The sequence below is a fragment of the Aeromonas sp. QDB25 genome, from assembly GCF_027707725.1.
GTDB classification, from domain to species: Bacteria; Pseudomonadota; Gammaproteobacteria; order Enterobacterales; family Aeromonadaceae; genus Aeromonas; species Aeromonas caviae.
In genome coordinates, this window is the sequence record NZ_JAPCIZ010000018.1 from 1 (window position 1) to 57,226 (window position 57,226).

51 protein-coding genes and 1 pseudogene (1 of these 52 cut by a window edge) are annotated in these 57,226 nt (G+C 63.9%); 27 read left to right on the forward strand and 25 right to left on the reverse strand.

What is annotated here, in order from left to right; genetic code table 11:
* The first annotated feature begins 289 nt into the window (after window positions 1-289).
* Window positions 290-934 carry a HEPN domain-containing protein gene (locus PG883_RS08420; protein WP_270807063.1) on the forward strand — a complete coding sequence of 215 codons (645 nt, stop codon included), beginning with the start codon at window positions 290-292 and terminating at the stop codon, window positions 932-934.
* 47 nt (window positions 935-981) lie between these two features.
* Here PG883_RS08420 and parC read toward each other — a convergent pair whose 3' ends face one another.
* The 11 genes from parC to nudF all read right to left on the reverse strand — a co-directional run bounded on the left by parC (window position 982) and on the right by nudF (window position 12,525).
* On the reverse strand, window positions 982-3,276 hold the full coding sequence (gene parC / locus PG883_RS08425) for a DNA topoisomerase IV subunit A (RefSeq protein WP_270807064.1): 2,295 nt from the start codon (window positions 3,274-3,276) through the stop codon (window positions 982-984).
* Window positions 3,277-3,525: 249 nt separating this feature from the next.
* Window positions 3,526-5,436: a DNA topoisomerase IV subunit B gene (gene parE, locus PG883_RS08430; RefSeq protein WP_039039751.1), complete on the reverse strand. Its 1,911-nt coding sequence runs from the start codon at window positions 5,434-5,436 to the stop codon at window positions 3,526-3,528.
* 113 nt (window positions 5,437-5,549) lie between these two features.
* Window positions 5,550-7,553, reverse strand: a complete 2,004-nt coding sequence (locus tag PG883_RS08435) for an FUSC family protein (RefSeq protein WP_257709705.1) — start codon at window positions 7,551-7,553, stop codon at window positions 5,550-5,552.
* A gap of 1 nt (window position 7,554) precedes the next feature.
* The gene (locus PG883_RS08440; protein WP_039039753.1) at window positions 7,555-8,421 is read right to left on the reverse strand and encodes an efflux RND transporter periplasmic adaptor subunit; all 867 of its coding nucleotides are present in this window, start codon (window positions 8,419-8,421) and stop codon (window positions 7,555-7,557) included.
* The gene (locus PG883_RS08445; RefSeq protein WP_039039819.1) at window positions 8,414-8,656 is read right to left on the reverse strand and encodes a DUF1656 domain-containing protein; all 243 of its coding nucleotides are present in this window, start codon (window positions 8,654-8,656) and stop codon (window positions 8,414-8,416) included. The genes PG883_RS08440 and PG883_RS08445 overlap by 8 nt, the downstream gene beginning before the upstream one ends.
* 171 nt (window positions 8,657-8,827) lie before the next feature.
* Window positions 8,828-9,232 (reverse strand): GFA family protein, encoded by a 405-nt coding sequence (locus PG883_RS08450; protein ID WP_039039754.1) that lies wholly within the window; start codon window positions 9,230-9,232, stop codon window positions 8,828-8,830.
* A 36-nt stretch (window positions 9,233-9,268) separates the two neighbouring features.
* A complete protein-coding gene (locus PG883_RS08455) occupies window positions 9,269-9,892 on the reverse strand; it encodes an NUDIX hydrolase (protein WP_134997472.1) in 624 nt (207 codons plus the stop codon).
* A 2-nt stretch (window positions 9,893-9,894) separates the two neighbouring features.
* Window positions 9,895-10,482: a YqiA/YcfP family alpha/beta fold hydrolase gene (locus tag PG883_RS08460; protein ID WP_045523103.1), complete on the reverse strand. Its 588-nt coding sequence runs from the start codon at window positions 10,480-10,482 to the stop codon at window positions 9,895-9,897.
* A gap of 9 nt (window positions 10,483-10,491) precedes the next feature.
* Window positions 10,492-11,310, reverse strand: coding sequence for a 3',5'-cyclic-AMP phosphodiesterase (gene cpdA / locus PG883_RS08465; protein WP_041214382.1), 819 nt, complete (start codon window positions 11,308-11,310; stop codon window positions 10,492-10,494).
* A gap of 27 nt (window positions 11,311-11,337) precedes the next feature.
* Window positions 11,338-11,784, reverse strand: a complete 447-nt coding sequence (locus PG883_RS08470) for a DUF1249 domain-containing protein (protein WP_039039758.1) — start codon at window positions 11,782-11,784, stop codon at window positions 11,338-11,340.
* Between the two features lie 99 nt (window positions 11,785-11,883).
* Window positions 11,884-12,525: an ADP-ribose diphosphatase gene (gene nudF / locus PG883_RS08475; RefSeq protein WP_010672772.1), complete on the reverse strand. Its 642-nt coding sequence runs from the start codon at window positions 12,523-12,525 to the stop codon at window positions 11,884-11,886.
* 306 nt (window positions 12,526-12,831) lie between these two features.
* Between nudF and tolC the strand changes: the two genes are divergently transcribed.
* A complete protein-coding gene (gene tolC / locus PG883_RS08480; protein ID WP_270807065.1) occupies window positions 12,832-14,157 on the forward strand; it encodes an outer membrane channel protein TolC in 1,326 nt (441 codons plus the stop codon).
* 154 nt (window positions 14,158-14,311) lie between these two features.
* Here the strand turns inward: tolC and hldE are convergent, their stop codons facing one another.
* Window positions 14,312-15,739, reverse strand: coding sequence for a bifunctional D-glycero-beta-D-manno-heptose-7-phosphate kinase/D-glycero-beta-D-manno-heptose 1-phosphate adenylyltransferase HldE (hldE, locus tag PG883_RS08485; RefSeq protein WP_039039759.1), 1,428 nt, complete (start codon window positions 15,737-15,739; stop codon window positions 14,312-14,314).
* 248 nt (window positions 15,740-15,987) lie between these two features.
* Here hldE and lpxL point away from each other — a divergent pair, with 248 nt between their 5' ends.
* On the forward strand, window positions 15,988-16,911 hold the full coding sequence (gene lpxL / locus PG883_RS08490) for an LpxL/LpxP family Kdo(2)-lipid IV(A) lauroyl/palmitoleoyl acyltransferase (RefSeq protein WP_010672769.1): 924 nt from the start codon (window positions 15,988-15,990) through the stop codon (window positions 16,909-16,911).
* 114 nt (window positions 16,912-17,025) lie between these two features.
* Here the strand turns inward: lpxL and PG883_RS08495 are convergent, their stop codons facing one another.
* The 3 genes from PG883_RS08495 to PG883_RS08505 all read right to left on the reverse strand — a co-directional run bounded on the left by PG883_RS08495 (window position 17,026) and on the right by PG883_RS08505 (window position 20,798).
* A complete protein-coding gene (locus PG883_RS08495) occupies window positions 17,026-19,005 on the reverse strand; it encodes a bifunctional 2',3'-cyclic-nucleotide 2'-phosphodiesterase/3'-nucleotidase (RefSeq protein ID WP_164882624.1) in 1,980 nt (659 codons plus the stop codon).
* A gap of 127 nt (window positions 19,006-19,132) precedes the next feature.
* Window positions 19,133-19,753, reverse strand: coding sequence for an L-lysine exporter (gene lysE / locus PG883_RS08500; protein WP_042864503.1), 621 nt, complete (start codon window positions 19,751-19,753; stop codon window positions 19,133-19,135).
* Between the two features lie 262 nt (window positions 19,754-20,015).
* Window positions 20,016-20,798, reverse strand: coding sequence for a LuxR family transcriptional regulator (locus PG883_RS08505; RefSeq protein ID WP_010672766.1), 783 nt, complete (start codon window positions 20,796-20,798; stop codon window positions 20,016-20,018).
* A gap of 64 nt (window positions 20,799-20,862) precedes the next feature.
* Here PG883_RS08505 and PG883_RS08510 point away from each other — a divergent pair, with 64 nt between their 5' ends.
* The 8 genes from PG883_RS08510 (at window position 20,863) to PG883_RS08545 (ending at window position 31,311) form a co-directional block, all read left to right on the forward strand.
* Window positions 20,863-21,492 (forward strand): acyl-homoserine-lactone synthase, encoded by a 630-nt coding sequence (locus tag PG883_RS08510; protein ID WP_223924933.1) that lies wholly within the window; start codon window positions 20,863-20,865, stop codon window positions 21,490-21,492.
* A gap of 233 nt (window positions 21,493-21,725) precedes the next feature.
* Entirely contained in the window at window positions 21,726-22,625 is a 900-nt protein-coding gene (locus PG883_RS08515; protein ID WP_010672764.1) for a LysR family transcriptional regulator ArgP, read from the forward strand.
* A gap of 86 nt (window positions 22,626-22,711) precedes the next feature.
* Window positions 22,712-24,733: an exoribonuclease II gene (locus PG883_RS08520; protein WP_010672763.1), complete on the forward strand. Its 2,022-nt coding sequence runs from the start codon at window positions 22,712-22,714 to the stop codon at window positions 24,731-24,733.
* A gap of 645 nt (window positions 24,734-25,378) precedes the next feature.
* On the forward strand, window positions 25,379-27,307 hold the full coding sequence (locus PG883_RS08525) for a PTS mannitol transporter subunit IICBA (protein WP_200164316.1): 1,929 nt from the start codon (window positions 25,379-25,381) through the stop codon (window positions 27,305-27,307).
* A 37-nt stretch (window positions 27,308-27,344) separates the two neighbouring features.
* Window positions 27,345-28,490, forward strand: a complete 1,146-nt coding sequence (locus tag PG883_RS08530) for a mannitol-1-phosphate 5-dehydrogenase (RefSeq protein ID WP_052815685.1) — start codon at window positions 27,345-27,347, stop codon at window positions 28,488-28,490.
* A 96-nt stretch (window positions 28,491-28,586) separates the two neighbouring features.
* A complete protein-coding gene (locus PG883_RS08535) occupies window positions 28,587-29,108 on the forward strand; it encodes an MltR family transcriptional regulator (protein ID WP_270807066.1) in 522 nt (173 codons plus the stop codon).
* A gap of 94 nt (window positions 29,109-29,202) precedes the next feature.
* A complete protein-coding gene (locus tag PG883_RS08540) occupies window positions 29,203-30,993 on the forward strand; it encodes a cation:proton antiporter (protein ID WP_042015426.1) in 1,791 nt (596 codons plus the stop codon).
* A 69-nt stretch (window positions 30,994-31,062) separates the two neighbouring features.
* Window positions 31,063-31,311, forward strand: a complete 249-nt coding sequence (locus PG883_RS08545) for a hypothetical protein (protein WP_010672757.1) — start codon at window positions 31,063-31,065, stop codon at window positions 31,309-31,311.
* Window positions 31,312-31,347: 36 nt separating this feature from the next.
* On the opposite strand, the gene PG883_RS08550 is transcribed toward PG883_RS08545, so the two are convergent.
* Both PG883_RS08550 and zntB read right to left on the reverse strand, forming a co-directional pair.
* Window positions 31,348-31,866, reverse strand: a complete 519-nt coding sequence (locus PG883_RS08550; RefSeq protein WP_039039767.1) for a mechanosensitive ion channel domain-containing protein — start codon at window positions 31,864-31,866, stop codon at window positions 31,348-31,350.
* Window positions 31,867-31,875: 9 nt separating this feature from the next.
* A complete protein-coding gene (gene zntB, locus PG883_RS08555; RefSeq protein WP_174213885.1) occupies window positions 31,876-32,841 on the reverse strand; it encodes a zinc transporter ZntB in 966 nt (321 codons plus the stop codon).
* 131 nt (window positions 32,842-32,972) lie between these two features.
* On the opposite strand from zntB, the pseudogene PG883_RS08560 reads away from it, so the two are divergent.
* The 3 genes and pseudogenes from PG883_RS08560 (at window position 32,973) to PG883_RS08570 (ending at window position 34,423) form a co-directional block, all read left to right on the forward strand.
* A pseudogene (locus PG883_RS08560) lies at window positions 32,973-33,426 on the forward strand (YaiI/YqxD family protein).
* Window positions 33,427-33,547: 121 nt separating this feature from the next.
* Window positions 33,548-33,817, forward strand: coding sequence for a PepSY domain-containing protein (locus PG883_RS08565; protein ID WP_010672753.1), 270 nt, complete (start codon window positions 33,548-33,550; stop codon window positions 33,815-33,817).
* A 48-nt stretch (window positions 33,818-33,865) separates the two neighbouring features.
* Window positions 33,866-34,423 (forward strand): cytochrome b/b6 domain-containing protein, encoded by a 558-nt coding sequence (locus tag PG883_RS08570; RefSeq protein ID WP_201890472.1) that lies wholly within the window; start codon window positions 33,866-33,868, stop codon window positions 34,421-34,423.
* A gap of 106 nt (window positions 34,424-34,529) precedes the next feature.
* On the opposite strand, the gene PG883_RS08575 is transcribed toward PG883_RS08570, so the two are convergent.
* A complete protein-coding gene (locus PG883_RS08575; RefSeq protein ID WP_010672751.1) occupies window positions 34,530-35,735 on the reverse strand; it encodes a NupC/NupG family nucleoside CNT transporter in 1,206 nt (401 codons plus the stop codon).
* 527 nt (window positions 35,736-36,262) lie between these two features.
* On the opposite strand from PG883_RS08575, the gene dbpA reads away from it, so the two are divergent.
* Window positions 36,263-37,642, forward strand: a complete 1,380-nt coding sequence (gene dbpA, locus PG883_RS08580; RefSeq protein WP_270807067.1) for an ATP-dependent RNA helicase DbpA — start codon at window positions 36,263-36,265, stop codon at window positions 37,640-37,642.
* Window positions 37,643-37,727: 85 nt separating this feature from the next.
* The gene (locus PG883_RS08585) at window positions 37,728-38,018 is read left to right on the forward strand and encodes a YkgJ family cysteine cluster protein (protein ID WP_039039772.1); all 291 of its coding nucleotides are present in this window, start codon (window positions 37,728-37,730) and stop codon (window positions 38,016-38,018) included.
* A gap of 9 nt (window positions 38,019-38,027) precedes the next feature.
* Here the strand turns inward: PG883_RS08585 and PG883_RS08590 are convergent, their stop codons facing one another.
* Entirely contained in the window at window positions 38,028-38,420 is a 393-nt protein-coding gene (locus PG883_RS08590) for a hypothetical protein (RefSeq protein WP_200164893.1), read from the reverse strand.
* Window positions 38,421-38,705: 285 nt separating this feature from the next.
* Between PG883_RS08590 and PG883_RS08595 the strand changes: the two genes are divergently transcribed.
* Window positions 38,706-40,100 (forward strand): PepSY-associated TM helix domain-containing protein, encoded by a 1,395-nt coding sequence (locus PG883_RS08595; protein ID WP_270807068.1) that lies wholly within the window; start codon window positions 38,706-38,708, stop codon window positions 40,098-40,100.
* 206 nt (window positions 40,101-40,306) lie between these two features.
* Here the strand turns inward: PG883_RS08595 and PG883_RS08600 are convergent, their stop codons facing one another.
* Complete coding sequence (locus tag PG883_RS08600) at window positions 40,307-41,212, reverse strand: 1,4-dihydroxy-2-naphthoate polyprenyltransferase (protein ID WP_199770511.1); 906 nt, start codon at window positions 41,210-41,212, stop codon at window positions 40,307-40,309.
* Window positions 41,213-41,422: 210 nt separating this feature from the next.
* Here PG883_RS08600 and PG883_RS08605 point away from each other — a divergent pair, with 210 nt between their 5' ends.
* The 8 genes from PG883_RS08605 to PG883_RS08640 all read left to right on the forward strand — a co-directional run bounded on the left by PG883_RS08605 (window position 41,423) and on the right by PG883_RS08640 (window position 52,492).
* The gene (locus PG883_RS08605) at window positions 41,423-42,754 is read left to right on the forward strand and encodes an isochorismate synthase (protein WP_043154006.1); all 1,332 of its coding nucleotides are present in this window, start codon (window positions 41,423-41,425) and stop codon (window positions 42,752-42,754) included.
* 33 nt (window positions 42,755-42,787) lie between these two features.
* Entirely contained in the window at window positions 42,788-44,533 is a 1,746-nt protein-coding gene (gene menD, locus PG883_RS08610) for a 2-succinyl-5-enolpyruvyl-6-hydroxy-3-cyclohexene-1-carboxylic-acid synthase (protein ID WP_270807069.1), read from the forward strand.
* Window positions 44,523-45,287: a 2-succinyl-6-hydroxy-2,4-cyclohexadiene-1-carboxylate synthase gene (gene menH / locus PG883_RS08615; protein WP_270807070.1), complete on the forward strand. Its 765-nt coding sequence runs from the start codon at window positions 44,523-44,525 to the stop codon at window positions 45,285-45,287. Before menD ends, menH begins: the two co-directional genes overlap by 11 nt.
* Window positions 45,280-46,140, forward strand: a complete 861-nt coding sequence (gene menB, locus PG883_RS08620) for a 1,4-dihydroxy-2-naphthoyl-CoA synthase (RefSeq protein ID WP_039039779.1) — start codon at window positions 45,280-45,282, stop codon at window positions 46,138-46,140. Before menH ends, menB begins: the two co-directional genes overlap by 8 nt.
* Window positions 46,140-47,069 carry an o-succinylbenzoate synthase gene (gene menC, locus PG883_RS08625; RefSeq protein WP_270807071.1) on the forward strand — a complete coding sequence of 310 codons (930 nt, stop codon included), beginning with the start codon at window positions 46,140-46,142 and terminating at the stop codon, window positions 47,067-47,069. Before menB ends, menC begins: the two co-directional genes overlap by 1 nt.
* A gap of 3 nt (window positions 47,070-47,072) precedes the next feature.
* Window positions 47,073-48,473, forward strand: a complete 1,401-nt coding sequence (menE, locus tag PG883_RS08630; protein ID WP_270807072.1) for an o-succinylbenzoate--CoA ligase — start codon at window positions 47,073-47,075, stop codon at window positions 48,471-48,473.
* Between the two features lie 176 nt (window positions 48,474-48,649).
* Complete coding sequence (locus tag PG883_RS08635; RefSeq protein WP_270807081.1) at window positions 48,650-51,397, forward strand: collagenase; 2,748 nt, start codon at window positions 48,650-48,652, stop codon at window positions 51,395-51,397.
* Between the two features lie 156 nt (window positions 51,398-51,553).
* A complete protein-coding gene (locus PG883_RS08640) occupies window positions 51,554-52,492 on the forward strand; it encodes a SanA/YdcF family protein (protein ID WP_200164304.1) in 939 nt (312 codons plus the stop codon).
* Between the two features lie 48 nt (window positions 52,493-52,540).
* Here the strand turns inward: PG883_RS08640 and PG883_RS08645 are convergent, their stop codons facing one another.
* Together PG883_RS08645 and PG883_RS08650 are read right to left on the reverse strand one after the other, a co-directional pair.
* Window positions 52,541-53,155: a superoxide dismutase gene (locus PG883_RS08645; RefSeq protein WP_201933897.1), complete on the reverse strand. Its 615-nt coding sequence runs from the start codon at window positions 53,153-53,155 to the stop codon at window positions 52,541-52,543.
* Window positions 53,156-53,178: 23 nt separating this feature from the next.
* Entirely contained in the window at window positions 53,179-53,604 is a 426-nt protein-coding gene (locus tag PG883_RS08650) for a hypothetical protein (protein ID WP_200164889.1), read from the reverse strand.
* A gap of 304 nt (window positions 53,605-53,908) precedes the next feature.
* Here PG883_RS08650 and PG883_RS08655 point away from each other — a divergent pair, with 304 nt between their 5' ends.
* Window positions 53,909-54,820, forward strand: a complete 912-nt coding sequence (locus tag PG883_RS08655; RefSeq protein WP_200164303.1) for an esterase/lipase family protein — start codon at window positions 53,909-53,911, stop codon at window positions 54,818-54,820.
* The gene (locus PG883_RS08660) at window positions 54,817-55,557 is read left to right on the forward strand and encodes a lipase secretion chaperone (protein ID WP_200164302.1); all 741 of its coding nucleotides are present in this window, start codon (window positions 54,817-54,819) and stop codon (window positions 55,555-55,557) included. The genes PG883_RS08655 and PG883_RS08660 overlap by 4 nt, the downstream gene beginning before the upstream one ends.
* A gap of 54 nt (window positions 55,558-55,611) precedes the next feature.
* Here the strand turns inward: PG883_RS08660 and PG883_RS08665 are convergent, their stop codons facing one another.
* The 3 genes in view from PG883_RS08665 to sgrR are tightly spaced (at most 35 nt apart) and all read right to left on the reverse strand, a layout consistent with a single transcriptional unit that may run on beyond the window.
* Window positions 55,612-56,325: a hypothetical protein gene (locus PG883_RS08665; protein WP_010672732.1), complete on the reverse strand. Its 714-nt coding sequence runs from the start codon at window positions 56,323-56,325 to the stop codon at window positions 55,612-55,614.
* Window positions 56,326-56,355: 30 nt separating this feature from the next.
* Window positions 56,356-56,751 carry an acyl-CoA thioesterase gene (locus PG883_RS08670; RefSeq protein WP_052815623.1) on the reverse strand — a complete coding sequence of 132 codons (396 nt, stop codon included), beginning with the start codon at window positions 56,749-56,751 and terminating at the stop codon, window positions 56,356-56,358.
* Window positions 56,752-56,786: 35 nt separating this feature from the next.
* Window positions 56,787-57,226: the end of an HTH-type transcriptional regulator SgrR gene (gene sgrR, locus PG883_RS08675; protein WP_270807073.1), read on the reverse strand. The gene runs 1,315 nt beyond the window's last position; 440 of the gene's 1,755 nt are visible here — the last part of the coding sequence; its start codon lies beyond the right edge, outside the window; the stop codon is at window positions 56,787-56,789.

The following is a 57,226-nucleotide window of genomic DNA, read 5'->3' on the forward strand; positions in this document are numbered from 1 at the left end:
AACCTTAGACCGCGCAAATGTTTGGATTTCAGGCAACCGCAGATCGTGTTTGATGAACTACGACAGGTTGCTTGATTTGGCGGGTGTTGCACTTCGGAGTTGAATTCGCGGGTTTACAGATATTGAGTTTGATCAAAATACCTATCTACGGCAATTTGACTCACCGTCTAATCCAAGTGTTCACTCTCTAACTACGATATCTCACAATTTCAGTGGCGAAAGTAACTACATTTCAGGCCATGTTCTAGAGATAAAAGAAAGAGCACGTCTGATTGATACAAACGCTAGCATGACGTGTGCAATGGGTGTGCATTGCCATAAAAAAACATCTCATATTATCGACACTCTAAAGTTATCGTTAGCTTTCGCTTTAAGAGAGGACAGAGGAATATCTCATGGTTTCTCTGAAAGTGGATTTCCTTTGTTGATTCCAGGAAATTATTCGATTAGCAGTACTCCTCCCAGCAAATACCTTACCGTCAATACAGACAACATAGAGCCAATGAAGAATTGGTTTAAACAACTTTCAGATGTGAATTTAGAACACATTAATATTCCTTTGCAAAGACTAAAAAATGCGATTTTTGAACGTTCACATCCTGAAGATGCGATTGTGGATGCAATAATTGCTTGGGAAGGAATGTTCAGTGAAGCTTTCGAAACATCATTCAAAGTCACCGCTAGCATGGCAAAATATTTGGCAGAACCTGCAGATAGAGATGAGTTTTATCAGAGGCTACGTAAACTGTATACTTTACGCAGTGATATTGTCCACGGTAAAAAAAGCAAACTAATGACTCCTGAAAATATTGATTCATTGAGAAGTGAGGTAATTGACATTGGTATCCGCTGCATAACAAAATTAATATCAGATCATGACATACTTCCCAAGTCATCAGGTGATAGAGTCAAAGAAATACTTGTTAATCGCTAGCCAATATCAGAATTAGATGAAGGGCGCTTTCGCGCCCTTTCTATTATTTACCCTTCCTGATTTTCCCCGGCTACCGGCTCGGCGCCGGCTGCGGGTTCTATCTCTATCCTGTCCACCCGCTGCAAGCCGCGGGGCAACTTGGCGCCGCGGCGGCCGCGCTCGCCACGGTAGTAGTCAAGGTCAGACGGCTTGAGGGTGAGCTTGCGCTTGCCGGCAAACAGGGTCACCGACTGGCCTTGCGGGATGACGGCGGCCATCACCACAAACTCCTCCCGCGCCTTGACGCGAGCAGAGGGGATGCTGATGAGCTTGTTGCCCTTGCCCTTGCCGAGTACCGGCAGGGTATTGAGCGGGAACAGCAGCATGCGCCCTTCGTTGGAGATGGCCATGCAGAGATCGGTGTCGGGCGCGCCTATCTTCTGGGGTGCCATCACCAGGCCACCTTCCGGCACGGTCAGCAGCGCCTTGCCGTTCTTGTTCTTAGCCGTCAGGTCATCGTATTGGCAGACGAAGCCGTAACCGGCGTCAGAACAGATGAGGTACGGCTCGCCTTCGTTCCCCATCACCAGATGGCGTACCTCTTCGCCAGCCCCCAGCGCGAAGCGACCGGTGAGCGGCTCGCCCTGACTGCGGGCGGAGGGCAGAGTGTGGGCCTCCAGCGAGTAGGTTCTCCCCAGGGTGGAGAGGAACACCGCCTGCTGGTTGCTACGGCCATGGGCGTGGGCCAGATAACCGTCCCCCGCCTTGTAGGAGAGGCCCTCCACATCCACGTCGTGGCCCTTGGCGGCGCGCACCCACCCCTTGTCGGAGAGGATCACGGTCACCGGCTCGCTCGGGGTGAGCTCCTTCTCGGTCAGGGCCACGGCGGTGGCACGCTCCACCAGCGGGGTGCGGCGATCGTCGCCGTACTTCTCGGCGTCCGCCAGGATCTCTTTCTTGAGCAATGTGCTGAGACGGCGCTCGGAACCCAGGATCAGTTCCAGCTTGTCGCGCTCTTCCGCCAGTTCGTTCTGCTCGGCGCGCAGCTTGAACTCTTCGAGCTTGGCCAGGTGGCGCAGTTTGAGCTCGAGGATCGCCTCGGCCTGGGTCTCGCTGATGTTGAAACGCTCCATCATCACCCGGCCCGGCTCCTCTTCGGTACGGATGATCTCGATCACCTCGTCGATGTTGAGGTAGGCGATGAGCAAGCCTTCGAGGATGTGCAGGCGGGCCAGCACCTTGTCGAGTCGATACTGCAGGCGGCGACGCACCGTCTCACGGCGGAAACTCAGCCACTCGGTGAGGATGGTCTTGAGGTCTTTCACCTGGGGCCGGTTGTCCAGACCCAGGATGTTGAGGTTGACCCGGTAGTTCTTCTCCAAGTCCGTGGTGGCGAACAGGTGGGCCATCAGCCCCTCCACGTCCACCCGGTTGGAGCGCGGCACGATCACCAGACGGGTCGGGTTCTCGTGGTCCGATTCATCCCGCAGATCGGTCACCATCGGCAGCTTTTTCGCCACCATCTGGGCGGCAATCTGCTCCATGATCTTGGCGCCTGAAGCCTGATGGGGCAGCGCCGTGATGACGATGTCGCCATCCTCCTCGCTCCACACCGCCCGCTGCTTGATGGAGCCCTTGCCGGTCTCGTAGATTTTGCGGATGTCGTCCCGCGGCGTGATGATCTCGGCGTTGGTCGGGTAGTCCGGTCCCTGCACATGGGCCATCAGGGCATCCAGGCCGGCATTGGGGTTATCCAAGAGCTCCACACAGGCGTGGGCCACTTCCCGCGCGTTGTGGGGCGGGATATCGGTCGCCATGCCCACCGCGATGCCGGTCACCCCGTTGAGCAGGATGTGCGGCAGGCGGGCGGGCAGCACCACCGGCTCTTTCATGGTGCCGTCGAAGTTGGGCGTCCACTCCACCGTGCCCTGTCCCAGCTCGGAGAGCAGCAGCTCGGAGAAGCGTGACAGCCGCGCCTCGGTATAACGCATGGCGGCGAAGGATTTGGGATCGTCCGGCGCACCCCAGTTGCCCTGACCGTCCACCAGCGGGTAGCGGTAGGAGAAGGGCTGGGCCATCAGCACCATGGCTTCGTAACAGGCGATGTCGCCGTGGGGGTGATATTTACCCAGCACGTCACCCACGGTACGGGCGGACTTCTTGTGCTTGGAGAGGGCCGACAGACCCAGCTCGCTCATGGCGTAGATGATGCGCCGCTGCACGGGCTTGAGGCCGTCGCCGATATGCGGCAAGGCCCGATCCATGATGACGTACATGGAGTAGTTCAAGTAAGCCTGTTCGGTAAAGGTGCGCATTGGCTGGCGCTCTACCCCGTCCAGACTGAGCTCGATGGCATCACTCATGTGATTATCTCTTTCGGTTCGGGAGCTGGTTGGCGCTCTACTTCATCCAACAGACTGAGCTCGATAGCATCACTCATAAGGTTGTTCTCTTGCTATGGTACGCCCTCAGAGGGCGGCCGGAAATGCGGGTCGGCAGGGGGCCGACGGTGAATCACAAGACCCCCTCCCAACCTCCCCCTCCATGAGGGGGAGGAGAGGCTTGGCCCCCTCCCCTTGCGAAGGGGAGGGCCGGGGTACTTGCGACTCGCTTTAGATGATGGCGAGGTTGCCCTTCTCTTCCAGCCATTCGCGGCGATCACCGGCGCGCTTCTTGGCCAGCAGCATGTCCATCAGTTGCAGGGTCTCGTCCCCATCTTCCCCTTCTGCCCCCCCTTCCGCGCCCATGGTGAGCTGCACCAGACGGCGGGTGTTGGGATCCATGGTGGTTTCCCGCAGCTGCTTGGGGTTCATCTCACCCAGCCCCTTGAATCGGGTCACCATCACCTTGCCCTTCTTCTTCTCGGCTTCGACCCGTTGCAGCACGCCGTTCTTCTCATCCTCGTCGAGGGCGTAGAAGACCTCCTTGCCGATGTCGATACGATAGAGGGGCGGCATGGCCACATAGACATGGCCCTTTTCCACCAGGGCGCGGAAGTGCTTCACAAAGAGGGCGCAGAGCAGGGTGGCGATGTGCAGACCGTCCGAGTCCGCATCCGCGAGGATGCACACCTTGCCGTAGCGCAGGCCACTGAGGTCGTCGGAGTCGGGGTCGAGCCCGATCGCCACCGAGATGTCGTGCACTTCTTGCGAGGCGAGCACCTGACCGGCCTCCACCTCCCAGGTGTTCAGGATCTTGCCGCGCAGGGGCATGATGGCCTGGAATTCGCGATCCCGCGCCTGCTTGGCACTGCCGCCCGCGGAGTCACCCTCCACCAGGAAGAGCTCCCCTTGCATGGGATCGGCGCAGCCGCAGTCGGTCAGTTTGCCGGGCAGGGCCGGGCCCTGGGTTATCTTCTTGCGCACCACCGTCTTGGCGGCGCGCATCCGGCGCTGGGCGCTGGAGATGCAGAGCTCCGCCAACTGTTCGGCCAGCTCGGTGTTGCTGTTCAAGTAAAGGCTGAAGGCATCCTTCACCACGCCCGACACGAAGGCCGAGCTCTGGCGGGACGACAGTCGCTCCTTGGTCTGCCCTGCAAACTGCGGGTCCTGCATCTTGATGGAGAGGATGTAGGCGCAGCGATCCCAGATGTCTTCCGGGGTCAGCTTGACCCCGCGGGGCAAGAGGTTGCGGAACTCGCAGAACTCGCGCATGGCGTCGAGCAGCCCCTGGCGCAGGCCGTTGACATGGGTGCCACCGAGCGCGGTGGGAATAAGGTTCACATAGGATTCGGCGAGGCATTCGCCCCCTTCCGGCAACCAGCACAGGGCCCAGTCCACCGCCGACTGCTCGGAGCTGAAAGAGCCGACGAAGGGCTGCTCCGGCAGGCAGGTGAACTGCTTGACCGCATCGATGAGGTAATCCTTGAGGCCGTCTTCGTAGCACCACTCAAGCTTGATGCCGGTGTTCTTGTCGAGGAACTTGATGGTGAGGCCTGGGCAGAGCACGGCCTTGGCTTTGAGCAGGTGCTCGAGTTTCGAGACCGAGAAGCGCGGCGAATCGAAGTAGCGCGCCTCTGGCCAGAAGCGCACCCGGGTGCCGGTGTTGCGACGGCCGCAGGTGCCGGTGATGGTCAGCTCCTGCACTTTCTCGCCCCGCTCGAAGGCGATGTCATAGACCTGGCCGTCCCGGCGTACCGTCACCTCGACCCGATCGGAGAGGGCGTTCACCACGGAGATCCCCACCCCGTGCAAGCCGCCGGAGAACTGATAGTTCTTGTTGGAGAACTTGCCCCCCGCGTGCAGCTTGCAGAGGATCAGCTCCACGCCGGAGACCCCTTCCTCCGGGTGGATGTCCACCGGCATGCCGCGACCGTCGTCGATCACCTCGAGGGACTGATCCTCGTGCAGGATCACCTCCAGATTGCGGGCGTGACCCGCCAGCGCCTCGTCGACGCTGTTGTCGATGACCTCCTGGCCGAGGTGATTGGGCCGGGTGGTGTCGGTGTACATGCCGGGGCGGCGACGCACCGGTTCAAGGCCATTGAGGACCTCAATGGCATCCGCATTGTATTGAGTGGACATGGAGGGCCTTGCGAATTGACGTTTGGGGGGAATCTTACTCGCTGGGAGGGCCCGGGACAAATGGGGCGCTCGCAAAGGGTGATCCAGAGGGGCTCCGGCCTCCCCGCCCGGGATCAGGCGGGTTCCCCGGGCAGGGCCTGCACAAGCTGGGAGAGGGAGCAGTGGAGTCGCCACACCAGCCCCGCCAGTGCCCGGGCCGCCGGGTCTGCATGTTCCCCCAGCCCCTGGCTGATGCGGTCCAGCTCCGCCAGGGTGCGCCCCAGGGTCTCGTGCTGCACGCCCCCTTCGGTCAGAATGCCTTTCAGGCAGCGCAGACAGCCGTCCCGCACCAGATAGAGAGCCGGATCCCGGCTGCGCCAGAGCCTGAGCTGCCAGACGATATGGCTGCAATTGAGCAGCACCACGCCCCAGCGCAGCACCCAGAGCCGGGCCCCCTGATCCTGACTCTGGCTGAGCTGGCTCACCGCGTGATAGACCCGGGATTCAAACTCCCCCTCGCTCTGCTGCGGGGCCGGGGCCAGCTGGTCCACGAAATCCCGCCGCAGACGGTGCATCAGGCGGCGGCTCTTGCGCCGATCCGAGCTGGGCCTCAGGAGCTGGAACGCCAGTCCGGCGCTCATCACCCCCAGTGCCTGCGCGAGGCTGCTGTTGACGAAGGCGAGGTAGTCGTAGCTCGGCGGATTGGTGATGGCGAGGAAGGAGCCGAGCAGCACGATGAGCTGGCCCCAGAGCGCCGCCCCCTGGGGGCGCTGCAATTTCAGCAGTTGCAGGGTGATGAGGGCGGGGAACAGCAGGGCACAGAAGATCCAGAAGTCGTCGATGCGGATCATCAACCCGAACTTGACCCCGAAGCAGATAAAGCTGAGCAGCACGATGGCCTTGAGCATGGTCTGGGCCCCCTTGGCCGGGGCCGGGGTGGCGGAATAGAGCACGCAGCAGATGGCGAGCAGGGTCAGGGCCGCAGCGCCCGCATCCCACTGGCTGTGGATCCAGAAGGTGCAGCCCAGCATCACGCAGAGGAAGGTACGCCCCCCGTTGTAGGCCGCCTCCAGGCCGTCGGTGTGGCGGGTCAGAGAGCTGTGGCGCGGCGGCGCCGGCCACTCCTGGCCATCGTGGCGGGCCAGCCTTTCCAGCCAGCGCTGACACTCCAGGTAGCTCCAGCAGAAGTGGCGCAGCCGCAACCAGAAGGCCTGACAGCGATAATCGTCCCCCGAACGGGCCACGAAGGGCGCCATCAGGCGGGCGATGCGCAGCTTGTCGCAGCCCCCCTGCCCCAGCTCCCGCAGCACGGCGGCCAGCATGGGGGCCGGGTCGACTGCGTCCTCTGGCCAGTGTTGCAGCATGCGGCGCAGCCCCGAGATGAGGCTGACCATCCTCAGCTGGCGATGGAGCAGATAGTTCAGCAACTGGTTGTGGCGGCGCAGGCGGTGATGGCTCCAGACTGCCTGGATGCGCAGCACGTTCAGGGTGAGGATCTGACCGATCACCCCCTCGTGGGCGGTGCGCACATCGGCGCCCGTCTCCCCGAGCCAGAGCAGCTGGGCATGTTCCAGCAGCCGGGTCTGGCTCTTGCCGAGGGAGTCCAGCAGGGTCTCGCCATCGGAGAAACTCGGCAGGATCATCATCATCAGGCCGCCGCAGAGGATGCCGACGATCACCTCGCTCACCCGGGCCTGGGCGATGTCGAAGATATGTTGTGGGTCGGTCAGGTTGACGCAGGAGAAGGCGATGATGGCGGCGGTATAGCCCGCCAGGGCGAAACCGTAGGAGACGTTGTTCTGATGGTGGTTGGAGATGTAGGTGCACCCCCCCAGCCAGAGGGCGATAAGCAGGCTGAAGAGCCAGGGATCACCGATGCCAAGGCCGGTGATCATCACCGCCGCCATGGCGCCGATGAGGCTGCCCACCACCCGCCCCAGGCTCTTGCTGATGACGCCCCCCACGGTGGGAAAGCTCACCACGGCGGCGGAGGTCATGGCCCAGTAGGGAGAGTCGAGTTGCAGCACGAACGCCAGCCAGAGCGACAGGCACATGGCCAGGGCATTGCGCAGGGCGTAGCGCCACTGGCCGCCGTTGGCCTTGCCCCAGGGGGTCTGGCGCCAGAGCGAGGGGATCACTCTAGTCCCCTATGGTGATGGTGCAGGTCGTGCCCGCGATCAAGACCAGATCCGGGGGAATCGCCAGCAGCCTGATCCGCACCGGCACCCGCTGGGCCAGACGCACCCAGGGCACGTTCGGCTTGACGTCGAGTAGCAGCCCCTCACTGCCTTCCAGGCTCTGATCGTGAATGGCGCGCCCTATGCTTTCCACCTCCCCCCTGAGTACCCGATCCCCGCTGTAGAGCACCACCTCGGCCGGTTTGCCGGGGGCGATGTGCCTGAGCTTGGTCTCTTCGAAATAGCCCTGCACATAGAAGGAGTGGGTGTCTATCAGGGCTACCAGGGGCACCCCGGCGGTGGCGTAGTTGCCGACCCTGGCCTGCAGATTGGTGATGTAGCCGTCGCTCGCGGCATGGACCTCGGTCCGGGCAAGGGACCATCTGGCCTGCTCCAGATTGGCCTGGGCCACCTCATAGGCCGCCTTCATCGCCTGGGCATTGAGCCTGGATTCATCCACCGCCTCGGCGGAGATGACGGTGCGGGAGAGGCTCTGGCGACGGTTCGCCTCGTGCTCCGCCTTGTCGAGATCCGACCTGGCCTTGGCCAGGGCCGCGCTGGCGTTGTCCAGCGCGATGCGATAGGGCTCGGGATCCAGGGTGAAGAGCAGGTCCCCCGCCTTCACCAGCTGGTTGTCCTTGACCCCTATCCTGACGATCTTGCCCGACACCTGGGGCGTGATGCTGACCAGCTCGGCCCGCACCTTGCCATCCCGGGTCCAGGGACCCTGCATGTAGTCGTTCCACAGCCACCAGAGCGACACCAGCGCCAGGGCAAAGACCAGCAGGGTGGAGAAGTATTTGAGGGTCGCGAGGGGTGATTTAGCCATGTAGCAATATCCATAGGGCGCCGCTGACGGCGAGGATGAAGAGGGAGAGATCCATCAGCAGGGGGTGCCAGACCTCGCCGCCGTAGAGCCAGTCCCGCAGCAGATGGTGCAGCGGCAGCCAGCCCAGCAGGCCGAGCAGCACGGCCTTGAACAGGGGCGGAAAGTAGAGCGAGGCCCCGAGGATCAGATCCGGCAGCGCTGAAGCAGTCGTCACGGGTGTGCCCCCTGTTGGCAGAGATGGAATGAAGAGAGAGGCCGGGGTCCGCCGGGAGACGGACAGGGCAAGGTTAACACAGCCATGGCGGGGGCTACACAAGCAGATGACCCCCTGAGGCGTCGTCACGGGAGTGGCGCGGCAACACCTCGCCCGTCCTCCCCGCCACCCGTCGGGGCAGTCACCTCGCGTTCAATCGGCTACGGTATCTGCCGGGTGATGCACCCCGTCGCGGGTCGGCACCTCTCCCAGATCGAACGGGTTGACCCCCTCCAGACAGGCGAGGTTGTAGCCATATTCCGCCGGATTGGATCGGCGCTGGTGATGGGTGTAGATGCCGCAGACGCTGCAGAAGTAGTGTTTCGCGGTGCGGGTGTTGAACTGGTAGCAGCGAAGCGCCGCCTCCCCTTGCAGGATGCGGATGCCGGAGAGCGGCACCGAGGCGACGATGGCCCCACGCCGCCGACAGAAGGAGCAGTCGCAGCGGCGCGGATCCACCACGCCATCCGGCAGGGTCAGTTCCAGCACCACGGCGCCGCAGTGGCAGCTCGCCTTGTGTTTCTTCTGGATGGGGGTATTGCCGATGCGTGTGATCATGCTGCCTCCTTGCCGCAGTGTCAGGCTGCGAACCGGTTAATCGAACAGGGTATCCCCCCGCCCCTGCGACAGATGGTCATGCAGGGTGCGCAACTGGGACGCCACCACCCGGTGGCGGGAGAGTTCGGGCAAGGCGTCGATGGGGAAGTACCCCGCCCCTTTGGTTTCATCGGTGTCGGTAAGCAGAGCGCCGCCCGTCACCTCGCACAGGAAGAAGGCCTTGTGGGCATGGGGCAGCTGCGGGGGATGGGGATGCTTGAGCTTGTCGAACAACGCCAGCAGCTGCACCGCCCGACAGACGAGGCCGGTCTCCTCCACCACTTCGCGCACCACGGCGTCCGCAGGCGAATCGCCGATGTCGCACCAGCCCCCCGGCAGAGTCCAGCAACCGTCACTGCGCTCCTGCACCAGCAGGACATGGCCCGCGTCGTTCTGAATGAAGGCCCGCACATCGAGCTTGGGGGTGGGATAGCCGCTGTCGAGGGCAATCCAGTCGCCGATGGCATCGGGGGCCAGCTCACTCTGGCTGGCGATGAGCGTCACCGTGGCCGCTCGCAGCGCCTCGAAGCGGGCGATGTCGAAGGGATCGCGGGAGTAGGTGAGCCCCGCCTGGGCCGTGGCCAGCACCTGTTCGAGGAAGGCGGCCAACGGCAGTTGCATGGCTAGAGCCCGAGGAAACGGACGATCTGGGCGGGGTAGCGCTCGAAGCCTGTGAAGGCGTGATCGCCGCCACACTCCAGGGAGAGACGGGCAAAGCGGTATTCGTCCAGCGCCTTGCGATAGTCGAGCACCTCGTCCTCCTGCTGTTGCAGCACCCAGAGCCGCTCCGGGGCGGTCACCGGCACCGCCAGCGCTCTCAGCTCGTCCATGTGCCCGGGCAGCAGTTCATAGCGTTCGCCGCTGTAGGGGTTGGTCTGGGGGCCGAGGTAGTCGCAGAGCAGCTCGTGGGGGCGCACCGCCGGGTTGATGAGGGCGGCGCGGCAACCGTACATCTCGCTCACTCGCGTGGCCATGAAGCCACCGAGGGAGCTGCCCACGGCGCCCAGTCGCAGGGCGCTGCCGTGGCGGGCCTTCAGGTCGGCGATGGCCTGCTCGATGGCAGCCCAGGCGGCCGCCGGGGTGTTGGGCTGGGCCGGGATCACCACCTCGATATCGGGCCTGTTCTCTGCCACCCAGGCCGCCATCTGCTGCGCCTTGGCCGAGCCGGGGGATGAATTGAAACCGTGCAGATAGAGCAGGACGGGCTTCATGGCAACCCCTCAGTAACCGGTGGCATTGGGGTCGGGCACGAACTGGCCCAGCGGCAGGCGCCACACCTGACTCGCCACCCGGCCATCCGGGTGCAGGGTGAGGTAGCGCCAGCCCGGGCCGGATTCGTCCAGTGCGAAACCGTCGGAGAGCGGCTTGAACTGGATGCAGGTAGAGGGGCTGGCGATGAGCCGCACTCCGTGGTGCACCTCGTCAAACTCCTGATGGACGTGGCCGAACAGGATGGTCTTCTGCTGCGGGTGGCGGGCCAGCACGGCGAACAGGTCGTCGGCATTCTTGAGGTTGTGCTGATCCAGCCAGGCGCAGCCCACCGGCACCGCCTGATGGTGCAGGGCGATGAGGGCGTGGCGCTCGGGATGCTGGCGCAGGGCCTGATCCAGGGCCGCCAGCTGGTGATCCCCCAGCACCCCGTGGGGTTTGCCGCGCACCTGGGTATCCAGCAGGATCACCTGCCAGTGCTCGCCTACCAGCTGCTTGGCCTCGCTGATGCCGGCCGCATGGAGGTATTCGGTCATCAGGGGGCCGTCGTCGTGGTTGCCGGGCAACCAGTAGATGGGGCGAGCCAGGGGCGCCATCATGGAGGCGAAGCGCTGGTAGGACTCCGGGCTGTGATCCTGGGAGAGATCCCCGGTGGCGAGGATGAGATCGAACGGGTGCTCGTTGGCCTGCACCCGCTCCAGCACGGCGGCCAGACTCTGCGCCGTGGGCACGGCCAGCAGCCGCCCCTCGGCACTGGCGAAGAGATGGGTATCGGTAATCTGTAACAGGCGCACACTGCCGTCCGGCGCCTGAGGTAGCTCTGTTTCCAAAATCACGCTTCTTTTTTATGGGTTCGACTAGAGGATGTTAATCAGGCTGGTGCCGTGTTTGAGACAAAATCTCAACCAATCGGCCAAGAATAGATTTACCTGCTCCTTTTCATCCCTGTGATGCATTTTTTGATTGGGATAATCATAACGTGGTTGCAACATTGAAATCTGTTGCGCCGCACACACTTCCGCCATTCGCACATCATGATACAAACGAATCTCTATCCGGGCTTGCAAGTAGCTCGGCAATTCGGGGTTGTGCTGGGCCAGGATCACCTGGCTGGTGAAGCGGCTCTCCTCTGTCACCGTGAGCTGGAACTGCAGGCCGTTGCCGACCTGATAGCGGCGCTCGGCACCTACGCTGCCGCCGGGCGGCAACAGTTTCATCAGCGCCATGTAATTGACCTCGCAGGTACGCTGCAAGGACATCAAATCAGGCACATAGCGCTTCATCGGGCTCTGGACTAATGACATGTCGCGGCTCCCTCAATCAGGGTCCATGAGGGGTGGACCCACTGCACAGTGTTCCAGTCGGACACAGGGCACCTGACCCGGGTCTGAACGAGCGTCACCTCAGCGCCCCGCCAGCCAGCGTGCCCGCAGCTCGCCGTGATTCAGGGCCAGCCACTGCAGGGCGATGACGGAGGCAGCATTGTCGATGCGCCCCTCTTTGAGCCAGGCATAGGCCTGCTCGCGGCTCACTACGTGGACCCGGATGTCTTCCCCCTCTTCCGCCAGACCGTGGATCCCCTTGGCCTGACTGGCATCCACCTCGCCCACGAACACCTCGATGCGCTCGGTGCTGCCACCCGGGCTCACCAGATAGCTGATGGCGTGTTCGCAGCGTCCCACCTCGATCCCTGCCTCTTCCACCGCTTCGCGCCGCACCACTGCCTCGGCGGTCTCCCCTTCATCGATGATGCCGGCCACCAGCTCCAGCAGCCAGGGGGTGGCGCTGGTCTCCATAGCGCCGATGCGAAACTGCTCCACCAGCACGATCTCGTCCCGCACCGGATCATAAGGCAGCAGGGCGGCGGCATGGCCACGTTCGAACAGTTCCCGGACGATGGGGGCGTTCCAGCCACCGGCAAACAGCCTGTGTTGCAGGCGGTAGACATTCACCTTGAAGAAGCCATTATATCCAGCTGATTTTTCAATGATTTTCACATCATCGCTGGAGTAGTGGCAGGTTTGAGGCAAGGCTTGCTGTGACATTCGAGACTCCTGCCAGCTTGACTTGGCTTGGTTTGACCATAATATTCGGGGGCGTGAATGAACATTCATTCACTCGCTCTCGCCGACGATGAGGGAAGGATTTTAGCAGCCACAGGGCATTTGGCTAGGCGCGTTGCCGAGAAAACTCGCCCCGGACCTTGACGTTTCCGCAGCTGGAAAAGAGACAGTTCGCAATGAAATCTGCTTATAGTAGAGTGGTTAAGCTGAAATCAAGCTTGGTCGGTGACAATCCCCCCTTCATCCAGCGGACAGCTTTGGGTTGATACAAAAGGTTAAAACTATCATATGAAAAGAACACTCTTGTCAGTCATGGTGATGCTGGGTGTGAGCGGCACCGCTCATGCCGAAAACCTGCTCGATATTTACCAACAGGCCCAGATCAAGGACACCCAGCTGCTGGAATCCAAGGCCAAGCGGGACCAGGCCTTCGAGAAGATCAACGAATCCCGTGCAGCCCTGCTGCCCCAGATCAACCTGGGCGCCGGCCTGAACTACCTGCAAAACAAGAACGACACCATGACCAACACGGGCGCTACCGGCTCCGTGACCCTGGATCAATCCATCTACCGTCGCAGCAACTGGGTCAACCTGGATCTGACCGAGAAGAGCGCCACCCAGTCCGACGTGGCCTACAACCTCGAGTACCAGAACCTGATGCTGCGTACCGCCCAGGCCTACTTCGACGTGCTTAAGGCCATGGATACCCTGGAGTTCGTGCGTGCCAACAAGACCGCGGTCGAGCGTCAGCTTGAACAGACCCAGCAGCGCTTTGAAGTGGGCCTGACCGCCATCACCGACGTGCACGAGGCCGAGGCCGAGCGCGATCAAGCGCTGGCGGACGAGATCAATGCCGAGAACACCCTGGACAACAGCTACGAGAGCCTGCGCGAGCTGACCGGTATCGACCACCGTCAACTGGACGTACTCAACACCGATCGCTTCAGCCCGCAGAAGACCGCGTTCAACTCCGACAAGTGGCTGGAGCTGGCCCTGGACAAGAACCTGGAGCTGCACAGCGCCCGCATCGGCAAGGACATCGCCAAGGAGCAGATCGATCTGGCCAAGACCGGTCATGAACCGACCCTGGATCTGGGCGCCGGCCTGAACGCCGGTTACAACGATTACAAGGACGAGATCCGCAACCCCGAGAGCAACAGCAATCAGGGCAACATCGGCCTGAACTTCAAGCTGCCCATCTACACCGGCGGGGCCACCACCTCCCAGGTCAAGCAGGCACAGTTCAACTACGTGGCCGCCAGCGAACAGCTCGAGCGCAGCTTCCGCTCGGTGCAGAGCACGGTCCGCTCCTCCTACAACAACGTGAACGCCAGCATCGGCTCGGTCCGCGCCTACAGCCAGTCCGTCATCTCCGCCGACAGCGCCCTGAAGGCGACCGAGGCCGGTTACGAGGTGGGTACCCGCACCATCGTCGACGTGCTGGACTCCACCCGCAAGCTGTATCAGGCCAAGCAGAAGCTCTCCGAGGCCCGCTACAACTACATCCTCAGCATCCTCTCCCTCAAGCAGGCCGCCGGCATCCTGGAGCAGAAGGATCTGGAAGAGGTGAACCAGGGTCTGATGCCCGCCGCCCAGGTCACCAAGAAGTCCTGAGCCAGGCGCACACCATGAGAAAAGGCGACCCCGGGGTCGCCTTTTTCATCTCTGTTCGCCGCTGGAAGTGCGTTGGTCGGGGCCTGCCAGGCAGCGGCCATGTCACCGACCCGGCAGCCCCATCAAAAAACCCGGCCTTGGCCGGGTTTTACGCTTATCCGCGCTCGCGGATGGTCTTGATGATGTCGGTGGTGGAGCAGCCGTCCTCGAAGTTCAGCACCCGCACCTCGCCGCCATTGGCGGTCACCTCGGCGTAACCGGCGATCTCTTCGGGCTTGTAGTCGCCCCCCTTGACCAGGAGGTCTGGCAGGATCTCGGCGATCAGACGCTGGGGAGTGTCTTCGCTGAAGGGGACCACCCAGTCCACGGCACCCAGGGCCGCCAGCACAGTCATACGGCGCTCGGTCGGGTTGACCGGGCGACCCGGCCCCTTGAGGCGACGCACGGACTCGTCGGTGTTCACCGCCACGATCAGGCGATCCCCCAGCTTGCCCGCATTGGCCAGATAGGAGACATGACCCGCGTGCAGAATGTCGAAGCAGCCGTTGGTCATCACCACCTTCTCGCCGCGCAGACGGGCGGCCTGGACGGCCACCTTGAGCTGGGCCTCGGACATGACGCCAAAACCGGTCTCCTGCTCGGTGTAGAGGGCGTTGGCCAGCTCCACCGGGCTCACGGTGGAGGTCCCCAACTTGCCGACCACGATACCGGCGGCGGTGTTGGCCAGGGCGCAGGCCTCGTCCAGACTCTTGCCCGCGGCAAGGGAAGTCGCCAGGGTGGAGATGACGGTGTCACCGGCACCGGTGACGTCATAGACCTCGTGGGCCTGGGCCGGCAGGTGCAGCTCGGGCTGCCCTTCGCGGATCAGGGTCATGCCGTTCTCGGAACGGGTGACCAGCAGAGCGTCCAGCTCGAAGCGCTTGACCAGCTCCAGCCCCCTGGCGACCAGATCTTCTTCCCCCTTCACCTTACCCACCACGGCCTCGAACTCGGACATGTTGGGGGTCAGCAGGGTGGCACCGCGGTACTTCTCGAAATCGGTCCCCTTGGGGTCGACCAGCACGGGGATGCCGGCGGCGCGGGCACGCCGGATCATGCCGGGCACATCGTTGAGGGCGCCCTTGCCGTAGTCGGAGAGGATCATCACGTCCGCCTGGGGCAGCGCCTGCTCCACCTTGCCCATCAGCAGGCTGGCATCCACGTCGTGGAAGGCCTCTTCGAAGTCGAGGCGCAGCAGTTGCTGGTTGCGGGACAGCACCCGCAGCTTGGTGATGGTCGGATAGTCGGTCAGGCGCACGAAATCACAGGCCACCTTGACCCCGGCCATCTGGCTGGCGAGGGCATCGGCGGCTTCATCCTGACCGGTCAGGCCCAGCAGCACGGCCTGGGCGCCGAGGGCGGCGGAGTTGAGCGCCACGTTGGCGGCGCCGCCCGGACGCTCCTCGATGTGCTCGACCTTGACCACGGGGACCGGTGCCTCGGGGGAGATCCGGCCGGTAGGGCCATGCCAGTAGCGATCCAACATGACATCGCCAACGACCAGGATGCGGGCTTTTTCAAACTCGGGCAGGGTGATTTTCATCTGTATCGGCTCTCAAAACCTGAAAAATTCAGCGGCCGATTTTATCACACTCTTTTCCGGGGCGTGAAAAAAGCACGGCCCTGCCCCCTGACGCCCCCTCTGACCAGATGACGGCGATTCGCGCCCGCCCCCGCTTTTCGGATAGAATCCTCCACATGCGAGTGACCGCATCCGCGCCGGGCCACCCCACACAGGCCCCCCGGTTCGGTCGGACTCCCCCCTTTGCCTTTGCGAACAAGAGACTCTTCATGGCCCAAGAACACGCTCCCCGCCTCGAACCCCGTCTGTTCCATCCCCGTTACTGGGGGAGCTGGCTGGGCCTCTCCCTGCTCTGGCTGCTGGTGTTGCTGCCCTGGCGCAGTCAGATGTGGCTGGGCCGCCAGCTCGGCACCCTGGCCCGCAAGCTGCTGAAATCCCGCGTCAAGATTGCCCGCCGCAACCTGGAGCTGGCGATGCCCGAACTCAGCCGGGATGAGCGCGAAGCCCTCCTGGTGCAGAACTTCGAGAGCGTGGGTTGCGCCATCTTCGAGGTGGGCATGGCCTGGTTCTGGCCAGACTGGCGGATGCGCCGCCTGATGAAGGTGGAAGGGGAAGAGCACGTCATCAACGCCATGGAGAAGGGCCAGGGGATGCTGCTGCTCTCCTGCCACTTCCTCACCCTTGAGCTCAATGCCCGCTGCTTCGGCCTGGTGCGCCCCGGGGTCGGCGTCTATCGCCCCAACACCAATCCGGTGCTGGAGTACGCCCAGTACCACGGTCGCTGCGCCTCCAACAAATACCTGGTGGACCGGATGGACGTGAAGGGGATGATCAAGGCGCTGCGCAACGGCGACGCCCTCTGGTATGCACCGGATCACGACTACGGCAGCCATGCCAGCGTCTTCGTGCCCTACTTCGCGGTGGAGCAGGCCGCCACCATCACGGGTACCGCCACCCTGGCCCGGGTGAAGAACACCGTCACCCTGCCCTGCTACAACATCCGCACCCGGGAGGGCTACACCCTGCATATCGGGGCCCCGCTCGCGGACTACCCGAGCGGTGACGACATGGCGGATGCCAGCCGCGCCAATCGCGAGATTGAAGCCGCCGTGCGCAAGGCGCCGGAGCAGTACATGTGGCTGCACCGCCGCTTCAAGACCCGCCCCAATCCGGACGATCCCGGCTACTACTGATGCCCTCTCGCCCCGTCGACCGGGCAAGTCCAGACGACAGGACAGGATGGCACCACGCCCCATGAAAAAGCCCTCGCACTGCGAGGGCTTTTTTGTTGGCTGCCAGCGTCTGCCTTACTGGCGGATCAGGCGGTAGATGGCGTAGCCGGGGTGCTTGGCGTCATCCATCGGCAGGGTGGACTGGTACGACAGATCCGCCCCCGCCAGGGCCTTGGCCTCGTCGGTCGGCGAGGAGTAGAGGCGCACGTCCACGTTGGCGGGCAGGGCCTTCATGTGCCAGTTGTTGTTGGCCGCCGGGCTGAAGCCGGCCGGGTTGTCCGCAGACTGGGCCTTCAGGTACTGGGCGATGATCTCCCGCGTCTCGAAGGGATCTTCATGGACGATGTTGCTGCCGTCGATGCCCGGGAAGTGGCCGCCGCCGCTGGCGCGGTAGTTGTTGGTCACCACGTAGAACTTCTGGGCCGGGTCCACGGGCTGGCCGTTGAAGGTGAGGCCGCTGATGCGCTGGCCGTCGCTCACCTTGACCCCGTCCTTGCTGTAGCGGGCCGGCTGGGTGATGTCCACCTCGTAGCTGACCCCGTCAATCACATCGAAGTTGTAGGTGGGGAAGCTCTCGTTCACCAGCCACTGCACCTCTGTCTTGCCGGTGTCGATCTGGTTGAACTGGCCAGCGCTCATCTCCAGCCACTCCTTGACGGTGGCCCCGTTCACCTCGACCACCTGCAGGGTGTTCGGATAGATGTAGAGGTCGGAGACGTTGCGCAGGGAGATGTCACCCTGGGCCACGTAGGTAAAGTCGTTGATGCCGTTGCGACCGCCACGGAAGGGGGCCGCCACCGACAGGATGGGGTAGGACTCCTTGAGCAGACCGTCTTGTTGCAACTGCTCCGCGTGGCGGCGCTGGGCATCGCTCACCAGCTGCACCGAGGGGTCGTCCTGTACCAGGGCGAAGAAGCTGTGGATGGGGGAGGTGATCTTGCCGAGCGGCTCGTCCAGCCACTGGTTGGTGGCGTCGTGGTCGGCCTGTACCAGGTCCACCACCCGCTGATCCACCGCACTGCCCTCGCTGGCGTCTATCTTGCGCAGGCTGGCCTGGCTCTGCTTCACCTGCCACTTGCCGTCCACCTGCTCCAGCTTGAGGTCGATGATGCCGAGGTGGTTGCCCCAGTAACCGGGCATCACGGTGGGGATGCCGCTCAGGGTGCCAGCCTGGTTGTCCACCTCCGGCAGATCCGGGAAGTCCCCGGGGAAGTTCTTGTGGGCGTGGCCCAGCATCAGGGCGTCCACCCCCTTCACCTTGGCCAAGTGCCAGGCGGAGTTCTCCATCATGGCCTCGTAGCTGCTGGCATTGATGCCGGTGTGAGCCACCACCACCACGATGTCGGCGCCCTTGGCGCGCAGCTCGGGCACATAGTGATTGGCGGTCTCGACCATGTCGGCCACCACCACCTTGCCCTCCAGATGACGCTTGTCCCACTGCAGCACCTGGGGCGGGGTCAGCCCCAGGATGCCCACCTTGACGCGCTGGCGCTGGCCCTTGTCATCGGTCACCTCGCGCTCCAGCAGCAGATAGGGGGTGAACTTGTTGCCGCTCCAGTCTATTTGTCCCTTGGCATCGCGCTTGAAGGCCCCCGCCTCGAACACGTTGGCGTTCACATAGGGGAAGTCGGCTCCCGCCAGTACCTTGCCAAGGTAGTCCAGGCCGTAGTTGAACTCGTGGTTGCCCAGGTTGCCCGCGTCGTAGCCCAGCTCGTTCATCGCCTTGAACACCGGGTGCGCCTGCTTCTCGAGGTAGCCAGCACCGGACTGCTCGAAGATGTAGTCCGCCAGCGGCGTGCCCTGAATGAGGTCGCCGTTGTCGAGCAGCAGGTTGTTGGGGTTCTCGGCGCGGGCGGCGCGGATCAGCAGGGCGGTGCGGGAGAGGCCGAACTTGCGATCCTCCTTGTTCTGGTAGTAGTCGTACCCCAGCACGTTGGAGTGGATGTCGGAGGTCTGGATCAGGCGCAGGGAGACGGTCCCCGGCTGCGCCTTGCTGTCATTCTCGTTGCTGCAGGCAGACAGCAGCACGATGGCGGCAATAGCCCCCAGCTTCATGGTGTTATTCACTGTTTTTTCCCTTTTATTATGAGTAACGCTTTACCAGCGCCGGGAATTTAACAGACGAATATGTCAGCAGATGGCACCGGGACTCATTTTTATGAAGCCCGGCACAAAAATAGCCTCATGAGGCCAATATGGCACCCAATGCCAGCTTGGCCGCCAGCACCAGCATGATGAGACCTACAACAAGATCAATGGCTTGCTGCACCCGGCCCCGGGCAAGCCAGGGGGAGAGTGCCGCCGCCCCGAACGCCAGTCCGTAGAACCAGACCAGGGAAGCCAGCATGGCCCCCGCCGCGAAGGCAGGTCTGAGCTCCTCGGCAAACTGGCTGCCGAAGGAGCCAAGCAACATCAGGGTATCCAGGTAGACGTGGGGATTGAGCAGGGTCACTCCGAGGGTCATGGCCAGCACGCTCTTGACCCCCATCAACCGGGGCGAGTCCGCCAGGGCCGCCTCCTGGCCGCGCCAGGCACTGCGCAGGGAACGGATACCGAACCAGCCGAGGAAGAGCACGCCGCCCCAGGTCAACAGGGCCAGGCCGATCGGGCTGGCCGCCAGCAGGTTGGCCCCGCCGAACACCCCGATGCCGATCAGCACGAGATCGCACAGGCAGCAGAGGGTCGCCGTCAGCAGGTGGTGATTGCGGTGAATGCCCCGGCTCAGCACGAAGGCATTCTGGGCCCCGATGGGGATGATCATGGCAAGGCCGAGGGTAAAGCCTTGCAGGGTGGTGGCGAACATGGAGATGCGTTCCTGTGAAAGTGAGAAACGCACTATAAGGGGGCACGGGTAATCAGAGAAATTCATTCATTTTCTGATGCATTCATAAAACTGATGAAAACCGGGCCGAAACCACACAAAGAAGGTTGTCAATTGCAGGATCTGACAATTGTGGGGTCACAGCCCCACCCCGAGAATCGGCGGCAGGATGGGACGGCGCAGGACAGCGGTGATGGCGACAGAGGGGATGCCGGGCGACGAGCCGGTGCCGCCGGGCCTGTATTCACTGCAGCAGGGAGGGGAAGTTGGTGACCACCACCTGCTCCAGGTTCGGCAGCAGGATGCCGCTGCTCACCCCCTTGGCGATGGCCTGGTAGCGGTTCATCGACCCTGTCTTGCGGGTGACCTGATTGAGGTGGTAGTTCACGGTGCGCTCCGTGATGCCGAGGATGCAGGCGATCTCCCCCGATGTCTTCCCTTCGCTGGCCCAGAACAGGCACTCGGTCTCCCGCTCCGTCAGGGGCTCCTGGGGATCGTCCTCCCTCATGCTCTGGCGCACGATCCGGATCGCCGCCTCGAAGATGTAGTTGGACATCCAGGAGAGGATGGGCGAGGACTCCAGCATCAGATCGCTCGACGCCCGCTCCCGGGTGATGAAAGAGAGTATGCCGTTCTCCCCCGCCGCCCCGTGCAGCGGGAACGAGATGCCGTTGCGCAACCCGAATTCCGCCGCCAGCCCCATCACATCCATGCTCCCCTCTTGCAGGAAGCGCGCCTTCTCGTCCAGCCGGTTCCAGTAGATGGGCAGGGTCTGCCTGCGGGCGAGCTGGATGATGGGATCGCAGGCCAGCATGTTGTTCAGGGTGTAGGCCTGTACCCAGGAGTCGGGGCACTGGTTGAACAGCACCACCTTGGGCCTTTGCATCGACATGGGCAGGATGAGGGCGAAGCGGTAGTAGTCGTAACCCATTCCCAGGGTGAAGCGGCCGATGAGCTCGGACAACCGGTTGCCATCGGTCACCAGCGTGAAATGTTCCAGATACTCAAGCAGTTGGTCGCGTGTCATAGGCAAGCCTCCCCTGGCCAAGGCCTTGGATTATAGCGCCTAACCATGAAATGGAGAGACATGAATGCTTGTTTTCAAAGGAAAATTGAAAGAACACCCCAGATGGGAGGTCGAAAACGAGCTCTACCGATTTCGCAACCGCGTCTTCTCCGATCGACTCGGTTGGGACGTGGAATCCCGCCGTGGCCTGGAGCGGGACAACTTCGACAAGCCCGACACCCACTGGGTGCTGATTGAAGACAAACAGGGGCTGTGCGGCTGCATCCGCCTGCTCAGCTGCGCCCAGGATTACATGCTGCCCAGCATCTTCCCCACCGCCCTCGCTGGCGAAGCCCCGCCGCGCGGCAACGACGTGTGGGAGCTGACCCGCCTCGCCATCGACACCGACCGGGCCCCTCGCCTGGAGAACGGCATCAGCGAACTCACCTGCGTCATCTTCCGCGAGGTGCTGGCCTTCGCCAGGGAGCAGGGGATCCGCGAGCTGGTGGCCGTGGTCAGCCTGCCGGTGGAGCGCATCTTCCGCCGCCTCGGCCTGCCCATCGAGCGCCTCGGCCATCGCCAGGCGGTGGATCTGGGGGCCGTGCGCGGAGTCGGCATCCGCTTCCACCTGGACGAGCGTTTCGACCGCGCCGTCCATCGCCCCCTGCAGGGCCATTACCGGCCGGCGGGGGATGCTCTGCTCGCCGTCATCTGAGCAAAAAAAGTCCCGGGACCGGCCCGGGATTCAAGACGCTCGCTATGATCCGTTTCCACCCCATGCAAAAACGGACCGGGCGAGTATCTTATGAATCTCATGCCAGGACTACTGTCACATCTCACAGGGGCGGCCCCGGGCACGGGCCCCCTCCATGGGGGCGGTCGGGTTGTCCTCTGGCGCTCCCTTGAGTAGCATTCTTGCTGAACTCCCTTTTTTCATAAGGAATGCTGATGAAAACGCTGGACTACAAGCTGCTGCTGGCCCTGGACGCGGTGATCCGGGAGCAAAACTTCGAGCGTGCCGCCCAGCGCCTGCACATCACCCAGTCCGCCATCTCCCAACGCATCAAGCAGCTGGAGCAGCAGTTTGCGGAGCCGCTCATCATCCGCAGCCAGCCGCTGCAGGCCACGGGGCTCGGCCAGAAGCTGCTGGCCCACTATCGCCAGGTGCGCCAGCTGGAGCTGGAGCTGGCCGGCGAGCTCTCCCCCGACGAGCCCAGGGCCCCCATCCGGGTCAGTATCGCCGTCAATGCCGACAGCCTGGCTACCTGGTTCCTGCCCGCCCTGGCGCCGCTGCTGGAGCAATACCCCATCGAGCTGAACCTGCTGGTGGATGACGAGAGCCGCACCCTGGACCGGGTGCGCGAGGGGCAGGCGTTCGGCGCCGTCAGCCTGCAACCCCAACCGCTGGCGGGCTGCTGCGTCGACGAACTCGGCGAGATGCGCTATCTGCTCACCGCCAGCCCCGCCTTCGTCGCCCGCCACTTCCCGAACGGCCTCACGGCGGCAGCCCTGGCCAAGGCGCCGGCGGTGGCCTTCGATCAGCGCGACGACATGCACATCAGCTACATGGCCCGTCATTTCGCCCTCCCCCCCGGTGGCTACCCCTGCCACACGGTGCGATCCTCCGAGGCCTTCGTCGCCATGGCGGAGCAGGGGCTGGCCTGCTGCCTCATCCCGGAATTGCAGATCCGCCAGCAACTGGAAGAGGGGCGCCTGCTCGATCTCAACCCGGATCACCACCTGGTCGAGCAGCTCTACTGGCACCGCTGGGTGCTGGAGCGGGGGCTGCACAAGCAGATATCCCAGCGCCTTATCCAGCAGGGGCGACGGGCACTGCAACCCCGTTGAGGGGGCCATTCACCTTGGCTTTGGGGGGGTAAAAACGTATAGTGCTGGGCGATTAACCATCAGGTCTCCACTCAGGTTCCCCATTTATGTTCCAAGACAATCCGCTGCTGGCCCAGCTCAAGCAACAAATCCGCGAAAACATCCCCAAGAAAGAGGGTGTGATCCGCGCCTCCGATCGGGGCTTCGGCTTCCTGGAGGTCGATGAGAAGACCAGCTATTTCGTGCCGCCTCCCTACATGAAGAAGGTGATGCACGGTGACCGGGTGAGCGCCCTGATCCGCACTGAAAAAGAGAAAGAGGTGGCCGAGCCGGATGCCCTGCTGGAGCAGGCCGTCACCCGCTTCGTCGGCCGCGTCAAGATGTTCCGCGACCGCCTCAACGTGGTGCCCGACCACCCCCTCATCAAGGACGCCATCAAGGCCCGCGCCAAGAAGGGTCTGGACGAGAAATCCTTCAAGGAAGGGGACTGGGTGGTCGCCACCCTCAAGCGCCATGCCCTGGTAGACGGCAACTTCTCCGCCGAGATCACCCAGCTCATCGCCACCCAGGAAGATCACAACGTGCCCTGGTGGGTGGTGCTGGCGCGCCACAACCTGGCCCAGATTGAACCGGCGGACCTGCCGGAGTGGAAGGTGATCGAAGAGGAAGAGCTGCCCCGCCGGGATCTGACCCAGGTTCCCTTCTTCACCATCGACGGTGCCAAGACCAAGGACATGGACGATGCCCTGGCCATCACCAAGCTGGAGAACGGCTGGGAGCTGCTGGTGGCCATCGCCGACCCGACCGCCTATGTGGCCGAGGGGAGCGAGCTGGACAAGGAGGCCGCCCAGCGCGCCTTCACCGTCTACATGCCGGGGCGCAACGTACCCATGATCCCGCGCACCCTCTCCGACGAGCTCTGCTCCCTGAAAGAGGGCGAGGAGCGCAACACCCTGTGCGCCCGTCTGCTCATCGCCGAGGACGGCCTGCTGCTGGAGGAGACCGAGTTCTTCGCCGCCCGCATCAATTCCCATGCCCGTCTCAGCTATGACGACGTCTCCGACTGGGCCGAGCACGGCAAAGCGCTGGATATCGACGCCGGCGTCCTGGCCCAGCTGCCCCTGATGAAGGCGATGACGGAGGCCCGCATCAAGTGGCGCACCGAGCACGCCCTGGTGTTCCCGGACAGACCCGACTACGACTTCGAGCTGGGTGAAGACGGCGAAGTGCTGGCTATCCACGTGGAGCCGCGCCGCATCGCCAACCGCATGGTGGAAGAGTCGATGATCGCCGCCAACATCTGCGCCGGCCGCGTGCTGGGCAAAGAGGTCGGCTACGGCATCTTCAACGTCCACACCGGCTTTGACGAGGAGTCCCTGGACGGCGCCATCGAGCTGCTCAAGACCGCCGAGGCCCCGTTCGAGAAGGAAGAGATCGCGAGTCTCTCCGGCTTCTGCGCCCTGCGCCGCTGGATAGACAACCTGGACACCCGCTGGCTGGACGGCAAGATCCGCCGCTTCCAGAGCTATGCCCTGATGTCCGCCGAACCGGGTGCCCACTACGGCCTGGGTCTGGATGCCTACGCCACCTGGACCTCCCCCATCCGCAAATACGGCGACATGGTCAACCATCGCCTGCTCAAGGCGGTCATCGCCGGCAAGACCCCGGGTGAACGCCCCAGCCTGGAGCTGACCGAGCACCTGACCGCCTGCCGCCGCCTGCACCGCATGGTGGAGCGCGACATCGGCGACTGGCTCTATGTGCGCTACCTCAAGGCCGATGCGGGCACCGACAAGGTGTTCAACGCCGAGATCATCGACGTGATGCGCGCCGGCCTCAAGCTGCGTCTGCAGGAGAACGGCGCCGTGGTGTTCATGCCCGCCCGCCATATCCTGGACAACAAGGATCGGCTGGAGTGCAACTGGGACAACGGCCGCGTCTATCTGGACAAGACCGAGGTGGTCTACGAGCTCGGCCAGATCATCGAGGTGAAGCTGACCGAGGCGGTGGAAGAGACCCGCTCCCTCATCGCCAAGCCGGCGGTGGATCTGGTGCCGGGTCCGGCGCCGGTGGCCCCTGCCAGCGAGGCCGATGCCGCGCCCGCCGACGAGGCCCCCAAGGCGCAGTGATCCCCCTGCTTGTCTGCTCTGCAAAAGCCCGCATCCCGCGGGCTTTTTTTTATGGCTGCGCTGCGCGGGCAGACGGGATGGGAGACCCGCTCGCAGGCCCCTGCCTGCGTCGCTACCGGCAGGGAGGAGCGAGACGGGAACGGATCAGGATCCACCCCCCGGGCGTCACAAGAGGCCTTGTCGGAACCGATCCTCTCGGGGGAAAAACTGAAAGTGGGTTACAAAATAAATGATTCATTGATGATTAACGATGAACTGCGGCATATCCATCGTCATTACTTGCGAATACGAGGCGACAAACCATGACTCATTTGAGTGCAAAATTTGGTTTTGTGACGACAGTCACATTGACACCGTATTTGCGCAAACCACAAAACGAGACATCAATCACAAAAAATTGACACCCAGAAGCGAGAAGATCGAAATGTAGCCGAAATACAGCGACTGACTGTGATCTTCATCACTATGCCGGGAGGGGGGAGGTCGGGGTATTTGAGATCCAGGTCACAAGACACCCCGTTTTCAGCCTAATTTGATCACAAGCTGGTAGATTGAAGTTGCTTAGACGACTGGGATGGGAGTTCGGCAAAACTCGTCATCCCGACTACCACTTTTAATCACACAGGCTTAAAACGGGGTCCCGACATGTTATCACCGGATACCAAAGTCAAGATACAGAATTTTGGACGCTTCCTGTCCAATATGGTCATGCCCAACATAGGCGCCTTCATCGCCTGGGGCTTCATCACCGCCCTCTTCATCCCCACTGGCTGGCTGCCCAATGAAACCTTGGCCAAGCTGGTCGGTCCCATGATCACCTACCTGCTGCCGCTGCTCATCGGCTATACCGGCGGCAAGCTGATCGGGAGTGACCGGGGTGCCGTGGTCGGTGCCATCACCACCATGGGCGTCATCGTGGGGACCGACATCCCCATGTTCATGGGCGCCATGATGGTCGGCCCGCTGGGTGGCTGGGCCATCAAGCGCTTCGACAAGGCGATGGAAGGTCGCGTCAAGAGCGGCTTCGAGATGCTGGTGAACAACTTCTCCGCCGGCATCATCGGCATGTTGCTCGCCATTCTTGCCTTCTTCGTCATCGGTCCCTTCGTCAAGGTGCTCTCCGGCGTGCTGGCGAGCGGTGTCGGCTTCCTGGTGGACAACCACATGCTGCCCCTCACCTCCATCTTCGTCGAGCCGGCCAAGATCCTGTTCCTGAACAACGCCATCAACCACGGCATCTTCTCGCCGCTCGGGATCCAGCAAGCTACCGAGCAGGGCCGCTCCATCTTCTTCCTGATCGAAGCGAACCCGGGTCCGGGCATGGGCGTGCTGCTGGCCTACATGGTGTTCGGCCGTGGCGCCGCCAAGCAGTCCGCAGCCGGTGCGTCCATCATCCACTTCTTCGGCGGCATCCACGAAATCTACTTCCCGTACGTGCTGATGAACCCGCGCCTCATCCTGGCGGTGATCGCAGGCGGCATGACCGGGGTCTTCACCCTGACCCTGTTCAACGCAGGTCTCGTCTCCCCCGCCTCCCCGGGCTCCATCTTCGCCGTGCTGCTGATGACGCCGAAAGCCTCCCTCATCGGGGTGCTGCTCTCCATCGTCGCCTCTGCCACCGTCTCCTTCCTGGTCGCCGCCGTATTCGTCCGTGCCCAGCAGCCGGAAGCCGACGAGGCCGATGCCCTGGGTGAAGCCACCCGCAAGATGAAGGCCATGAAGGGTACCAAGCCGGAGACCACCGCCGCCAAGAAGCCGGAAACCGAGCTGACCGCAGTGCGCAACATCGTCGTCGCCTGCGATGCGGGCATGGGCTCCAGCGCCATGGGCGCCGGCATGCTGCGCAAGCGGGTGCAGGCCGCCGGTCTCGACATCAGCGTCACCAACCGTGCCATCAACAACCTGGACGATCAGGTGGATCTGGTCATCACCCACAAGGATCTCACCGACCGTGCCCGTCGCCATGCGCCGCATGCACAGCACATTTCGCTGACCAACTTCCTCGACAACGCCCTCTATCAGGAGCTGGTGCAGAACCTCAGCCTGGCCAACGCGGCCAACGATGACGTCGCCAACCCGCAACTGCTGGTGGCGGCCAACGACGACAGCTACGAGCCCCAGGAGCCGGAAGTCTTCACCCTTAGCCTGCAGGACGTGCACCTGGGCCTCAAGGCCGATAGCAAGGAAGCCGCCATCGTGACCGCCGGCAAGCTGCTGGCCGAGCGAGGCTATGTGGCACCGGACTACGTCGACGCCATGCTGGAGCGCGAACAGCTGGTCTCCACCTACCTCGGCGAATCCATCGCCGTGCCCCACGGCACCATCGCCGCCAAGGAGCACGTGAAGCGTACCGGCATCGTCATCTGCCAGTACCCGGCCGGAGTCGCCTTCGGCGAGGGCGCCGATGAAGTGGCGCGCCTGGTCATCGGCATTGCCGCCCGCAACGATGAACACATACAGGTCATAACCCGCCTGACCAATGCACTGGATGAGCCCGGTCTCGTCGACCGTCTGGCCAGCACCCAGGATCCCCAGGAGTTCCTGGATCTGCTGGGGGCCGAGCAGGCCGCGTAATCATCCGTCATCGTCTTTGGTTGTAGAGGTTAATATCATGAAAACATTGCATTTTGGTGCCGGCAACATCGGTCGGGGCTTCATCGGCAAACTGCTGGCTGACGCCAGCCATCAGGTCACCTTCGCCGACGTCAACGAGACCCTGATCGACCAGCTCAACCACCGCCAGGAGTACAAGGTGCACGTGGTGGGCACGGATCAGAAGCTGGACGTGGTGCGCAACGTTGCCGCCGTCAGCTCGGCCGGACACGAGGTGATCGCCCGTATCATCACCGCCGATCTGGTCACCACGGCGGTCGGCCCCAACATCCTGGACAAGATTGCCAGCACCCTGGCCAAGGGGCTGCAGGCCCGCTTCGATGCCGGCAACCTGACTCCCCTCAACGTCATCGCCTGCGAGAACATGGTGCGCGGCACCAGCCACCTCAAGGAGGAGGTACTCAAGTACCTGCCGGTCGCGTATCATGCCACCCTCGAGCAGTGCGTCGGCTTCGTCGACTCGGCGGTGGATCGCATCGTTCCGCCCGCCGCGGCGAACGACGATCCCCTGGAGGTGACGGTGGAGAGCTTCAGCGAGTGGATCGTCGATCGGACCCAGTTCAAGGGGGAGCTGCCCCAGGTGGCGGGCATGGAGCCCACCGACAACCTGATGGCCTTCGTCGAGCGCAAGCTGTTCACCCTCAACACCGGCCACATCGTCACCGCCTACCTCGGCAAGCTCAGGGGCTATCGCACCGTGCGCGAGGCGATCGAGGATCCGCTGATCCGCAGCAAGGTACGCCGCGCCATGGAGGAGAGCGGGGCCGTGCTGGTGAAACGTTACGGCTTCGACCCGCGCCTGCACGCCGCCTACATCGAGAAGATCCTCTCCCGCTTCGCCAACCCCTATCTGGTGGACGAGATTGACCGGGTCGGTCGCCAGCCGCTGCGCAAGCTGGCGGCGGGGGACAGGCTGGTGAAGCCGCTGCTCGGCACCCTGGAGTACGGCCTGCCGAGCGATCACCTGCAGGAGGGCATCGCCGCCGCACTGCATTACCGCAATGAGGACGATCCCCAGGCGGTGGAGCTGCAGGCCATGCTGGCGGAACTTGGTCCGGCACGGACCCTGGCCCGCGTCACCGGCCTGGATGAGCACAGCGATGTGGTACGCACCATCGTCGCCCGTTACAACAACTTGAAGTGACCTGATGGGGTGGCGTCACACCGCCCGTGACGGACCCCATACGATACAAACCGGGGGAGGCCTGCTCTCCCCCTGTCAGCCGGACCCGAAGCACTTATGACCACACACCAGGAAGATGAAGTACTGGAGCGACTGAACGAGCAGGATGGCCCCCGCGGCTTCTTTCTCGAGGTCGTGACCATCCTGGAAGAGGCGGTCGACTCCCTGATGCGGCGAGCCTTTCGTCAGGAGGAGTATGCCGTCAAATACGCCATCGAACCCCTGCTCAACCAGAGCGGACCCCTCGGCCAGCTGGAGGTGCGCCTCAAGCTCATCTTCGCCCTCGGCCTCATCTCCCTCGAGCGCTATCAGGATCTCGAGGCATACCTGAAGATCCGCGACTTTCTGGTACGCGACCCCAAGGATTACCGCTTCAGCGACAAGCCGGTCCGCGATCTGCTCGTGCGCCTGAATGCCATCCAGCAGGGCAGCATGATGCCGCAGGATCCCCCGGCCAACGAGGAGGACTGGCCCCTCTACCAGATGCAGCTCAACCGGCTCGATCAGATGGTGCGCTCCGCCCTGGTGCTGGCGGTGACCGATTGCGTCACCGAACTCCACAAAGAGAGCCCCATCTGATCTGAGCGGCTCTCCCCTGCACGCCTGGCGGGTGTCATCTTGCCCCCCTTCCCCGCTACACTAGGTCCAACCCCATCACCTGTACGAGGTTGGCATGATTGCTCTCTCCCTCGCCGGAATAGCCCTCATCTCCCTGCTCGCCCAATGGCTTGCCTGGTCCGTGCGCGTTCCCGCCATTCTGTTCCTGCTGCTGAGCGGCCTCTTGCTCGGCCCGGTGACCGGTCTGCTCGATCCCGATCAGTTGCTGGGGGATCTGCTGTTTCCCCTGGTTTCCCTCTCGGTCGCCATCATCCTGTTTGAAGGGGCGCTGACCCTGCACCTGACCGAACTCAAGGGGATCGGCAAGGTGGTACGCAACCTCTGCTCCACCGGCATGGTGACCAGCTTTGCCGTCATCGGCGCCGCCAGCTACTTCCTGCTTGGGCTGGACTGGCGGGTCGCCATGGTGCTCGGCGCCGTGCTGGTGGTGACCGGCCCCACGGTGATCGCCCCCATGCTCAACGTGATCCGCCCGGTCCGGGAGGTGGACAAGATCCTGCGCTGGGAGGGGATCGTCATCGACCCCATCGGCGCCCTGTTCGCGGTACTGGTGTTCGAGGCGGTGCGCCTCGGCAGCCAGGGGGATCTGGTCGGTCATACCCTGCTGGCCCTGGCCAAGACGGTGGGAGTGGGGTCGCTCATCGGGGTCGGTGCCGGCTGGCTCACCACCCTGCTCATCCGCAAGGACTGGCTGCCGGTCAGCCTGCACAAGTTCGGGGTACTGGCGCTGGTGCTGGTGACCTTCACCCTGTCTGACTGGCTCAGTCACGAATCCGGCCTGCTGGCGGTGACCGTGTTCGGCATCTGGCTCGCCAACCAGGAGGGGCTGGATCTGGAGGAGGTGCTGGCCTTCAAGGAGGATCTCGCCGTCATTCTCATCTCCTCCCTCTTCATCCTGCTGGCGGCCCGCCTCGATCTGGCCCAGCTCTGGCAGCTCGGCCCCATGGTGCTGGCCCTGCTGTGCGTGGTGCAGTTCGTGGCCCGCCCGCTCTGCATCCTGGTCTCGACCCGGGGGTCGGACCTGCCCTGGCGCGCCCGCGCCCTGCTCGCCTGGATAGCCCCCCGGGGCATAGTGGCGGCGGCGGTCAGCGCCTCCTTCGCCATCAGCATGCACGAGGCCGGCATAGAGGATGCCGACAAGCTGGTGCCCCTGGTGTTTGCGGTCATCATCTTCACCGTGGTGCTGCAGAGCCTGACGGCCACGCCATTGGCCAGATTGCTCGACATGCGCCAGAGCGCCCCCAATGTCTGGCTGCTCATCGGCGCCAACTCGGTGGCCCGGGCCATCGGCAAGGCGCTGGCGGATCAGGGGATCCCGGTGCAGCTCTCCGATCCTGCCTGGGAGCACTGCAAGCTGGCCCGCATGAGCGGCCTGCCCTGCTACTTCGGCAATCCCCAGTCGGAGCACGCCGAGCGGCACCTGCCCCTCACCAGCATCAGCACCGTGCTGGCGCTCTCTCCCAGCCGCCACAACAACGCCCTCGGGGTACTGCACTTCGCCCACCTCTACGGGGAGGAGAAGGTCCACTCCCTGCGTTCCAGCGAACAGCACGGCAAGGCCAACCGGGAGAGCGCCACCTTCCGTGCCCGCCAGAACCTGTTCGGCGCCGACATCAACTTCGCCAGGTTGAGCGGCCTGCTGAGCCGGGGCGGGCAGATCAAGGCGACCCGCCTGAGCGACACCTTCGACTGGGACCAGTATCAGGAGGCCAATCCCGGCGCCATTCCGCTGTTCGTGCTGGATGCCAAGGCCAGACCCAGGGTGGTCACCGGCCCTGTCACGCCGCTGCCCGGGGAGCTGCTGATCGCCCTGCAACCGCCCCGTGAGGGGGCGACGGCGCCCTGATCCGATGACGGCGCCACCGGGAAGGAGAACTAGACTTGAGGGTGGCGCCATGAGTCATAGGAGGATGTCATGACAGTCAGTGAATTGCGCGCGCTTCACCAGCAGCACAGGTTCAAGGAGGCGGAGATCATGCACGACATCGTCTCCCCCGGCTGGATCGTGGAGTTCAGGGGGCAAGACGGCCACCTCTACGTGATGACGGACACCCTGGGGTGCCCCATGAGTTTCTCGTCCACCGAGGAGGCACGGGACCACATCCACCTGGTGGCCGACTGCCCCGTCCAGGTCGAGCACCTCTACCGCTTCTTCGAACGCTGAGCACCCATCGAAAAAGGCTCCCGAGGGAGCCTTTTCTCATTCCGGCTGCGTGGACTCAGCCTCCTTTCCCTCCAGCCGCCTCACCGGCTTTTGCAGAATAAGGTTCGCCGGATAGGTGACCAGATCGCCGTTGTCATCCCGCACCCGCACGTAGAAGAGGCCGATCTCGGTGATGATGCCGGTGACGGAGTCATCCTTGTCGAGGATGCGGATGCGATCGCCAATCTTGTAGGGGAAGGCGAAGAAGATGGTAATGCTGGCGGTGATGTTGGAGAGGATCGACCACTGGGCCACCATGGCGACCCCCAGCACCGCGAAGAAGGAGGAGGCGAGCACCACCAGCCGGGAGAAGTCGAGCCCCCAGACCCCGGCCAGGATCAGCAAGGTGGCGCAGCCCAGCAGGAAGTGGAATACGTGCTCCACGTAGAGTACCCGGTTCTCGCTCACCTGCCGGCTCTGGCCAAGGGCCATCAGGCTCTTGTGAATGAGGCCGCGCACCAGGGTGTGCCCCAGCAACAGCAGCAGGGTCACGCCAAAAGATTCCCATGTCGTCATGTTCACTCCTTACCACCAGCGCCTGTGCTTGAGCCAGACCGCCAGTCCGGTCGCCAGCACCAGCAGGAAGCCACAGAACACCCAGAAGGCGGTCGGACTCTCGGCCCCGGGGATCCCCCCCAGGTTGATGCCGAACAGGCCGGTCAGGAAGCTGGCGGGCAGGAACAGCAGCGCCATCACCGACATCTGGTAGGCGCGGCGATTGGTCGCCTCCGCCATCAGGTTGTTGATCTCGTCCGCCAGCACGGCGGTACGCGCCACCCCGGCATCCAGATCGTCGAGCCAGCGCCGCAAGCGGTCGGCGATGTCGAGCAGGCGTCGCCTGTCATCTTCGTCCAGCCAGCTGATCTTCTCGTTGGCCAGGCGCGCCACCAGATCCCGCTGGGGGGAGAGGTAGCGACGGATCATGATGAGCTGCTTGCGGATGCGCGCAAGCCGACCGTTGGCGGGCAGGTCGCGCATCAGCACCATCTCCTCCAGATCCAGGATCTGGTCGTGCAGCTCCTCGACGAACTCCCCGGCCCGGTCGGTCAGGGCGTCGCAGATCTCCACCAGCCAGTCGGCGGGAGTGTCGGCACCGCCCCCCAGCGACAGCTGCTCGAACACATCTTTCTCGGAGAGCAGCGGACGACGTCGGCTGCTGATGATGAGATCCGGCGTGATGAAGATCCGCAGGGCCACCATCTCTTCAGGCCTGTGATCCTTGTTGTGGTTGATGCCGCGCAGGATCAGCAGCACCGTCTCCCCCATCCGCACCAGCTTGGGACGATTGCTCTGGCCGAGCAGGGCCTCCCGGGCCGCCTCCCCCAGCAGCGGCGTCTGCAGCAGCCAGCGCGCCGACTCCGGGTTGCCGTAGTCCAGATGCAGCCAGCCGGGCTGGGCACAGGGGATCTCGCTACCTTCGGCCAGCGGGGTCATGCCCCCCTTGCCGTCCAGGGTCAGGCCATAAATCACGTCACCGGGCACCCGATCCATCTCGTCTCCTTCTCGTTTCATGTGCAGGCCCCAGCTTACACCAAAGGCGGGGACGACTCAGCCCCGGGGCAGCCGCCCCGCACCAGCCATGCTAAGATGCGCCACCCGTTCCAGACACAGGAAGCCATGCCATGCCCATCTGGGTTGATGCCGATGCCTGCCCCATCCCGGTCAAGGAGATCCTCTACCGCGCCGCCCACCGCGCCCAGGTGGTGACCACGCTAGTGGCCAACCAGGGGCTCAGAGTCCCCCCTTCCCCCCTTCATCAAGACCCAGCAGGTGGAGAAGGGCTTCGATGTGGCAGATCATGTCATCGCCCAGCAGGTCAAGCCAGGCGACCTGGTGATCACCGGCGACATTCCCCTCGCCTCCTGGGTCATCGACGCCGGGGGCGAGGCGCTCAATCCCCGGGGCGAGATCTACACCCGGGAGACCATCCAGGCACGGCTCGGGATGCGCAACTTCATGGAGGAGCTGCGCTCTGCCGGCGTCCAGACCGGTGGCCCTGCGCCCTTCAACGCCGCCGACAAGCAGCGCTTCGCCAATGCGCTGGACAAGTGGCTGGTCAGGGGCAAGCTGAGCTGATCACCCTCTCCCCGGCCCCCTGCCGGGGAGAGCCATTCATTTCCCTTTTCCCTTAATTCTTCCTTAATGCTCCTTGATTAGCCTTGCGACTGTTGACCCAACCACCCGCAAGGAGCAAGCAATGAAACTGACCCCCCTGTTGTTACTGATCCCCCTGTTGAGCGGCGCAGCCCTGGCCGACCCCCAATGCACCCAGGCCGACAAGAGCAAGTGGATGAGCGAAGCCGACGCCCAGCAGCAGATCAAGGCGATGGGCTACGACATCAAGAAGTTCAAGGCCACCAAGACCGGCTGCTACGAGATCTACGGCTGGGATAAGGAGAAGCGCAAGGTTGAGATCTACTTCGACCCGACTGACCTGAAAAAGGTGAAAGAAGAGATCGACGAGTAACGCCGCCCCGGGCCGGTCTTCCCCCGGCCCCCACCATGGAGCCTTGCCATGACACCTGCCTCTGAAGTGAAAGTCTGGGATCCCCTCATCCGGGTGTTTCACTGGGCGACCGTCACCCTCTGCCTGCTCAACTTCTTCGTGCTGGAAGAGGGCAGCAACCCCCACAGATATGCTGGCTACGCGGTGGGCCTCCTGCTCATCATCCGCCTGCTGTGGGGGCTGGTCGGCCCCTATTACGCCCGCTTCGGCCAGTGGTGGCCAACCCCTGCCCGGGTCCGCTACTACCTGCGCCAGCTCGCCCAGGGGCGCCACCCCTACTACCTCGGCCACAATCCGGTCGGTTCCCTGATGATCTGGTTGCTGCTGCTGTCCCTGGTCGGGACCGTCGTCACCGGCTGGCTCACCACCTGGGATGCCTTCTGGGGCGAGGAGTGGCTGGAGGAGCTGCACGGCATCATCGCCAACACCCTGATGGCCGCCGTTGGCATCCATGCGGCCGTGGTACTCCTGACCGATCGCCTCACCCGCAGCGATTTGGTCCGCGCCATGGTGCTGGGCAAAAAGCGGGTCCCCGCCAACATCAAGGTGGAAGACCCCCGCGCTTGATGGCCGGGCTGCCGACCAGTCCCCTCCTCTGTTCACCCGCTCATCTGCCCAAAAAAAGACCCCCTGCCAAGGCAGGGGGTCGTCATGAGCAGCGCGGGGGGAGGACCTAGATCATCACACCGGCGATAACGGCGGAGAGCAGGCTCACCAGGGTGGAGCCATAGACCAGCTTCAGGCCGAAGCGGGAAACCATGTTGCCCTTCTCTTCGTTCAGCGCCTTCACCGCACCGGCAATGATGCCGATGGAGCTGAAGTTGGCGAACGACACCATGAAGATGGAGAGGATGCCGACGGTGCGCGGGGAGAGCTCGGCGGCAATCTTGCCCAGATCCATCATGGCCACGAACTCGTTGGTCACCAGCTTGGTCGCCATGATGGAGCCGGCCTGCAGCGCTTCACTGCCCGGGATGCCCAGGATCCAGGCAACGGGATAGAAGATGTAGCCCATGACGTGCTGGAAGTTGACGCCGAACGCCGCCTCGAACAGGTAGTTGATGAGGGCGATCAGGGCGATGAAGCCCACCAGCATGGCACCGACGATCACCGCCACGGTGAAACCGGCCATGATGTATTCCCCCAGCATCTCGAAGAAGTTCTCCTTCTTCGGCGTGTGGTGCTCGTCACCCTCGGCCAGCGCCTTGGCATCGGTCACGGTATTGTCGGGCTCGTAGGGGTTGATGAGGGAGAGCACCACGAAGGTGCTGAACATGTTGAGCACCAGCGCGGCCACCACGTAGCGCGGCTCGATCAGCTGCATATAGGCACCGACGATGGACATGGAGACGGTGGACATGGCCGTCGCCGCCAGGGTGTACATCTGCTTCTCGTTCAGGTGCGGCAGTATGTTCTTGAGGGCGATGAAGTTCTCGGACTGACCGACGATCATGGAGCTGATGGCGTTGAAGGACTCCAGCTTGCCCATGCCGTTGATCTTGGCCAGCACGGTGCCGATGCCACGAATGACGATGGGCAGCAGACGGATGTACTGCAAAATGCCGATCAACACGGAGATGAAGACGATGGGCATCAGCACCATCAGGAAGAAGGAGAAGGCCCCTTCGTTGACCAGACCGCCGAACACGAAGTCGGTCCCCTGCTTGGCAAACTCCATCAGCTTGGTGAAGCCGGCGGCAAAGCCACCCACCACCGCCAGACCCACTTCGGAGTTGAGCATGAACCAGGCGAGCGCCAGCTCGACCACCAGCAGCTGGCCGATGTAACGCAGCTTGATCTGTTTCCAGTTGCGGCGGTTTGCCAGCAACGCCAATGCCAGGACCATCACGAGTCCGAGCACGAAATGAACGTATTCCATACCAGTAGCACCCATTGAATTGTTATTTTTGACCGGCGCCATCATAAAGAACTGCATATTTAAAAATCAGAGAATCATCACAATCCGCGGTAAAAATATGCATGCGGAATAATACAAACGTTTTTAAATTAATTGCCAAGATACATGATTATTAATCGTCATTGAAAAAGCTTAAAAATAAATCAAAAACAATAAGTTATGCTCTCTCATTAATTTTATTCCTCATTCGTATATATATTTCATCACGGCTATATCCCATATGGCATCCTCCGATGACTCATCATCACCAGGACATGTTTAATTAAAAACGTTTTCTCGCCATTCATCATGATCTGGCCATGACCACCCTGTTCCATTGTGCTCTTTTTACCTACCGCAAGCCCGCCAACGCAGACAGAAGCCTCCATCGGCAACCCATGACGCCAACCGTTCAAATATTCACCGCATCCGGCGGCACATTCTGGTATGATGCGCCCCCTTGCGCACCGCGCCCCCCCATTTCTGGTTTTCCGACATAGAGTCCTTTTGTGAACAACAGCGAATTTAGCAGCCTGAACCTCTCCTCCGCCCTGCAGGACAACCTCGCCAGCCTGGGCTATCTGCAGATGACCCCGATCCAGGCCCAGAGCCTGCCCCTGGTGCTCGACGGCAAAGATTTGATCGCCAAGGCGAAAACCGGCAGCGGCAAGACCGCGGCCTTCGGCCTGGGTCTGCTGGCCAAGCTGGACGTCAACCGGCTGGCCGTGCAGGCGCTGGTGCTCTGTCCGACCCGCGAGCTGGCGGATCAGGTGGCCACCGAGATCCGCCGTCTTGCCCGTACCCTGCCCAACGTCAAGCTGGTGACCCTGTGCGGCGGCACCCCGACCGCACCGCAATCCGCCACCCTGGGCTTTGGCGCCCACATCGCCGTCGGCACCCCGGGCCGGATCCTCAAGCACCTGGAGCAGGGCACCCTTGCGCTCGACGACCTCAAGACGCTGGTGCTGGACGAAGCGGATCGCATGCTGGATATGGGCTTTGGTGAAGACATCAACCGCGTCATCAGCCACGCACCGCGGGATCGCCAGACCCTGCTGTTCTCCGCCACCTATCCGGAAGGGATCGCCCAGATGAGCCGCGGCGTGCAGCGCAATCCGGTGGAGGTGAGCGTGGAGTCCCTGCATGAAGAGAGCGCCATCGAACAGAAGCTGTATGAAGTGCCGGCCGGCCAGCGCCTCGATGCCCTCACCTGGCTGCTCAGCCACTACCAGCCGAGCTCCTGCGTGGTGTTCTGCAACACCAAGCGCGCCTGCAACGACGTGGCCGATCACCTGGCCGCCAAGGGCTTCTCGGCGCTGGCGCTGAACGGCGATCTGGAGCAGCGTGAGCGGGATCAGGTGCTGGTGCGCTTCGCCAACGGCAGCGCCACCATACTGGTCGCCACCGACGTGGCGGCCCGCGGCCTCGACATCAAGGAGCTGGGGGCCGTCATCAACTACGAGCTCACCTACGACCCCGAGGTGCACGTGCACCGCATCGGCCGTACCGGCCGCGCCGGCCAGCAGGGCCTGGCCCTGAGCCTCTACCAGCCGAACGAGGCCCAGCGCGTCAACTTCATCGAGGAGTACCAGCAGGCCCCCATTCCCCAGGGCGACCTGGCCGAGATCGGCCGCGACATCAAGCCGATCGCGCCGCAGATGGTGACCCTCTCCATCGATGCAGGCCGCAAGAGCAAGGTGCGTGCCGGTGACATCCTCGGCGCCCTGACCGGCGAAGGCGGCATTGCCGGGGCCGATGTAGGCAAGATCCAGATTTCCGAGCAGTACTCCTACGTGGCGGTGAAGCGCCAGGTGGCGAGCGCCGCCCTCAAGCGGTTGCAGGAAGGCAAGATCAAGGGGCGCAGCTACCGTGCCCGCAAACTGGGCTAAGATATTTCACACGCCCGGCCAGACCACAGGCGCCTGACAGGCGCCTGTTTCATATCATTCGCCGCCATGCGGCAAGACAGGTGACATGACCCAAGCAATCCAGAGCGATGTGAGCTGCCAGAACTGCGAAGCCTGCTGCTGCCGCCTCGAGGTGATGCTCTTCACCGACACCGGCGTGCCGGACCGCTATATCGAGGAGCGGGAAGGAGAAGTGCCCGTGATGCACAGACTGGAAGATGGCTGGTGCGCCGCCCTCGACCGCAACACCATGATGTGTCGCATCTACGAGGTGCGGCCGCTTATCTGCCGTGAATTCGAGATGGGGGAGCCCGACTGCCTCGACGAGCGGGACAAGTGGTTCATCAGGCTGGAATGAACGGGAAGTTCAACCCGTGCTGACGTGGATCTCCTTGCCTTGCAGCCCCTCGAGGCGCTGTGTCAGCCAGTGGATGGCCTGTGCTTCCTCCTCGAAATAGCGCACCTCCTGAAAGGGAAGCTCGCTGAAGACGTGATCCGCCAGATAACGTTTGAAATCCCCGATCATGACCACCGCCAGAAAGGCGCAGCCATGGGTGGCGCACCAGTTGAACTGGCGACGAAAACGGGCCAGCACCTCGGGGCCGGCGGCCTCGAACTCGGTCGCGACCTCGACGATGCCCCAGGGGGCTCCCTGCAAACGGCTTATCTGTTGGCTGAACTTGCCCTCATAGGCCATGGCGCCTGCCAGGTTGAAAGGGCCGCTCGGCCGACAGATCAGCAGTTGCCCTTGTCGCTGCATCTCAAAATGGCCGTGTGCTTGCACGTTCGCCTCCTGCCTTGAGTCCTTCGCTGCGGCTGATATGCCCTGTGTTGCCACAAAGTAAGAATTTATCCCCGAAAAGTCCATGAAGCTCCCCGCATTGTGAACGGAAAGCGCCATTCACCCCCCGTTTTTACCCCAGTGGCGGAATGTACATTTCTTCGACATGTTCTGTTGCAGTTAACAAAACGTTGCTGCTATCATCCGCGCCACTCAAAACATTCCACCTACTGAAACCTTTTGGCGTTCACCCAGGGATCAACGATGAAGCAACAAGACGCAAGTTATTACCAACGGATCTGGCGCTGGCATTTCTATGCCGGTCTCTTCGTCGCCCCCTTCCTGATCCTGCTCTCCCTCACCGGCATCGTCTATCTGTTCAAACCGCAGCTGGACAACCTGCTCTACCCCGAGCTGATGAAGGTGACGCCCGCCACCCAGACCCTGAGTGCCGACCAGCTGCTGGCCAAGGCAACCATCGCCATGCCGGACGCCAACCTGCGCAAATACCTGCCCCCGGTGGCAGCGGACGCGAGCGCCCAGATAGTCGTGATGCGTGAAGGGCAGGAGCTGACCCTCTTCATGGATCCCGCGAACGGCGCCCTGCTCGGCACCATGGACAACAAGTGGAACCTGCAGGCGGTGGCGCGCGCTCTCCATGCGGAGCTGATGCTTGGCACCACGGGAGATCGCCTGATCGAGCTGGCCGCAGGCTGGGGAATCGTGCTCCTCGTCAGCGGACTCTATCTCTGGTGGCCCCGCAAGGGGCCGGGTGTGGGGGGCATCCTCTGGCCGAGAATGCACCAGCGCGGCCGTCTCTGGTGGCGTGATCTGCACGCCGTGGTCGGCTTCTGGGGCGCGGGTTTCCTGCTGCTGCTGCTGCTGACGGGCATGACCTGGACCGGTTTCTGGGGCGGCCAGTTCGCCGATGTCTGGAACCGCTTCCCTGCGGCCATGTGGAACGAGGTGCCCAAGTCGGCCCCCCTCACCCGCAGCCTCAACCAGGCTCACGAACAGACCGTCTCCTGGGGGGCCGAGACCCTGCCCATGCCGAGCTCCCAACCCACGGCAGAGAGCCATGATCACAGCGCCATGACCCATGGCGGCGGACACGAGGGCATGGTCATGGCCAGCCATCGCATTCCGCTGCAACAGGTGGTCGACATCGCCAGCGAGCGTGGGGTCAGCCCGGGTTACAGCATCACCCCCCCGGTCGGTGAAACCGGCGTCTATACCATCGCCATCTTTGCCGATGATCCCCGCAACGACGCCACCCTGCACATCGACCAATACAGCGGCAAGGTGCTGGTCGACGTGCGCTGGCAGGATTACGGCCCGGTCGCCAAGACGGTGGAAACCGGCGTCATGCTGCACATGGGCAAGCTCTACGGCTGGCCGCATCAGCTCGTCATGCTGCTCATCTGCCTGATGATTCTGGCAAGCTCGGTGAGCGGGCTCTGGATCTGGTGGAGCCGCCGTCCCAGTGGTCGCCTCGCCGCCCCGCCCCTGCCCGCCAAGTTGCCTCCCATGGGCGGTGCCATCGCGGTGCTGGTCGTGCTCGGGATCTGCTTCCCGCTGGTGGGGGCCTCCATGGTTGCCATCTGGCTGCTGGACAGTCTCTTCTTCTCTCGCCGCACGGCCGTGGCCCAGGCAAGCTGATCCGTCAGGGGCAAGCCCGCCTCATGCACACGAGGGCACCCTGTCGGGGGCCCTCGTCGTCTGCATCACCTGTCATCATCCTTCGCCTGGCGGCATGCGCCTCCCCTGGCGCTCATCACATCGGTCTGATGAAACAACAACGCGTCGACACATCAACAAAAAGGGCTCCCGTTCGGGAGCCCTTTTCATTGCCAAACGCGTCGGCCTCAGGTGAGCGCCAGCCCGGCGGAGAGCAGCAGGCTGAACAGAAATGCGCTGATGGCGGTCTTCTTGAGGGCGCCGGTCAGCACCTCGCCATCGAAACTCTCTCGCAGGGTACGGGCGGCATCGGTGAGGGGCTTCATGGCGGGCAGAAAGATCCAGGGCCAGAGGCTCGCAGGCTGGGTCAGCAGGAAGGCGATGGTCGCCAGCAGCGCAGCCCCCAGCAAGACCCAGTGATAGGCGATGGCCCGGTTGCGGCCAAGGCGCACCGCCAGGGTGATCTTGCCGCTGGCGGCATCGGTCTCGATGTCCCGCACGTTGTTGATGTTGAGCACGGCAGTCGCCAGCAGGCCGCAGGCGGTGGCAGGCAGCAACAGGTCCCACTCCAGGCGATGGGTGAAGAGGTAGTAGGAACCGAGCACCCCCAGCAGGCCGAAGAACAGGAATACCGAGATGTCCCCGAAGCCGCGATAGCCGTAGGGGCTCTTGCCCACCGTGTAGGTGATGGCCGCGACGATGGCCGCTCCCCCCAGCAGGATGAACGTCAGGATCTGCTGCCACGCCTCCCCGAAGGCGCAGATCAGCAGGGAGAGGCCGCTCACCACGGCCGCCAGGGCGGTCAGCCCCATGGCCACACACATCTGGTGCCGGGTGATGAGGCCGGAAACCACGGCGCGCTGGGGACCGATCCGCTCCCCGTTGTCGGCACCGGAGACGGCATCGCCATAGTCGTTGGCCAGATTGGAGAGAATTTGCAGCAGGATGGCGGTCAGCAGGGAGAGCCCCATGATGGTGCCGTCGAACGCTCCCCGGCTGGCTGCCAGCCCCGAGCCCAGCAAGATGGAGGAGCACGCCAGGGGCAGTGTTCGCAAACGCGCCGCCAGCAACCAAACAGAGAAGGTATTTGTCATATTGTGATGGCCAAACAATCAGATATTGATCGTGTTAAGGGTTATCGAACCGGATTTAGGTATACTTGGCTGCGCGGGGGCGTCGGCTCCCCCGGGCAATTTACATGGACGAATGGGCAGATAATATATAGGAAATCGTCGCCCTTTGGCATCAACCTGCGCCATCCTCCCCCGGAGCGATCGCGATTATCCGGCTCAGACTAGACATCCATGTTGGCTCAGACCCACCTCAAGCAACAACTGGACGCCCTGCGTCACAGCACTGTCAGCGGTTTCGTGCGACTGCGCGTGGCCGCTCACGTCGACGTCTTTCCCGGCTGGTTGGCGGCCCAGACGCTCTACCCCCGCATCTATTGGCACGCCAGAGGGCAACAGAGCCCGGAGTACGTGGCGCTTGGCGCCATCCACGAGCTGACGCGGCCGGAGGATATCCAGCGGGTCTGCGACCTTGCCGGCACGGCCAGTGAAGACAGCCCTCGCTACTACGGTGGCCTGGCGTTCGACCCGGATCTGCCCGGCTGGCAGGGTTTTGGCCCCTGCCGCTTCGTGCTGCCCCGTATCGAACTGGTACGCCGGGGGGAGTGCACCAGCCTCTGCCTCAATCTCTGGCTGCCCGCTCGGGAAGAGGGTCACGCATTCGAAGCCGAACTCTGCGCCGCCGAGGCGGCGCTCGATGCCCTGCAACCCGAGGCCCCTCTGCCCGCCCTGCAAAAGCGGCCATGGCAGCGCCAGGACCTGCCGGGCCCTGCCCAGTGGCAGACCCTGGTGGAGCAGGTCACGGCCCCCGACTTCCAGGCCCGCACCCCCAAGGTGGTGCTGTCGCGGGAGAGCCTGCTCCAGAGCGAGGCGCACGATGCGCCCCTCTGCCCCTGGTCCCTGCTGACACAGTGGGCCCGCCACGCCCAGGAGTGCTTCCACTTCGGCTTCCAGTTCTCCCCCGAGCAGAGCTTCATCTCCTGCTCCCCCGAGCGCCTCTACCGCCGGGAGAAGGGCCACCTCTTTACCGAGGCGCTGGCAGGCACCATTCGCCGTTCCGGGGATGAGGCGACCGACGCGGCCCTGGCCGCCGAGCTGCTGGCCGACAGCAAGAACCGGCTGGAGAACCGGCTGGTTCACGCCGACATTCTCAGCCGCCTGGCACCCCTCACGACCGATGCCACCCTGACCGAGCCGCGCATTCTGAAATTGCGGCTGCTGCAACACCTCAAGTGCGACATCGAGGCCGAGCTCAAACCCGGCGTCTGCGACTGGCAACTGCTGGCTGCCCTGCACCCCACCCCCGCCGTGGGGGGCGCCCCCCGCGAGGCGGCGCTCGCCTTCATCCGTGAATGCGAGCCCCATGATCGCGGCTGGTATGCCGGTGCCTGTGGCATGCTGAGCCGGGAGACCTCGGAGTTCTCCGTCGCCATTCGCAGCGCCCGGATCAGGGGCCCGCGCATCAGCCTGTTCGCCGGTGCCGGCATAGTGGCGGGATCGGAGCCCGCCGCCGAGTGGGCCGAACTCGACAACAAGATCGCCAACGTGCTCTCCCTGCTGGGATAGCGTTTCTTACCGACTCCTCACTGCGAGAGCTTCATGTCCGCCAGCCACGTGTCCGCGCATCACGCCTTTGCCAGCCATCACGCCACCTTCAACCATGTCTGGTCCTCCCTCTTGCTGGAAGAGCTCTTTCGCCTCGGCGTGCGTGACATCGCCCTGGCCTCCGGATCCCGCTCGGCGCCGCTCACCATGGCCGCCGCCGCCCACCCGGGCTTTCGCCGCCACCTGCACTTCGACGAGCGGGGTCTGGGCTTCATGGCGCTGGGGCTGGCCAAGGGGAGCGGCCGCCCAGTGGCGGTCATCATGACCTCTGGCACCGCGGTGGCCAACCTCTGGCCCGCGGTGGCGGAAGCCCAGCTCACCGGGGTCCCGCTCATCATTCTCTCTGCCGACAGGCCACCCGAGCTCATCGACAACGGGGCCAACCAGGCCATCGATCAGCCGGGGATCTTCGGTCGCTACCCCGTCTATCAGCAAAATCTGCCGAGCCCCACTCCCACCATTCCGGCGGCCTTCGTGCTGAGCTCGGTGGATCAGGCCCTGGCCCGACAGGCGCACACCCCGGGGCCGGTGCACTTCAACTGCATGTACCCCGAGCCCCTCTATCCCGGCGATGCCTACCTGGACTTTGCCGACTACCTGGCGCCTCTCGGCGACTGGCTGCACTCGGCCAAGCCCTGGAGCCCCTGGCTGGCTGGCGAGCCAGGCTGCCCCGCCCAGCCGGACTGGGAGGAGCTGAAGGGCAAGCGCGGTGTCATCGTCGCCGGACGCATCCAGGATCCGGGGCAAGGCAAGGCGGTGGCCGAGCTGGCCGACCGCCTCGGCTGGCCCCTGCTGGCAGATCTGCAAAGCCAGATCCGCTTCGATGATCGCAACCTCGTCCACACGGATCTCGCCCTGCAACACAGCGACTTCGTGGCCGAGCTGGCCCGCGCCGAGGTACTGCTGCAATTCGGCGCCCGCCTCATCTCCAAGCGCCTCAGCCAGTTCATCAAACAACACCCCTGGCAGGATTACTGGCTGGTGGACCCGCAGCCGGCACGCCTCGACCCCGACTACCGGCTGCGCCGTCGCCTGGTGTGCGATCCCGCCGCCTTTGCGGCCGCCCATCCAATCCCCCATTCGCAGCAGCCCTGGCACCAGTTGGCCGCGCGCCAGCAGGCCATCAGCCAGCAGATCCGCACCGCCTGTGATCGCTTCTCGGAGCTCGGGGTGTGCCACCGCCTGAATCAGCTCATCCAGGGTCAGTTGTTCGTCGGCAACAGCATGCCGGCCCGGCTGATGGACATGCTGGGCGAGGTGGGCAAGGGCCCCAGCCGGGTGATGACCAACCGCGGCGCCTCCGGCATCGATGGCCTTATCGCCACCGCATACGGCTTCGCACAGTCGGTCCCGCCTGACAGTCGCGAGCCCACCACCCTGCTGCTCGGGGATCTCAGCGCCCTGCACGATCTCAACAGCCTGGCGCTGCTCGGCAAGGGGAGCCGCCCCCTGGCGGTGATCCTGCTCAACAACGACGGCGGCAGCATCTTCCGCATGCTGCCTGTACCCACCCAGGACGCCCTGCTGGAGACCTACTACTGCCTGCCCCACGGCCTGCACTTCGAGCACGCCGCCGCCATGTTCGGCCTGCACTACCGGGCCCCCACCACCCTCGACGCATTTGAGCGGGACTATGCCGCAGCCCTGAAAAACGGGGTAACCCTGATTGAAATCAAGGTACCGAGCAGTGAAGTCGCCGAGGATCTCAAGGCACTGGGAGCCGCTATCCGTGGTCTCTGATCCCGCCGTACCACTGGTGCTGCTGCACGGCCTGCTGGGGGACGCCGACGACTGGCGACCTGTCATCCAGGCCCTGCCCGGCATCCCGTGCCATGCCCTGGATCTGCCGGGCCACGGCCGCAACCGGGCACTGCGGGTGAGCGGCTTTGACGAGGCCCATCGCTGGCTCTGCGACGAGCTGGCCGCACGGGATATCGCCCACTACCGGCTGGTGGGGTATTCGCTGGGGGGGCGGCTCGCGCTTCATCACGCCAGCCACACCCCGGCGGGGTTGCAGGCCCTGCTGTTGGAGAACTGCCACCCCGGGCTGCCTGCCGGTGAGCGTCCGGCCCGCATCGCTCACGATGAAGCCTGGGCCCGGCGTTTCGAGTGCGAGTCCCTGACCCGGGTGCTTGCCGACTGGTACCGCCAGGGCGTCTTCGCCGACCTGGACGACGATGCCCGCATCCGCCAGGCCGCACGCCGCCTTGGCAACGACGGCAAGGCCGTGGCCGCCATGCTGAGGGCCACGTCCCTGGGGCGGCAGCCGGATCTCGCCCCCTGGCTTCGGGATACCCGGCTGCCGGTGCAGTGGGTCTCCGGCAACCGGGATCACAAATTCCATGCCCTCGCTTGCCAGTTGGTAAAGCAAGGCTGCAATATCAAACACTTGGCTCTGGATGGCGGACACAATCTGCACACAAGCCAGCCCGATACCTTTGCCCGGCTCCTGCGGGAGTGGGCTCACCAACCAGAAGAGAAGATCCATGATTGAAGCAATGACGGAAGCCGAGCTCTATGCCCCTGTCGAGTGGCACGACTGCTCCGCCGGTTACGAGGACATCCTCTATCACAAGTCCCCAGAGGGCATTGCCAAGATCACCATCAACCGTCCCCAGGTGCGCAACGCCTTCCGCCCCCGTACCGTGAAAGAGATGCTGCAAGCCCTGGCCGATGCCCGCTACGACGACAAGGTCGGCTCCATCATCCTCACCGGCTTCGGCGAGAAGGCCTTCTGCGCCGGCGGCGACCAGAAGATCCGCGGCGACTACGGTGGCTACAAGGACGATGAAGGCACCCATCACCTCAACGTGCTCGACTTCCAGCGTGACATCCGTACCTGCCCCAAACCCGTGGTGGCCATGGTGGCTGGCTACGCCGTCGGTGGCGGCCACGTGCTGCACATGATGTGCGACCTGACCATCGCCGCCGACAACGCCCAGTTCGGCCAGACCGGCCCCAAGGTGGGCTCCTTCGACGGCGGCTGGGGCGCCTCCTACATGGCCCGCATCGTCGGTCAGAAGAAGGCTCGGGAGATCTGGTTCCTCTGCCGCCTCTACGACGCCAAACAGGCCCTCGACATGGGGCTGGTCAACACCGTCGTGCCCCTGGCCGAGCTGGAGCGTGAAACCGTGCGCTGGTGCCGCGAGATGCTGCAACACAGCCCCATGGCCCTGCGCTGCCTGAAGGCGGCCCTCAACGCCGACTGCGACGGCCAGGCCGGTTTGCAGGAGCTGGCAGGCAATGCCACCATGCTGTTCTACATGACCGAAGAGGGTCAGGAAGGGCGCAACGCATTCAACGAGAAACGCCGTCCCGACTTCTCCAAATACAAGCGGAATCCCTGATGACACTCGCCCTCTACCACTACCAACTGCCCTTTACCCAGCCCCTGGCCTTTCACGGTCAGTTGCAGGTAGCGCGCGAGGGCCTGCTGGTACGCATCGATGATGGCTGGGGGGAGATAGCCCCCCTGCCAGGATTTTCCAAAGAGACCCTGGCCGACGCCCAGGCCGAGGCCCTCGACTGTCTGGCGCAGCTGGCGCGGGGACAGACCCCGACACCACAGCTGCCCTCGGTGCAGTTCGGGCTCGACTGCGCCCGTCGTAGCTGGCCCGAGCAGGGTGCCCCCCTGCCCGAGCCCTATCCGCTGATCCAGGGCTCCCCCCAGGAGCTGCTCAAGAACTGGAAGCAGTGGCTGCACGAGACCCCCCTCAAGGCCAAGCTGAAGGTAGCCCGCTACCCCATGCGCGACGAGCTGGCGCTGATCCGGCTGCTGCTCGATCGGCGCCCCAACCTCAAACTGGTCCTGGACGCCAACCAGGGCTGGACCCGCGAGGAGGCCTGGGCCTTCTGCGGCCACCTGGATCCGAATCGCATCGAATACCTCGAAGATCTGTGCGCCGACTTCGAGGACATCGCCTTCGTCGCCAGCCGCACCGGCATGCCGGTGGCGCTGGATGAACTGCTGGCCCAGGGCAAGCCCTGGGAGCCCATCCCGCAACTGCGCGCCCTGGTGCTCAAGCCGACCCTGCTCGGCGCCCTGGCCAACAGCGAGGCCCTGGTAGCCCGCGCTCGCGAACTGAAGCTCAAGGTGATCGTCTCCTCCTGTTTCGAGTCTGGTCTCGGCCTCGGTCAGCTCGCCCGCCTCGCGGGGGAGTGGGCGCCGGATCAGGCCCCTGGCCTCGATACCCGCCGCTGGCTGGCCAGGGATCTGCTGGACAAGCAGGGGCAACCCGATCCGGGCAGGATGGACCCCCTGTTTCACCGTGACTGACCCATGGTGACCCGTCAGATCCCACGGCAGGAAACCTGCCCGGTACGACGCTGGGCGACACTGGCCCCTCATCGCATTGCCATCCACAGCGGGGAGCCTCTTAGCTACCAGCGCCTTGACCTGCGCCTCAACAGCCTGTGCAATCAGCTCGCCCGGGCCGGGCTGGAACGGGGAGATCATCTCGCCGCCGTGGTGCGCGGCGCCCTGGAGGATGTGTTGCTGGCCTGGGCCTGCGTGCGCAGCGGCATCGTCTTCTGCCCCCTTAATCCCGCCTTTCCGGCAACCAGACACAGCATACTGGCGAGCCAGCTCGAGGCCCGGGCATTCTGGTCGGCAGGCGAGATCCCGGCGGGCGACTGGCAAGCCCTCAGCCTCGACTTCACGGGCGAGCTGGCCGCAGATGGGGAGTCCCCGCTGGTACCCGACCAGCCGAACAACATGATCCTCACCTCGGGATCCAGCGGTACCCCCAAGGCGGTGGTCCACCGCCTCGCCAACCACCTCGCCTCGGCCCGGGGTTCCGCCACCCTGATCCCCCTGGACGAAGCCTGCGGCTGGCTGCTCTCCCTGCCACTGTTTCACGTCGGCGGTTACGCCATCCTGTTCCGGGTCTTCCTGGCGGGAGCCGCCCTGGTGCTGGACGATCGCACCCGGCCCCTCAAGGCGCGGCTCGAGGATCAGCCCATCACCCACCTCTCGCTGGTGCCGACCCAGCTCTGGCGCCTGCTGGCACAGGGCTTCGACCCATCCCGCACCCGGGTGCGAGAACTGCTGCTCGGGGGCGCCGCCATCCCGGCGCCCCTGGTCAACCGGCTGACCGCTCTGGGGCTGGAGCCCAAGGTGAGCTATGGCCTCTCCGAGATGGGCAGCCAGGTCTGCACCGGGCAACCCTGCGCCGCCGGCGTGGTGGGTCGCCCGCTGCCGGGGCGGGAGGTCTGCATTCGCCAGGGGGAGATCTGCGTGCGCGGTGAGACCCTGTTTGCCGGCTATTTCAGGGAGGGCGAGCTGGTGCGCCCCCTCGATGAAGAGGGCTGGTTCCACACCCGGGACAAGGGCCGCCTCACTCCGGGGGGCGATCTGGTGGTGGAGGGGCGGCTCGACAACCTCTTCATCTCGGGAGGGGAGAACATCCAGCCCGAGACCATAGAGCAGCGGCTGGTGGATCACCCTGCCGTGGCCCAGGCCCTGGTGGTGCCGGTGCCTAGCGACGAGTGGGGGCATAGGCCCGCCGCCTTCATCGACTGGCACGGCGAACCGGCACCATCTGCCGAGCTGGCCGCCTGGATCAGGCTGTCGTTACCCGGCTTCATGGTGCCGGACCAGTGGCATCCCTGGCCGGATCTCGGCGGCAATCTGAAACCCTCCCGCACCCTGCTCGCCCGCAGCTTGCGACAAAAGGAGTGACGCCTCCCCCATATGGGGCGGAGTCCTTGCTATCAACACAGCCCCCTTTGGGGCTGTTTTTATGTTGTTTGCTCCCGAATGCATCATTTCGCTGCGCCATCTGGCCAATTGATATTCCTTTGGAGCCCAATAACCTCTCTGGTCCCCACGCCTCTCCATCCACCAAAGGGATCATGATGAAGCACCTCTCTCCCCGGCTGCTGCTCCTGGCAGCCCCAGGCCTGCTCGCCACTTCGGCGCTGGCCAACTACTCCCCCTCCGACTGGCAACAGTATCAACTCAACGGCGAAGCCAGCCGCCAGCTGGGGGATCGCCTCACCGAAGTGACCTACGAGCTGAGCGCCCGCGACGCCGGCGCCCCCTATCAGCAGCTGAGGGTGTATCGCCGCTTCGACTGGCGCGACGCCAACCTGGCGGCCCTGGCCGAGCAGCTGTGCGGCGAGCCGCAGCTCAAGGTCGAGCAGGGCTGGCAGATCCGCTACCTCAGCTGTGAAGAGGTGGTACCGGCCGGCAAGGCCGTCCCGGCCAGCAGCTATGACTATGGCTACGGCATGAAGCAGGGCCGCTGGGAGCCGCTGGCGGGCACCCCGACCGCGCCGCGTCAGGATCGTCTGCCGCTGGCTGAGCGGGTCATCCTGGGTCACAGCGAGCAGGAGCTGGATCGCTGCGAGCTCAACGCCGAAGGTCGCTGCGCCGAGCAGGCATGGCAGTACCAGCCGCAAAACTGGCAGCAATTGAAGGTGCTGGAAGAGACCCCCAATGAACGGGATGGCCGCCTCGAGCAGATCTTCTTCCGCCTGCAGCCCATCGCGGGCAGCCAGGCCGCCAAGCAGGTGAGCGAGTTGCACGTCTGGCGTCAGTACACCTGGTTGCTGGACGAGATCAAGGCCCAACAGGAGTGCGATGAACCCCAGACCCGTCAGGAAGGGGACAAGACCATCAGCTATCGGGTGTGCCGTCAGACCCTGCCCGTCGGCAGCGAGGTGCAGGTGGTCTTGAAGGACACCGGCTATCAATACCCGGTGGGGGGCAGCGAATGGCAGACCCTGCCGGAGACAACCGAGTGGCAGGAGAGCCGGGTGCTCAACCGCCCCATCGTGCTGGCCAGCAAGGAAGAGCTGCTCGACTGTCGCCGTGCCGACGGCCGCGCCTGCTCCGAGCCGGATCTGCCGGGCACCGAGCTGCTGGACGCCGACGCAGCCAAGATAGTGCAGGACGCCAGTGGCCAGCCCGCGCCGGTCTGGCAGGAGAACTATGGTCACGATGACACCAAGCTGCTGGCCGTGTCCCGCGGCATCCAGAGCCTGCTGGCGGCCAATCAGCCGGCTCATCCGGCCATGAAGCTGCTGCTGGAATACGTGCGTGCCCACAACTACCACAACTACGGCAAGCACAAGGAAGACGGCCCGGCCGCCGCCGAGGCGCTGGCCGAGGCATTGACGGCACTCGGTGCCCATCCGCTGCTCTTCCCGGAGCAGGCCAGCGACGAAGTAGGCGCCATCATGGGCGCCTGGAGCATCGCTCTGCACGGTCAGTTCAAGAGCCCGGCAGTGCAGAGCCGCTTTGGCACCCTGCTCGGCGAGTTCAACCAGATGCTGGCCTACGCCACCCGTCATGCCAGCGAGATCAACGGTCAGCACGCCTGGGCAACCGGCCTGTTCGATCTGCTCAACTTCCTCGACTTCGCCAGCGACTACAGCGACCCCTTCGCCAACGACTTCCGCCAGCAGGATGGCGAGCTGCGCAAGCAGCTGCACGCCCTCGGCATGAGCGAACTCGCGTTGTGGCAAGGAAGGGATGGCGCCGATCTGTTCCTGCTCAACAACGTGCTGGATGCCTACACCCGTCTCTACCGGGTCGCCCGCTATACCCGCCCGGACGAGCTCGACAGCTACCGCAAGCTGCTGGATGACTCCGTCATCGCACTGGTTCGCCACCACGACCTGATCCCCGGCGGCCAGCAGAGTCAGGACCTGCTGGAAGACATGTCGCTGACCCTCTCCACCTACTACCTGACCTACACGGACCTCACCAGCGAAGCCTGCATCAGCGGTGACTTCGCCGGGCTCTGCACCCCTGTCCGGGTGGAGGACGTGCTGCCCTTCGAGCACACCTGCTCGCCGACCCTGCGCCTGCGGGCCCAGGATCTGACCATGGCTCAGGCCGAGGGGATCTGCCGTGAACTGGGTGCCGAAGAGCAGCAGTTCCACCAGCAGATGGAGACCGGCTGGCAGCCGGTGGCGGACGATCACAACGAGGCGCTGGAACTGGTGGTCTTCAACTCCTCCGCCGACTGGAAACGCTACGGCAGTGCCCTGTTCGGCGGCGTCTCCACCGACAACGGCGGCATCTACCTCGAAGGGGATCCGGCTCGCCCCGGCAACCAGGCCCGCTTCTTCGCCTACGAGGCGAAGTGGAAACGCCCTGCGTTCCAGGTGTGGAACCTGCGCCACGAGTACGTGCACTACCTGGACGGCCGCTTCAACCAGTACGGCAGCTTCGGCCACTACCCGCTCAACCGCACCACCTGGTGGTCGGAAGGGCTGGCGGAATTCATCGCCCACGGTCAGTGCTTCGCCCGCGGTCTGGACAACGTCGCCGGCCGCCCGGCCAGCGACCGTCCGGCCCTGGCCGACATCCTGCACCTGGATTACGACAAGGGTGGCGAGATGGTCTACTCCTGGTCCTACACGGTGCACCGCTTCCTGAACGAGACCGGTCGCGGCGCCAGCTGGCTGGCCATGGCCCGGGCCCTGCGAGGCCCGGATCGAGAGCAGGCCATGAGCGCCTTCGAAGCCGAGCTTGACCAGCTGATTGCCAATGACAGCGAGGCCTACCAGCAGTGGCTCGGCCGCGAGCTGCTGCCCTGGTGGGAAGCCAACAAGGACTCCGACGAGTGCAAGGCCAACGACTCCTCCCACTGAGGACGAGACGGCTATGACAAGGGGCGGCCATGGTCGCCCCTTGTTTATGGCGCCGTTTGATAAGCCCGGGATCCTGGCGCGCGCTGCGACAACCTCTGCCCGAGTGAGACCCTGCGCCGCCATCAAACCTGACGCGCCACAACAACTTGTAATAGAATGGCCCCCTGTCTTCTCTTACTTCAGACCCGAACCGCACCGCGCATGAAGAAGTTTGCCAAGATCCTGCTCGCCTGCCTCTGCCTGTTGCTGGCCTCCATCGCCGCCCTACTTGGCTACAGCGAGTGGACCGTCTCGGACGCCCGTCACTACACCTACGACGACGTCAACGCGGTGCCCTACAACCGGGTCGCCCTGGTGCTCGGCACCTCCAAATACCTGATTGGCGGCAGCCCGAACCACTACTTCAAATACCGGATCAAGGCCGCCGCCGAGCTCTACAACAACGGCAAGGTGGACTACATCCTGGTCTCCGGCGACAACGCCACCGTGCAGTACAACGAACCGCGCCAGATGCGGCGGGCCCTGATCCAGGCCGGCATCCCGGCCAACGCCATCTACAGCGACTACGCAGGGTTTCGGACCCTGGATTCCATCGTGCGTGCCAAGGAGGTGTTCGGTCAGGCCCACTTCACCGTGGTCTCCCAGGCCTTTCACAACGAGCGAGCCATCTTCATCGCCCGCCATTTCGGCATCGAGGCGGTCGGCTTCAACGCCGTGGATCCCAGCGCCTATCAGGGCATCAAGACCCGGGTACGCGAGGTGTTCGCTCGCCTGATGGGGCTGCTAGACCTCTACGTGCTGGACAAGGGGCCCAAGTTCCTCGGCGAGCCCATCGTCATCGGCGGCCCGGTCCCCTGCCAGGCGTTGAGCACCATAGGGGCGAGCCAGCCCTGCCTGCCCATTGCACCGCCCCCTCATCAGCCGAAGGCCAAGCAGGCAACGGCCGTGAGCGCGGCAACAGCCACCAGTGCAGCGGCTGCAACCAGCAGTACCTTGGCCACCAGCGCAGCCGTACCGAGCGAAGCTACGCCCGTGGATAATCCGGCTGCCGCCAGCGCGGCAACGCCAACCGGCAGCACACTGACCCCTCAATGAAAGAGACCCGCCAACAGGCGGGTCTCTTTCATCAGGTGAAATGGGTCGTCAGGCCAGCGCGGCCACATAACGCCGTGCCACCTCGTCCCAGTCGATCACGTTGTAAAACGCGGCTATGTAGTCGGGACGCTTGTTCTGATACTTGAGGTAGTAGGCATGCTCCCACACATCCAGCCCGAGTATCGGGGTGAGCCCCTCCATCAGGGGGCTGTCCTGGTTCGCGCTGCTCACCACCTGCAACTTGCCGCGCCCATCGACCACCAGCCAGGCCCAGCCGCTGCCAAAACGGCTCAGCGCCGCCTGAGTAAAGGCCTGTCTGAAGGCCTCCAGCCCACCCAGATCCCGCTCCATCGCTGTGGCCAGCTCGCCGCCCGGCTCGCCGCCGCCCTGTGGACTCATCACCTGCCAGAACAGGCTGTGGTTGGCGTGGCCGCCGCCGTGATTGCGCACCGCCCCCTGAACCTGGGCCGGCAGGCTGTCGATACGGGCAAGCAATGCCTCCAGCGGCAGGGTAGCCAGCTCCGGCAGATCGGCCAGGGCGGCATTGAGGTTGGTGACATAAGTCTGATGGTGACGGCTGTGATGGATCTCCATGGTCTTTGCATCGATATGGGGTTCCAGCGCGTCATAGGCGTAAGGAAGGGCTGGCAGGGTATGGCTCATGTTCATTGTCTCTCCTGTTGGGCTCAATGCAGTTGATGGGCAGAGCCGGTCTGACACAGACATTGACCCAGGCTGCGCTGGATGCCGTCGTGATGACCGTGTTTGCCCAGAAAGGCGAGCAGCTCGGTACGGGTGCTGCGGGCGTGGCGAACAGCCGCCTCCTGCAGGGCAGCGGAACTGGTGGGGGACTGGCTGGTGGCCAGCAGGCAATCATGGATGTGACACAGCAGGTCGGCGGCCCGATCCGGCAGGGTCATGGCCACTAGCAGATCCGCCAGGTTGTGATGGGCCACCACCAGGGCCGCCACCGCTTCGTCGGCATCGTGCCAGTCGGCAAACTGCTGGCGGGCAAGCCACAGCGCCTGCTGATAGCAGTCGAGCGCCCTGGCGTACTCCCCCGCATCGAAATGACGGTTGCCACTCAGGGTCTGCGCCTTCCAGTGCGCCATGCTGCTGTCCGCTCCGGTGGTACCGACCCACCCCTTCACCCAGGTTCCCGTCATGACTCGACCACTCAAATGATAATAATTATTATTTAACTTATTTGATGAGCAGACACAAGGAATAGTTGGTGCCGCCTTTTTTGCCCATATGGGTAGGGTTTTTCTGCAATCCCCGGTTTAGTGATCCCACCCACAGATACATTTGAGTTCAGCTACCATGCTGCCGGTACTGGCATGAGGCCGGTGGCTGCCCGGTGACGACCCCCGGTAACGACCGAGTGCAGCCGGTTTTTTCACAAGGACGGTGAAGATGAAAAGATGGCTATTGATGCTGTTGTGCGCCCTGCCCATGCTGGGTCAGGGCGCCGGTTATACCCAGACCCGCTACCCCATAGTGCTGGTGCACGGTCTGTTCGGTTTCGACAAGCTGCTCGGGGTCGATTACTTCTACGGCATCCCCCAGGCCCTGACCCGGGATGGTGCCAAGGTCTACGTGGCCCAGGTCTCTGCCACCCAGAGCTCGGAGCTGCGCGGTGAACAGCTGCTCAAGCAGGTGCAGCAGGTGCTCGCCATCACAGGGGCCGAGAAGGTGAACCTCATCGGCCACTCTCACGGTGGCCCCACCATTCGCTACGTCGCTTCGGTCGCCCCCGAGCTGGTCGCCTCCGCCACCAGCGTGGGCGGGGTCAACCATGGCTCGGAGATCGCCGACCTGGTGCGGGCCAAGGTGACGCAGGGCTCGGCGGCCGAAGGTCTGGCGGTGGCCGCCGCCTCGGCCCTGTCCGGGGTCATCTCGCTGCTCTCCGGGGGCAGCCAGCTGCCGCAGGATCCCCTCGCAGCCCTCGACGCCCTCACCAGCACCGGCGCCCAGCGCTTCAACCAGCGCTATCCGGAAGGGCTGCCGAGCCAGCATTGCGGCGAAGGGCCCATGCAGGCCGCCAACGGGGTCTACTACTTTTCCTGGAGCGGACGCGGCACCATGACCAACATCCTGGATCCGGTGGATCCGGCGCTGGCGCTGACCGGCAGCTTCTTCAAGGAGCCCAGTGACGGCCTGGTCGGGGTGTGCAGCAGCCACCTCGGCAAGGTGATCGGCACCCACTTCCGCATGAACCATCTGGACGAGGTGAACCAGTCGTTCGGCATTCGCCACCTGTTCGAGACCGACCCGGTCAACCTCTATCGCCAGCACGCCAACCGCCTGCAGAGGCTGGGACTATGAACAGGGCATGGCTGATGGCTGCTCCGCTGGCGGCGGCCCTGCTGCTGGGGGGCTGGCAGTATTGGCCCTCCGCTGACGCAACCGCCCCTTCGCCGCAACATGCCGGGCCCGCTTCCCCTCTGGTCAGGCAGGCCGCACCGCCGTCGGATAAGTCCTCGCTGCAGGCCCGCCATGAAGCCTTTCTCGCGGCCGAGGGCAGCCTGACGGTGCCGACGGATCCGGGCCTGGCCAGCTTGCAGAAGCTGTTCGACGAGCGCGAACAGTTGCGCAGGCAGCGCTTCACCCCGGTCGAGCAGGAGCAGCTGTTTGCCGAGGACAGGCTGATGGAGCAGTGGACCCTGCGCCGCAAGGCGCTGGCGGAGGCCAGCGATGCCGACAAGCCGCTGCTGGCGAGCGAGCTGGAGCTCTGGCTGGCGGAGCAGCCCCAGTGGTTTCGGGAGGCGGAGGCCAACAGCCGCCTGCTCGGCGATCTGCAGGCTCTGGATCAACTCCCCGCAGCCGGGCGTGACGCCGCACTGCGCGAACAGTTGGGACCGGAGGCGGCAGACCGGTTGCACCAGCTGGCAGAGAGCCAGCAGGGGTTCGAGCAGCAGCTGGCCGGCTATCTGGCCGAGATCAGGCCCCTGCCTGCCGAGGCCCGGGTCAGCCAGCAGCCGGAGATCCTGGCACGCTGGTTCGAGCCCGGTCAGTGGCGACGGGTGGAGGCCCTCACCCGGCTCACCCTGGACGAGCAGTAACCGGCATGAAAAAGGGGCCCGCAAGTGGGCCCCCATTCTTTGACGCTGCCGCCCTTACTGCGGCTTGTTGGCACCCGGCAGCGGCTGCCAGGTGAGGCGAGTCACCCGGTTGCCCTGCACCTCGCAGGTGAGGCAGAGATCCTGCCACCCCTTCTCCTGGCGCAGGGAAACTTCTCCCTTGATGCCCTCTGCACTCCTCTTGAGTTTGGCCGGCTCGAAGGTCACCTTGTCACCTCCGGCGAGCGCCATCAGCTTGCCATTGCAGAGCCACTGGGCGAGCTCGGCCCCCTTGAGCTTGACGCCCCCCTTGTCAGCCTTCTCCTCGGCGGTGCTCGGCGCAAACAACCCGCCCAGCTCGGCCGCCCGTCTGGTCAGCCAGGCTTCCCGCTGCTGCATGCTCATCTTGCTGACAAACTCCGCAGGCTGCCCCTTGTCGTCCAGCCATTGGGTCAGCTTGCCACTGTCATCGAAGGCGAACTGAGCGGCGGGCTCCTTCACCCCGAACAGCTTGCCGCCCTTGAAGTAGTAACGGCTCTCCCCTTCCTGTTTGCCCTGCTCGTTCAGGATGGGCACGGCGATGATGACGGGCGTGCCGTCGACCCAGGCCTTGATGTCAACGCCATCGTGGCTGAACAAGCGGGTATCGAGGGCGCTGTCGGCCCCCTTCTCCATCAGGGTGAACTGCTCGGCCAGGGAGGCGGCGAATGAAGGCAGGGAGCAGAGTCCCAGTCCCAAGCCGAGGCTCAGGGCGATCGCGGTTGTGCGCATAAGTGTCCTGTGGTGGGCCCGAAGGCCGGATTAACTCTCTACCAGCCAGGTCCTCAGTCCCTCCCGGTGAGCCTCGCTCAAAGGGATGGACTGCCGGGTCCGGTAGTCAAAATGGATCAGGGTCGTCTCGGCGGTCACCGCCAGCTCGCCGCCCTGCCAGGCTTCCTGCCAGAGCGTGAAGGAGCTGGTGCCGATACGCCGCACGCCGGTCTTGATCGACACCATCTGGCCATAGAACAACTCCCGTTTGAATTGCACCGTGTAGCCCGCGATGATCAGATGCCAGTCATGCACATCCAGCTCGGGCGAGAAGAGGCGAAACAGGGGATCACGGGCCGATTCAAACCAGACCGCCGGCACCGTGTTGTTGATGTGGCCGAGGGCGTCCGTCTCTTGAAAACGGGGTTGGATCTGCATTTCCAGCATGGATGTCGACTCCTTGTCGTAGGACCGCGCACAGGCTAGCGCGCCAACCCGTCCGACTCAAGCGTCCCTGCCTGGGGGTGAGAGCCACCGCCGGTTTCCGGCTCCTGCGCCACCTGCTCGGGCTTTAACCAGGCGCTGCGAAAATCGAACCAGCCAAGGGCCGTCATGCGCACACCGTGCACGCCGACACGGCTCTCCAGCTCCAGCCAGTGGTGAAACAGCGGCACGAACCAGCTCTGGCGCTGCACCTCGGCCAGCAGGGCGCGGGGGCCGGGCTCTTCACCATGGGCGCGCCACTGCGTCAATCCCTGCCACAGGGCCTGCTGGCCGCCCCACACCCGGCGCAGCAAGGGGGTGCCCTGAAGCCAGGCGTAAGGGGCGAAGGCGTGCTCATGCTCCAGGTTGAGGGTACCAAGCCAGAGATCCACATCCTCGTCCTCACCGCTCACCCAGCGGCCGTAGTCCAGGGTACGCA

Coding starts and splice junctions, on each gene's coding strand:
- PG883_RS08420 (WP_270807063.1), top strand. CDS start 290: ATGACGTGTGCAATGGGTGTGCATTGCCATAAAAAAACATCTCATATT.
- parC (WP_270807064.1), bottom strand. CDS start 3,276: ATGAGTGATGCCATCGAGCTCAGTCTGGACGGGGTAGAGCGCCAGCCA.
- parE (WP_039039751.1), bottom strand. CDS start 5,436: ATGTCCACTCAATACAATGCGGATGCCATTGAGGTCCTCAATGGCCTT.
- PG883_RS08440 (WP_039039753.1), bottom strand. CDS start 8,421: ATGGCTAAATCACCCCTCGCGACCCTCAAATACTTCTCCACCCTGCTG.
- PG883_RS08450 (WP_039039754.1), bottom strand. CDS start 9,232: ATGATCACACGCATCGGCAATACCCCCATCCAGAAGAAACACAAGGCG.
- PG883_RS08455 (WP_134997472.1), bottom strand. CDS start 9,892: ATGCAACTGCCGTTGGCCGCCTTCCTCGAACAGGTGCTGGCCACGGCC.
- PG883_RS08460 (WP_045523103.1), bottom strand. CDS start 10,482: ATGAAGCCCGTCCTGCTCTATCTGCACGGTTTCAATTCATCCCCCGGC.
- PG883_RS08470 (WP_039039758.1), bottom strand. CDS start 11,784: ATGTCATTAGTCCAGAGCCCGATGAAGCGCTATGTGCCTGATTTGATG.
- nudF (WP_010672772.1), bottom strand. CDS start 12,525: ATGTCACAGCAAGCCTTGCCTCAAACCTGCCACTACTCCAGCGATGAT.
- tolC (WP_270807065.1), top strand. CDS start 12,832: ATGAAAAGAACACTCTTGTCAGTCATGGTGATGCTGGGTGTGAGCGGC.
- hldE (WP_039039759.1), bottom strand. CDS start 15,739: ATGAAAATCACCCTGCCCGAGTTTGAAAAAGCCCGCATCCTGGTCGTT.
- lpxL (WP_010672769.1), top strand. CDS start 15,988: ATGGCCCAAGAACACGCTCCCCGCCTCGAACCCCGTCTGTTCCATCCC.
- PG883_RS08495 (WP_164882624.1), bottom strand. CDS start 19,005: ATGAAGCTGGGGGCTATTGCCGCCATCGTGCTGCTGTCTGCCTGCAGC.
- lysE (WP_042864503.1), bottom strand. CDS start 19,753: ATGTTCGCCACCACCCTGCAAGGCTTTACCCTCGGCCTTGCCATGATC.
- PG883_RS08505 (WP_010672766.1), bottom strand. CDS start 20,798: ATGACACGCGACCAACTGCTTGAGTATCTGGAACATTTCACGCTGGTG.
- PG883_RS08510 (WP_223924933.1), top strand. CDS start 20,863: ATGCTTGTTTTCAAAGGAAAATTGAAAGAACACCCCAGATGGGAGGTC.
- PG883_RS08515 (WP_010672764.1), top strand. CDS start 21,726: ATGAAAACGCTGGACTACAAGCTGCTGCTGGCCCTGGACGCGGTGATC.
- PG883_RS08520 (WP_010672763.1), top strand. CDS start 22,712: ATGTTCCAAGACAATCCGCTGCTGGCCCAGCTCAAGCAACAAATCCGC.
- PG883_RS08525 (WP_200164316.1), top strand. CDS start 25,379: ATGTTATCACCGGATACCAAAGTCAAGATACAGAATTTTGGACGCTTC.
- PG883_RS08530 (WP_052815685.1), top strand. CDS start 27,345: ATGAAAACATTGCATTTTGGTGCCGGCAACATCGGTCGGGGCTTCATC.
- PG883_RS08535 (WP_270807066.1), top strand. CDS start 28,587: ATGACCACACACCAGGAAGATGAAGTACTGGAGCGACTGAACGAGCAG.
- PG883_RS08540 (WP_042015426.1), top strand. CDS start 29,203: ATGATTGCTCTCTCCCTCGCCGGAATAGCCCTCATCTCCCTGCTCGCC.
- PG883_RS08545 (WP_010672757.1), top strand. CDS start 31,063: ATGACAGTCAGTGAATTGCGCGCGCTTCACCAGCAGCACAGGTTCAAG.
- PG883_RS08550 (WP_039039767.1), bottom strand. CDS start 31,866: ATGACGACATGGGAATCTTTTGGCGTGACCCTGCTGCTGTTGCTGGGG.
- zntB (WP_174213885.1), bottom strand. CDS start 32,841: ATGGATCGGGTGCCCGGTGACGTGATTTATGGCCTGACCCTGGACGGC.
- PG883_RS08565 (WP_010672753.1), top strand. CDS start 33,548: ATGAAACTGACCCCCCTGTTGTTACTGATCCCCCTGTTGAGCGGCGCA.
- PG883_RS08570 (WP_201890472.1), top strand. CDS start 33,866: ATGACACCTGCCTCTGAAGTGAAAGTCTGGGATCCCCTCATCCGGGTG.
- PG883_RS08575 (WP_010672751.1), bottom strand. CDS start 35,735: ATGGAATACGTTCATTTCGTGCTCGGACTCGTGATGGTCCTGGCATTG.
- PG883_RS08585 (WP_039039772.1), top strand. CDS start 37,728: ATGACCCAAGCAATCCAGAGCGATGTGAGCTGCCAGAACTGCGAAGCC.
- PG883_RS08590 (WP_200164893.1), bottom strand. CDS start 38,420: ATGCAGCGACAAGGGCAACTGCTGATCTGTCGGCCGAGCGGCCCTTTC.
- PG883_RS08595 (WP_270807068.1), top strand. CDS start 38,706: ATGAAGCAACAAGACGCAAGTTATTACCAACGGATCTGGCGCTGGCAT.
- PG883_RS08600 (WP_199770511.1), bottom strand. CDS start 41,212: ATGACAAATACCTTCTCTGTTTGGTTGCTGGCGGCGCGTTTGCGAACA.
- PG883_RS08605 (WP_043154006.1), top strand. CDS start 41,423: ATGTTGGCTCAGACCCACCTCAAGCAACAACTGGACGCCCTGCGTCAC.
- menD (WP_270807069.1), top strand. CDS start 42,788: ATGTCCGCCAGCCACGTGTCCGCGCATCACGCCTTTGCCAGCCATCAC.
- menB (WP_039039779.1), top strand. CDS start 45,280: ATGATTGAAGCAATGACGGAAGCCGAGCTCTATGCCCCTGTCGAGTGG.
- menC (WP_270807071.1), top strand. CDS start 46,140: ATGACACTCGCCCTCTACCACTACCAACTGCCCTTTACCCAGCCCCTG.
- menE (WP_270807072.1), top strand. CDS start 47,073: ATGGTGACCCGTCAGATCCCACGGCAGGAAACCTGCCCGGTACGACGC.
- PG883_RS08635 (WP_270807081.1), top strand. CDS start 48,650: ATGAAGCACCTCTCTCCCCGGCTGCTGCTCCTGGCAGCCCCAGGCCTG.
- PG883_RS08640 (WP_200164304.1), top strand. CDS start 51,554: ATGGCCCCCTGTCTTCTCTTACTTCAGACCCGAACCGCACCGCGCATG.
- PG883_RS08645 (WP_201933897.1), bottom strand. CDS start 53,155: ATGAGCCATACCCTGCCAGCCCTTCCTTACGCCTATGACGCGCTGGAA.
- PG883_RS08650 (WP_200164889.1), bottom strand. CDS start 53,604: ATGGCGCACTGGAAGGCGCAGACCCTGAGTGGCAACCGTCATTTCGAT.
- PG883_RS08655 (WP_200164303.1), top strand. CDS start 53,909: ATGAAAAGATGGCTATTGATGCTGTTGTGCGCCCTGCCCATGCTGGGT.
- PG883_RS08660 (WP_200164302.1), top strand. CDS start 54,817: ATGAACAGGGCATGGCTGATGGCTGCTCCGCTGGCGGCGGCCCTGCTG.
- PG883_RS08665 (WP_010672732.1), bottom strand. CDS start 56,325: ATGCGCACAACCGCGATCGCCCTGAGCCTCGGCTTGGGACTGGGACTC.
- PG883_RS08670 (WP_052815623.1), bottom strand. CDS start 56,751: ATGCTGGAAATGCAGATCCAACCCCGTTTTCAAGAGACGGACGCCCTC.